The sequence below is a fragment of the Actinomadura rugatobispora genome, from assembly GCF_042656285.1.
GTDB classification, from domain to species: Bacteria; Actinomycetota; Actinomycetes; order Streptosporangiales; family Streptosporangiaceae; genus Spirillospora; species Spirillospora rugatobispora.
Genome location: NZ_JBHSON010000039.1, coordinates 1 through 57,141 on the forward strand (window position 1 = coordinate 1; position 57,141 = coordinate 57,141).

At 72.2% G+C, this 57,141-nt stretch carries 49 protein-coding genes and 2 pseudogenes (1 of these 51 only partly in view); 20 read left to right on the top strand and 31 right to left on the bottom strand.

Annotation, left to right across the window (positions count from 1 at the left end; genetic code table 11):
- From ACFPZN_RS25960 to ACFPZN_RS25970, 3 genes and pseudogenes are all read left to right on the top strand, one after another.
- Positions 1–236, top strand: a pseudogene (locus ACFPZN_RS25960) (hypothetical protein); the annotation flags it as partial.
- Between the two features lie 40 nt (positions 237–276).
- Positions 277–978 carry an SRPBCC family protein gene (locus ACFPZN_RS25965; RefSeq protein WP_378284793.1) on the top strand — a complete coding sequence of 234 codons (702 nt, stop codon included), beginning with the start codon at positions 277–279 and terminating at the stop codon, positions 976–978.
- Positions 979–1,137: 159 nt separating this feature from the next.
- Positions 1,138–1,851, top strand: coding sequence for a class I SAM-dependent methyltransferase (locus tag ACFPZN_RS25970; protein ID WP_378284794.1), 714 nt, complete (start codon positions 1,138–1,140; stop codon positions 1,849–1,851).
- Positions 1,852–1,873: 22 nt separating this feature from the next.
- Here ACFPZN_RS25970 and ACFPZN_RS25975 read toward each other — a convergent pair whose 3' ends face one another.
- Positions 1,874–2,794, bottom strand: coding sequence for a CDP-alcohol phosphatidyltransferase family protein (locus ACFPZN_RS25975; protein WP_378284795.1), 921 nt, complete (start codon positions 2,792–2,794; stop codon positions 1,874–1,876).
- A 97-nt stretch (positions 2,795–2,891) separates the two neighbouring features.
- Positions 2,892–3,827: a LysR substrate-binding domain-containing protein gene (locus ACFPZN_RS25980; protein WP_378284876.1), complete on the bottom strand. Its 936-nt coding sequence runs from the start codon at positions 3,825–3,827 to the stop codon at positions 2,892–2,894.
- 154 nt (positions 3,828–3,981) lie between these two features.
- Between ACFPZN_RS25980 and ACFPZN_RS25985 the strand changes: the two genes are divergently transcribed.
- Positions 3,982–4,536 (top strand): peroxiredoxin, encoded by a 555-nt coding sequence (locus ACFPZN_RS25985; RefSeq protein WP_378284796.1) that lies wholly within the window; start codon positions 3,982–3,984, stop codon positions 4,534–4,536.
- Between the two features lie 115 nt (positions 4,537–4,651).
- Positions 4,652–5,236, top strand: a complete 585-nt coding sequence (ahpD, locus tag ACFPZN_RS25990; protein WP_378284797.1) for an alkylhydroperoxidase, AhpD family — start codon at positions 4,652–4,654, stop codon at positions 5,234–5,236.
- 87 nt (positions 5,237–5,323) lie between these two features.
- Here ahpD and guaA read toward each other — a convergent pair whose 3' ends face one another.
- Positions 5,324–6,892, bottom strand: coding sequence for a glutamine-hydrolyzing GMP synthase (gene guaA / locus ACFPZN_RS25995; RefSeq protein ID WP_378284798.1), 1,569 nt, complete (start codon positions 6,890–6,892; stop codon positions 5,324–5,326).
- A 207-nt stretch (positions 6,893–7,099) separates the two neighbouring features.
- On the opposite strand from guaA, the gene ACFPZN_RS26000 reads away from it, so the two are divergent.
- Positions 7,100–8,233, top strand: a complete 1,134-nt coding sequence (locus ACFPZN_RS26000; RefSeq protein WP_378284799.1) for a zinc metalloprotease — start codon at positions 7,100–7,102, stop codon at positions 8,231–8,233.
- Here the strand turns inward: ACFPZN_RS26000 and ACFPZN_RS26005 are convergent.
- The 3 genes and pseudogenes from ACFPZN_RS26005 to ACFPZN_RS26015 form a co-directional block, all read right to left on the bottom strand.
- On the bottom strand, positions 8,221–8,958 hold the full coding sequence (locus ACFPZN_RS26005) for a DNA alkylation repair protein (protein ID WP_378284800.1): 738 nt from the start codon (positions 8,956–8,958) through the stop codon (positions 8,221–8,223). The genes ACFPZN_RS26000 and ACFPZN_RS26005 overlap by 13 nt on opposite strands.
- Before the next feature lie 33 nt (positions 8,959–8,991).
- A pseudogene (locus ACFPZN_RS26010) lies at positions 8,992–10,553 on the bottom strand (FAD-dependent oxidoreductase).
- 20 nt (positions 10,554–10,573) lie between these two features.
- Complete coding sequence (locus ACFPZN_RS26015) at positions 10,574–12,154, bottom strand: succinic semialdehyde dehydrogenase (protein WP_378284801.1); 1,581 nt, start codon at positions 12,152–12,154, stop codon at positions 10,574–10,576.
- Positions 12,155–12,375: 221 nt separating this feature from the next.
- On the opposite strand from ACFPZN_RS26015, the gene ACFPZN_RS26020 reads away from it, so the two are divergent.
- Positions 12,376–13,173, top strand: coding sequence for a TetR/AcrR family transcriptional regulator (locus tag ACFPZN_RS26020; RefSeq protein ID WP_378284802.1), 798 nt, complete (start codon positions 12,376–12,378; stop codon positions 13,171–13,173).
- 40 nt (positions 13,174–13,213) lie between these two features.
- Here ACFPZN_RS26020 and glpD read toward each other — a convergent pair whose 3' ends face one another.
- From glpD to guaB, 3 genes are all read right to left on the bottom strand, one after another.
- Positions 13,214–14,965, bottom strand: coding sequence for a glycerol-3-phosphate dehydrogenase (gene glpD / locus ACFPZN_RS26025; RefSeq protein WP_378284804.1), 1,752 nt, complete (start codon positions 14,963–14,965; stop codon positions 13,214–13,216).
- Positions 14,966–15,148: 183 nt separating this feature from the next.
- Positions 15,149–16,270: a GuaB3 family IMP dehydrogenase-related protein gene (locus ACFPZN_RS26030; protein ID WP_378284805.1), complete on the bottom strand. Its 1,122-nt coding sequence runs from the start codon at positions 16,268–16,270 to the stop codon at positions 15,149–15,151.
- 186 nt (positions 16,271–16,456) lie between these two features.
- Positions 16,457–17,959 carry an IMP dehydrogenase gene (guaB, locus tag ACFPZN_RS26035; RefSeq protein ID WP_378284807.1) on the bottom strand — a complete coding sequence of 501 codons (1,503 nt, stop codon included), beginning with the start codon at positions 17,957–17,959 and terminating at the stop codon, positions 16,457–16,459.
- Positions 17,960–18,346: 387 nt separating this feature from the next.
- On the opposite strand from guaB, the gene ACFPZN_RS26040 reads away from it, so the two are divergent.
- Entirely contained in the window at positions 18,347–18,736 is a 390-nt protein-coding gene (locus ACFPZN_RS26040) for a DUF5319 domain-containing protein (RefSeq protein WP_197009482.1), read from the top strand.
- A 91-nt stretch (positions 18,737–18,827) separates the two neighbouring features.
- Here ACFPZN_RS26040 and ACFPZN_RS26045 read toward each other — a convergent pair whose 3' ends face one another.
- From ACFPZN_RS26045 to groES, 4 genes are all read right to left on the bottom strand, one after another.
- Positions 18,828–19,877, bottom strand: a complete 1,050-nt coding sequence (locus ACFPZN_RS26045; RefSeq protein WP_378284808.1) for a hypothetical protein — start codon at positions 19,875–19,877, stop codon at positions 18,828–18,830.
- Positions 19,874–20,485 (bottom strand): sigma-70 family RNA polymerase sigma factor, encoded by a 612-nt coding sequence (locus tag ACFPZN_RS26050; protein WP_378284877.1) that lies wholly within the window; start codon positions 20,483–20,485, stop codon positions 19,874–19,876. Before ACFPZN_RS26050 ends, ACFPZN_RS26045 begins: the two co-directional genes overlap by 4 nt.
- A gap of 336 nt (positions 20,486–20,821) precedes the next feature.
- Positions 20,822–22,447 carry a chaperonin GroEL gene (groL, locus tag ACFPZN_RS26055; RefSeq protein WP_378284809.1) on the bottom strand — a complete coding sequence of 542 codons (1,626 nt, stop codon included), beginning with the start codon at positions 22,445–22,447 and terminating at the stop codon, positions 20,822–20,824.
- A 99-nt stretch (positions 22,448–22,546) separates the two neighbouring features.
- The gene (gene groES, locus ACFPZN_RS26060; RefSeq protein WP_464043989.1) at positions 22,547–22,855 is read right to left on the bottom strand and encodes a co-chaperone GroES; all 309 of its coding nucleotides are present in this window, start codon (positions 22,853–22,855) and stop codon (positions 22,547–22,549) included.
- A 225-nt stretch (positions 22,856–23,080) separates the two neighbouring features.
- On the opposite strand from groES, the gene ACFPZN_RS26065 reads away from it, so the two are divergent.
- The 3 genes from ACFPZN_RS26065 to ACFPZN_RS26075 all read left to right on the top strand — a co-directional run bounded on the left by ACFPZN_RS26065 (position 23,081) and on the right by ACFPZN_RS26075 (position 26,899).
- On the top strand, positions 23,081–24,355 hold the full coding sequence (locus tag ACFPZN_RS26065) for a class I SAM-dependent methyltransferase (protein WP_378284810.1): 1,275 nt from the start codon (positions 23,081–23,083) through the stop codon (positions 24,353–24,355).
- Between the two features lie 443 nt (positions 24,356–24,798).
- The gene (locus ACFPZN_RS26070) at positions 24,799–25,908 is read left to right on the top strand and encodes a hypothetical protein (protein ID WP_378284811.1); all 1,110 of its coding nucleotides are present in this window, start codon (positions 24,799–24,801) and stop codon (positions 25,906–25,908) included.
- A 91-nt stretch (positions 25,909–25,999) separates the two neighbouring features.
- Complete coding sequence (locus ACFPZN_RS26075) at positions 26,000–26,899, top strand: phosphotransferase family protein (protein ID WP_378284812.1); 900 nt, start codon at positions 26,000–26,002, stop codon at positions 26,897–26,899.
- Between the two features lie 16 nt (positions 26,900–26,915).
- Here ACFPZN_RS26075 and tsaD read toward each other — a convergent pair whose 3' ends face one another.
- From tsaD to ACFPZN_RS26120, 9 genes are all read right to left on the bottom strand, one after another.
- Positions 26,916–27,941: a tRNA (adenosine(37)-N6)-threonylcarbamoyltransferase complex transferase subunit TsaD gene (gene tsaD / locus ACFPZN_RS26080; RefSeq protein ID WP_378284813.1), complete on the bottom strand. Its 1,026-nt coding sequence runs from the start codon at positions 27,939–27,941 to the stop codon at positions 26,916–26,918.
- Complete coding sequence (gene rimI / locus ACFPZN_RS26085; protein WP_378284814.1) at positions 27,938–28,423, bottom strand: ribosomal protein S18-alanine N-acetyltransferase; 486 nt, start codon at positions 28,421–28,423, stop codon at positions 27,938–27,940. The genes tsaD and rimI overlap by 4 nt, the downstream gene beginning before the upstream one ends.
- A complete protein-coding gene (tsaB, locus tag ACFPZN_RS26090; protein ID WP_378284815.1) occupies positions 28,420–29,091 on the bottom strand; it encodes a tRNA (adenosine(37)-N6)-threonylcarbamoyltransferase complex dimerization subunit type 1 TsaB in 672 nt (223 codons plus the stop codon). Before tsaB ends, rimI begins: the two co-directional genes overlap by 4 nt.
- 54 nt (positions 29,092–29,145) lie before the next feature.
- Positions 29,146–30,204: a hypothetical protein gene (locus ACFPZN_RS26095; protein WP_378284816.1), complete on the bottom strand. Its 1,059-nt coding sequence runs from the start codon at positions 30,202–30,204 to the stop codon at positions 29,146–29,148.
- A 121-nt stretch (positions 30,205–30,325) separates the two neighbouring features.
- A complete protein-coding gene (tsaE, locus tag ACFPZN_RS26100; RefSeq protein WP_378284817.1) occupies positions 30,326–30,823 on the bottom strand; it encodes a tRNA (adenosine(37)-N6)-threonylcarbamoyltransferase complex ATPase subunit type 1 TsaE in 498 nt (165 codons plus the stop codon).
- 75 nt (positions 30,824–30,898) lie between these two features.
- Positions 30,899–32,233, bottom strand: coding sequence for an alpha/beta hydrolase (locus ACFPZN_RS26105; RefSeq protein ID WP_378284818.1), 1,335 nt, complete (start codon positions 32,231–32,233; stop codon positions 30,899–30,901).
- Entirely contained in the window at positions 32,226–33,371 is a 1,146-nt protein-coding gene (alr, locus tag ACFPZN_RS26110; protein WP_378284819.1) for an alanine racemase, read from the bottom strand. The genes ACFPZN_RS26105 and alr overlap by 8 nt, the downstream gene beginning before the upstream one ends.
- Before the next feature lie 142 nt (positions 33,372–33,513).
- Entirely contained in the window at positions 33,514–34,986 is a 1,473-nt protein-coding gene (locus ACFPZN_RS26115) for an NAD(P)H-hydrate dehydratase (RefSeq protein ID WP_378284820.1), read from the bottom strand.
- A gap of 55 nt (positions 34,987–35,041) precedes the next feature.
- Positions 35,042–35,395: a holo-ACP synthase gene (locus ACFPZN_RS26120; protein ID WP_378284821.1), complete on the bottom strand. Its 354-nt coding sequence runs from the start codon at positions 35,393–35,395 to the stop codon at positions 35,042–35,044.
- A 112-nt stretch (positions 35,396–35,507) separates the two neighbouring features.
- On the opposite strand from ACFPZN_RS26120, the gene ACFPZN_RS26125 reads away from it, so the two are divergent.
- The 3 genes from ACFPZN_RS26125 (at position 35,508) to ACFPZN_RS26135 (ending at position 37,285) form a co-directional block, all read left to right on the top strand.
- On the top strand, positions 35,508–36,509 hold the full coding sequence (locus ACFPZN_RS26125) for a helix-turn-helix domain-containing protein (RefSeq protein WP_378284822.1): 1,002 nt from the start codon (positions 35,508–35,510) through the stop codon (positions 36,507–36,509).
- A gap of 15 nt (positions 36,510–36,524) precedes the next feature.
- The gene (locus ACFPZN_RS26130) at positions 36,525–36,743 is read left to right on the top strand and encodes a DUF397 domain-containing protein (protein WP_378284823.1); all 219 of its coding nucleotides are present in this window, start codon (positions 36,525–36,527) and stop codon (positions 36,741–36,743) included.
- 323 nt (positions 36,744–37,066) lie between these two features.
- Positions 37,067–37,285: a DUF397 domain-containing protein gene (locus ACFPZN_RS26135; protein ID WP_378284824.1), complete on the top strand. Its 219-nt coding sequence runs from the start codon at positions 37,067–37,069 to the stop codon at positions 37,283–37,285.
- A gap of 93 nt (positions 37,286–37,378) precedes the next feature.
- On the opposite strand, the gene glmS is transcribed toward ACFPZN_RS26135, so the two are convergent.
- On the bottom strand, positions 37,379–39,226 hold the full coding sequence (glmS, locus tag ACFPZN_RS26140) for a glutamine--fructose-6-phosphate transaminase (isomerizing) (protein ID WP_378284825.1): 1,848 nt from the start codon (positions 39,224–39,226) through the stop codon (positions 37,379–37,381).
- Between the two features lie 125 nt (positions 39,227–39,351).
- Here glmS and coaA point away from each other — a divergent pair, with 125 nt between their 5' ends.
- From coaA to ACFPZN_RS26165, 5 genes are read left to right on the top strand one after another with little or no spacing between them, the layout of a single operon-like run.
- Positions 39,352–40,311: a type I pantothenate kinase gene (gene coaA / locus ACFPZN_RS26145; RefSeq protein ID WP_378284826.1), complete on the top strand. Its 960-nt coding sequence runs from the start codon at positions 39,352–39,354 to the stop codon at positions 40,309–40,311.
- Between the two features lie 56 nt (positions 40,312–40,367).
- The gene (locus tag ACFPZN_RS26150) at positions 40,368–42,611 is read left to right on the top strand and encodes a DUF4132 domain-containing protein (protein ID WP_378284827.1); all 2,244 of its coding nucleotides are present in this window, start codon (positions 40,368–40,370) and stop codon (positions 42,609–42,611) included.
- Between the two features lie 5 nt (positions 42,612–42,616).
- Positions 42,617–43,906 (top strand): hypothetical protein, encoded by a 1,290-nt coding sequence (locus tag ACFPZN_RS26155; protein ID WP_378284829.1) that lies wholly within the window; start codon positions 42,617–42,619, stop codon positions 43,904–43,906.
- A gap of 5 nt (positions 43,907–43,911) precedes the next feature.
- Positions 43,912–46,092, top strand: coding sequence for a DUF4132 domain-containing protein (locus tag ACFPZN_RS26160; protein WP_378284830.1), 2,181 nt, complete (start codon positions 43,912–43,914; stop codon positions 46,090–46,092).
- A gap of 5 nt (positions 46,093–46,097) precedes the next feature.
- Complete coding sequence (locus ACFPZN_RS26165; RefSeq protein ID WP_378284831.1) at positions 46,098–48,308, top strand: DUF4132 domain-containing protein; 2,211 nt, start codon at positions 46,098–46,100, stop codon at positions 48,306–48,308.
- A gap of 84 nt (positions 48,309–48,392) precedes the next feature.
- Here ACFPZN_RS26165 and ACFPZN_RS26170 read toward each other — a convergent pair whose 3' ends face one another.
- From ACFPZN_RS26170 to ACFPZN_RS26190, 5 genes are all read right to left on the bottom strand, one after another.
- Positions 48,393–49,268, bottom strand: coding sequence for a carbohydrate ABC transporter permease (locus tag ACFPZN_RS26170; RefSeq protein WP_378284832.1), 876 nt, complete (start codon positions 49,266–49,268; stop codon positions 48,393–48,395).
- Entirely contained in the window at positions 49,265–50,182 is a 918-nt protein-coding gene (locus ACFPZN_RS26175; RefSeq protein ID WP_378284833.1) for a carbohydrate ABC transporter permease, read from the bottom strand. The genes ACFPZN_RS26170 and ACFPZN_RS26175 overlap by 4 nt, the downstream gene beginning before the upstream one ends.
- A gap of 4 nt (positions 50,183–50,186) precedes the next feature.
- Positions 50,187–51,515, bottom strand: coding sequence for an ABC transporter substrate-binding protein (locus tag ACFPZN_RS26180; protein WP_378284834.1), 1,329 nt, complete (start codon positions 51,513–51,515; stop codon positions 50,187–50,189).
- Positions 51,516–51,598: 83 nt separating this feature from the next.
- Positions 51,599–52,906 (bottom strand): FAD-dependent oxidoreductase, encoded by a 1,308-nt coding sequence (locus ACFPZN_RS26185; protein WP_378284835.1) that lies wholly within the window; start codon positions 52,904–52,906, stop codon positions 51,599–51,601.
- On the bottom strand, positions 52,840–53,229 hold the full coding sequence (locus ACFPZN_RS26190) for an FAD-dependent oxidoreductase (protein ID WP_378284836.1): 390 nt from the start codon (positions 53,227–53,229) through the stop codon (positions 52,840–52,842). Before ACFPZN_RS26190 ends, ACFPZN_RS26185 begins: the two co-directional genes overlap by 67 nt.
- Positions 53,230–53,272: 43 nt before the next feature.
- Here ACFPZN_RS26190 and ACFPZN_RS26195 point away from each other — a divergent pair, with 43 nt between their 5' ends.
- A complete protein-coding gene (locus ACFPZN_RS26195) occupies positions 53,273–54,175 on the top strand; it encodes a helix-turn-helix transcriptional regulator (protein WP_378284837.1) in 903 nt (300 codons plus the stop codon).
- Positions 54,176–54,447: 272 nt separating this feature from the next.
- On the opposite strand, the gene ACFPZN_RS26200 is transcribed toward ACFPZN_RS26195, so the two are convergent.
- The 3 genes from ACFPZN_RS26200 to ACFPZN_RS26210 all read right to left on the bottom strand — a co-directional run.
- Complete coding sequence (locus ACFPZN_RS26200; RefSeq protein ID WP_378284838.1) at positions 54,448–55,569, bottom strand: methyltransferase domain-containing protein; 1,122 nt, start codon at positions 55,567–55,569, stop codon at positions 54,448–54,450.
- Between the two features lie 331 nt (positions 55,570–55,900).
- Positions 55,901–57,049: a helix-turn-helix domain-containing protein gene (locus ACFPZN_RS26205; RefSeq protein WP_378284839.1), complete on the bottom strand. Its 1,149-nt coding sequence runs from the start codon at positions 57,047–57,049 to the stop codon at positions 55,901–55,903.
- A gap of 64 nt (positions 57,050–57,113) precedes the next feature.
- Positions 57,114–57,141 carry the 3' end of a helix-turn-helix domain-containing protein gene (locus ACFPZN_RS26210; protein WP_378284840.1) on the bottom strand. The gene runs 1,118 nt beyond the window's last position, so 28 of the gene's 1,146 nt are visible here — the last part of the coding sequence; the start codon falls outside the window, past its right edge — the gene reads right to left on this strand; it ends in the stop codon at positions 57,114–57,116.

Consider the following 57,141-nt stretch of genomic DNA (forward strand, 5'->3'; position numbering starts at 1 on the left):
GCAAGGCCGTCGGCTACCGGGCCGGCGAGCGCTTCCCCTTCAACTCCATGTTCAAGGCGTACGCGTGCGCCGCGGTCCTCCGCAAGGCACGCGACACCGACGCCACGCGACCGCCAGCACCACGCGACGACCAGCACCGCGTGACGGGCGGCGGTGCGTGGCGGGCGGGGCGGGCGTGGAGTGTGAGGGGGCGGTGGCCGGGGGGTGTCTGGCGGTGGGAGCGGTCGCGGTCGTAGGGTCACGGACAAGTCCCCCGGATGAGAAGGACCGAACAACATGGAGCTCGACCACGAATTCACCGTCCCGGTGCCGGTGGATCAGGCCTGGTCGGTGCTGCTCGACGTGGAGCGGGTGGCGTCCTGCATGCCGGGCGCGACGCTCGACTCGGTCGAGGGCGAGGAGTACTCCGGCCGCATGAAGGTGAAGGTCGGAGCGATGACCATCACCTATCGGGGCACGGCGCGCATCACCTCCGCCGACGAGTCCGCCCGTACGGTCACGCTGGAGGCCGCCGCGAAGGAGGCCCGGGGTTCGGGCACCGCGTCGGCGACCGTGGTGTCGCAGCTGCACGACGAGGGTGACACCACCCGCGTGACGGTGAAGACCAAGCTGAACGTGACCGGCCGCCCCGCGCAGTTCGGCCGCAACATGCTGTCGGAGGTGGGCGGCAAGCTCATCACCCGGTTCGCTGCGGCGCTCGCCGAGGAGCTGGAGTCGGCGTCGGCTCCCGCCGAGGAGGCCGCTCCGGCGAGCGCTGCCGAGCCGTTCGTACCGCAGCAGCGTCCGGCGAGCCCGGTGGAGTCGACGGCGTCCGATCCGGTCGTGTCGCCGATCCGGCGCCGGCAGGACGACCCCGACGACGCGATCGACCTGTTGGAGGTCGCGGGTCCGTCGCTGGTGAAGCGGGCCGTCCCGGCTCTGGGCGCGCTCGTGGTGCTTCTGCTGCTCATCCGGTTCGTGCGGCGGCGCAAGCGCTGAGACGTGTTTCGATCGCCGGGCCCGCCGGAAGCACAGTCGCAGTCGGGCGACCGGCCTCGCTCGCCTAGGCGAAAGTGCGGGAAAAGGCCGGGTCAACGATCGGGCGGGAGTCGGCCCCGACGGTGGCGGCAGGGCGTCGCGATGCCATCGGCTGGTGTCGTGGACACCATCGAGATTCAGCGGATCGTCGAGGTCGAGGACGACAACTGGTGGTACCGCGAGCGCCGCGCCATCGTCGCCAAGGAGGTGCGGCGCAGCGCCGCGGACCGGGCGGGCGGGCGGGAACGGGCCGTCGACATCGGGGCGGCCGGCGGCGGCAACACCCGCGTGCTGAAGGACCACGGCTGGCGCGCGGTCGCCATCGACAGCTCCGAGACCGCCGTCGACCTCTGCCTGTCCCAGGGCATCGACGCCTACCACGGCGACGCGTGCTTCCTGCCGCTGGCGTCCGGGGAGCAGGACCTGGCGCTGGCGCTGAACGTGCTGGAGCACGTCGAGGACGACCGGGCCGCCGCCGCGGAGATCGCCCGGGTGCTGCGGCCGGGCGGCGAGGTGCTGGTCGCGGTGCCGTGCGACATGACGCTCTGGTCGGCGCACGACGTCGCGCTCGGCCGCGTCCGCCGCTACTCCCGCCAGGCGCTCACCGACCTCTTGGAGGAGGCGGGGCTGGCGGTGGAGCGGCTGTGGAGCTGGAACGTGCTGCTGCGTCCTCTGGTCCGGCTCCGCCGGCACCGCACCGCGCACTGCGAGGACATGGCGCACCTGCACCCGTACATGAACGAGGCGCTGCATCTGGTCACGGCGCTGGAGCGTCTCCTGCCCGTCAAGTCGTGGCCGGGCGTCACCCTCTTCGCCCGCGCCCACCGTCTGTGAGCCCGCGCCGCGCCCGCCGCCGCTAGACGGCGGGCGCGGGGGCGGGCGCGCACGCCGCCAGCGGCGCCGATGCGGACCTGCGCGCCCTCCGCCAGAACTTCACGATGAGGGCGACCTCGAAGAGCAGCAGCAGACCGCCCGCGACGGCGACGGCCTGGAGGGCCAGTCCGGTGAGCGGCCCGACGATGAAGGCGGCCATCTGGAACTCGATGCCGCTCACCAGGTGCATGCGGATGCGGCGGCGCAGCAGGAAGCTGCGGACGCGTGTGTACGCGCCGCGCAGCCGGCCCCCACCGCGCCTCCGCCTCCGAGGACTGGGACCGGGCGGCATCGGCCGGGTGCTCTCCAGGTCGGGTTCGGGCCGTTGCCTCGGCACCCCCGCACCGGACGGTACGTGTGGCGCGTCCGGTCCCGGAGGCATCGCCGTCAGGGCCCGCTGGTTCAGCACCGCCGCCCTGCGGATCGAGCGGCGGGCCTTGGCGAGCTGCGCGCTGTTCAGGTACCGGAACATGTCGAGCGCGAGGATGGCGCAGCCCATCGCCCAGTACACGGCCTGCCCCGTCACGGTGTACAGGCCGTAGGCGAGGGCCAGCGCGCACGCGCCGTCGCGCACCCGGTCCAGCATGTAGTCCAGCCAGGCGCCGAACGGCGACTTGAGCCCCTTCAGCCTGGCGAGCTTGCCGTCGCAGCAGTCCAGGACGAAGCCCACGTGGTACAGCAGCGCGCCCAGCGCCAGCCAGCCGGGCGTGCCCTGGACGAAGCAGCCCGCGGCGCCGAGACCGAGCGCGAACGCGGCGAGGGTGATCTGGCCGGGGGTGACGGCCGTCCGCGAGGCCAGCGAACGGGTCAGCCGGACCGCGACCGGATCGACCAGCAGCACCGTCCACCACGCGTCGCGTTCCTTGCAGACGGCGCGGACCTCTCGCAGCGTGAACGTGGGCATGCGAGCCAGCATGGTGACACTCTGCCACCGCGTACAAGCAGATAGAGATCAACAGACCGGTGGCTGACCCAGAATTGACGTTCCCCCCAACACGCCTTCAGGCGGGCGCGCGGCCCCGCACGCGCACGGTGGTGGCGGCGTCGACGGAGACGGCGTCGCGGATGCTCTCGGCCAGCGCCTCGAACTCGGCGGCGCGGGGCGAGGTCGCCCGGTACCCGAGGCCGATGCGGCGGTTCGGCGCGGGCGCCGCGAAGCGGTGCAGCCGCAGGTTGGGCGCGCGCCGGGTCTCCACCGGCAGCGCCGTCTCCGGCACGAGCGTCACCCCCAGCCCGCCCGACACGAGCTGGACGAGCGTCGCGAGGCTGGTGGCGTACGTGGCGGCCGCGGCCCGGGCGCCGACCTGGCGGCAGACGTCCAGCGCCTGGTCGCGCAGGCAGTGCCCCTCGTTGAGAAGAATCACATCGAGCTCGTTGAGGACGGTGCGCGGGAGGTCGTCGCCGAGGTCGGAGGAGCCGGGGGCGACGAGGACGAAATCCTCGTCGTAGAGGGTGAGTTCGGTCACTCCGGGTAGAGGGGCGGGCAGCGCGATCACGACGACGTCGAGCCGTCCGGCGGTCAGTTCGGCGACGATCTGGTCGGTCTGCTCCTCGTGCACCGTGAGCTCCAGATCCGGGTAGTCGGCGGCCAGCCGGGGCAGCACGACGGGCAGCAGGTAGGGCGCGACGGTGGGGATCACGCCCAGCCGCAGCGGGCCGACCAGCGGGCCGCCCACCGCTCTGACCTCCTCGATCAGCCGGTCGAGCTCGGTCATGACGCGTTCGGCGCGGCGCGCGACCCGCTCGCCGGCGGGGGTCAGCAGGACCTTGCGGGTGGTCCGTTCGACGAGCCGTGTGTGCAAAGTCTCCTCGAGGGCGGCCACGGCGCCCGACAGTGCCGGTTGACTCATCCGCAACGCGGCGGCAGCATCCCGGAAATGTAGATGTTCCGCGAGCGCCAGAAAAGCCCTGAGCTGGGCGATCGTCGGCCTACTGATAGCAAACTCCTATCACCGCGACGCGATAGATCGATTTCTCATTTCACGATAGCCGGTGGCAACCTGACTGCGTCGCGGGCCGTGCCCCAGGGGCCCCGCCCGTCACTCGCACCCCAGAGGGTGACCCAACACGTGCAGAAGCGAAGGAGCCTACGTGCTTACTGTCGGTGACCAGTTCCCCGAGTACGAACTCACCGCCTGCGTCTCGCTGGACGCGGACAACGCCTTCGAGACGATCAACCACAAGTCCTACGAGGGCAAGTGGCGCGTGGTGTTCTTCTGGCCGAAGGACTTCACCTTCATCTGTCCCACCGAGATCGCCGAGTTCGGCCGCCTGAACGAGGAGTTCGCCGACCGCGACGCCCAGGTCCTGGGCGCCTCGGTCGACAACGAGTTCGTCCACTTCGCCTGGCGCAAGGACCACCCGGACCTGCGCGAGCTGCCGTTCCCGATGCTGTCGGACCTCAAGCGCGAGCTCAGCGAGGCCCTGGGCATCCTCACCGCGGACGGCGTCGCCCAGCGCGCCACCTTCATCGTCGACCCGAACAACGAGATCCAGTTCGCGATGGTGACCGCCGGGTCCGTGGGCCGGAACGTCAAGGAGGTCCTGCGGGTCCTGGACGCGCTGCAGAGCGACGAGCTCTGCCCGTGCAACTGGAACAAGGGCGAGGACACCCTGAACGCCACCAAGCTGATGGCCGGGGTCTGATCCCGCGCCACGAGCGGGCATCACGGCCAGCACGCAGCACGCAGAGCAGTACGGCGGCCGGTCGCGACGGGGGAACGCCGCGGCCGGCCTTCCGCATGAAGGGACACGAAAGACAGTGAGCGTCGACGCGCTGAAGGGCGCCCTGCCGGGTTACGCCAAGGACACCAAGCTCAACCTGGGCTCGGTCACGAGCACCTCCCAGCTGTCGGAGCAGCAGCTCTGGGGCACCGTGCTGGCCTGCGCGCTGGCCACCCGGAGCACCCGGGTCATCGCCGAGCTGGCCGAGGAGGCGGGCGACTACCTGTCCGCCGAGGCGTTCGAGGCCGCCAAGGCCGCCGCCTCGATCATGGCCATGAACAACGTCTACTACCGCGCCACCCACCTCATCGGCGACGACGCCTACGCCACCCTGCCGGCCAGGCTGCGCATGTCGGTGATCGGCAAGCCGGGCGTGGAGAAGCTCGACTTCGAGCTGTGGTGCCTGGCCGTGTCGGCGATCAACGGCTGCGGCCGTTGCCTGGAGTCGCACGAGAAGGTGCTGCGCGACGGCGGCCTGTCGCGCGAGCTGATCCAGGAGGCGCTGCGGATCGCCGCGGTGGTCAACGCCACCGCCGCCACCCTGGACGCCGAGGCTGTGCTCACCCAGCCCACCACCCCGGGACCCGATACCGCCCTCACTCCCGCCCCCGCCGCCGTCTGACACCGGCCGGCCCGCCCCTGCGGGACCGGCACCGGCGAACCGAAGGCCCGGGTGGACCACCACCCGGGCCTTCGCACGTCCGAACCGTCACTCCCACTCGATGGTGCCGGGCGGCTTGCTGGTGACGTCGACCACGACGCGGTTGACCTCGCGGACCTCGTTGGTGATCCGGGTGGAGATCCGCTGCAGCACCTCGTACGGCAGCCGGGCCCAGTCGGCCGTCATCGCGTCCTCGCTGGTCACCGGGCGCAGCACCACCGGGTGGCCGTACGTGCGGCCGTCGCCCTGCACCCCGACCGAGCGGACGTCGGCCAGCAGCACCACCGGGAACTGCCAGATGTCGCGGTCGAGGCCCGCCCGGGTCAGCTCCTCGCGGGCGATCGCGTCGGCGTCGCGCAGGATCTCCAGCCGCTCCCGGGAGACCGCGCCGATGATCCGGATGCCCAGCCCCGGGCCCGGGAACGGCTGCCGCCACACGATCTCGGCGGGCAGCCCGAGCTGCTCGCCCAGCGCCCGCACCTCGTCCTTGAACAGCGACCGCAGCGGCTCGACCAGCTTGAACTGGAGGTCGTCGGGGAGCCCGCCCACGTTGTGGTGCGACTTGATGTTGGCGGCGCCGGTGCCGCCGCCGGACTCGACGACGTCCGGGTAGAGCGTGCCCTGCACCAGGAACTCCACCGGCTCACCGGCGGATTCGCCCACCACCGCCCGCGCGGCCTCCTCGAAGACGCGGATGAACTCCCGGCCGATGATCTTGCGCTTGGCCTCCGGGTCGGTCACCCCGTCCAGCGCGGCCAGGAACCGCTCCTGGGCGTCCACCACGTGCAGGTTGACGCCGGTCGCGGCGACGAAGTCCTTCTCGACCTGCTCGGCCTCGCCCTTGCGCAGCAGCCCGTGGTCGACGAACACGCAGGTCAGCTGGTCGCCGATGGCGCGCTGGACGAGCGCCGCCGCCACCGCCGAGTCGACCCCGCCCGACAGCGCGCAGATCGCCCGCTTGTCGCCGACCTGGGCGCGCACCGCGTCGATCGACTCCTCGGCGATGTTGACCATGGTCCAGCTGGGACGGCAGCCCGCGCCCTCGTACAGGAAGCGGCGCAGGATCTCCATGCCGTGCTCGGTGTGCAGCACCTCGGGGTGGAACTGGACGCCGTAGAAGCCGCGCACGCGGTCCTCCATGCCGGCCACCGGGGTCACCTCGGTGGCCGCGGTGACCAGGAAGCCGTCCGGGGCGCGGCTGACGAAGTCGCGGTGCGACATCCACACCGCCTGCTCGCCCGGCAGCCCGGCGAACAGCGTCCCGGGGGCGGCCACGGCGATCGTGGCGCCGCCGTACTCGGCGACGTCGGAGTTCTCCACCGTGCCGCCGAGGGCCTGCGCCATCACCTGGTGCCCGTAGCAGATGCCGAACGTGGGCACGCCCAGGTCGAACAGGCCGTCGGGGGCGGCCGGGGCGCCCTCCTCGTACACCGAGGCGGGACCGCCCGACAGGATGATCGCCTTCGGCCCCTTGGCGAGCATCTCGGCCGCCGGCATGGTGGACGGCACGATCTCGCTGTACACATGGCACTCGCGCACCCGGCGCGCGATCAGCTGCGCGTACTGCGCGCCGAAGTCGACGACGAGGACGGTGTCGAAGGACTGGTCTACGGCCACCAAGGACGCCTTTCGAATGGGTGGAGGTGTTCCAGTCTATGGGCGCCCGCGGCCTGCGACGATGCGCGCCCCCGGCCCCGCATTGAGTCACGGATTGTGTCTGATCGGTAACGTTCCGCCTATTTTTGGCCTGCCGCACTCCGCGAGGCCGTTGCATTCTGATACCAATCAGACACGTTCCGTGTTCGATCATCACCCGGGAGTGCCGTGAAGCCGTTCGCCGCAGCCGTCACGCTGATCGCCGCCCTCGTGCCCGCCGTTCCGGCCGGCACGGCCACCGTCCAGGGGCCCCCGGCGGGTCCCGGCCCGGTGCAGGCCCCCGGGCCCGGCAAGGCTCCGGGGTCCGGGCACGAGCCGGGGGTGCGGCGGCTGGCGAGCGCCCGCGACTGCCCGCCGGCCGGCGCACGGTTGCGTTCTCGCGATACGGACCCGCACGGAACGCATGACGACGGGCACGGGCACGGCCACGACCATGGGCATGGGGGCGACCGCGCGCACGAAAAGGTCCGCGAGGGCGGGCGCAACGATCTGACGCCCGCCGAGGCGCACTCCGTCGAACGCGAGTTGCAGTCGATCCTGGCCGGGCTCGGGTTGGGGAAGCCCGGGGCGCCCCAGCCAGGGGCCGCCCAACCCGGGGCTGCCCAGCCCGATCCGCAGGCCGCCCGCCGCAAGGCGCCGAGGGTGACCGTCCCGGTCTACTTCCACGTCCTGCACGACGGCCCGACCGGCAACCTGTCCAACGACGACATCCGCCGCCAGATCCAGTCGCTGAACGACGCGCACGGCGGCAAGGGCGCCGGCGCCGACACCGGCTTCGCGTTCGCCCTCCACGGCGTGACCCGCACCGACAACGCCACCTGGTACGGCGACCCCGAGCGCCACGAGCAGACGTTCAAGACCAAGCTCCGCAAGGGCGGCGCGGGCACGCTCAACCTCTACAGCGCCGACATGGGCGAGGCGATGCTCGGCTGGTCCACTTTCCCCTGGTCGTACCGGGCCAACCCGAAGATGGACGGCGTCATCATCCACCCGGAGAGCATGCCGCACGGCTCGATCGAGAACTTCAACCTGGGCCACACCGCGACCCACGAGATCGGCCACTGGCTGGGGCTTTACCACACCTTCCAGGACGGCTGCGCCGGCGACGGCGACCGCGTCGCCGACACCCCGGCCGAGCGCGACCCCACCAACGGCTGCCCCGCGGACAAGGACACCTGCCCGGCGGTCGGGGCCGACCCCGTCCACAACTACATGGACTACGCGTTCGACGACTGCATGAACCAGTTCACCAAGGGCCAGGGCGACAGGATGCACCTGGTGTGGACGGCCTACCGCCGCTGATACGCGGCCAGCAGCGGGGCGGCGTCGTCCTCCGGGAGGTGGCGGACGGCCTCGCGGAGGGTCACACCCGAGATCCGGCCGGTGCGCGGCTCCACCCAGTCGCGCACCCAGGCCGGATCCTTCTTCGACAGCTCGCGCAGGACCCAGCCGAGGGCCTTGCGGATGAAGAAGCCGGTCTCCTCGATGAGGGCGTCCCCGTAGCGGGAGACGCGGTCCAGGTCGGGGTGCCCGGCGCGGACGCCCGGGAGCAGCGCCAGGAGCGCGGTCCGCCTGATCCAGGGGTACGGGTCGCCCGCCCAGGCGTCCAGGACGGCGGCGAGGTCCGGGAAGCGGACGACCAGGGCTCCGACGACCTTCTCGGCCAGGATGTCGACGTACACCCAGCTGCCCGAGTCACGGATCATGCTCTCGGCGACGGTCAGGTCGCCGGGCTCCAGCACGTCCACGCGCCGGACCAGGACCTCGATGGCCGCGACCCGGGCCTCGTGGACGGGACGGCCGCCGTCGGTCTCCCCCCACAGGGAGGCGGCCAGGGCGAGGAGGTCCGCGCGTGCGGGACGGGTCCGCACGGCGGAGCGGGCGGTCTTGCGGATGGCGGGCACCGGCACGCCGAAGTGGACGAAGTCGCTTTTCAGATAGCGCTTCTCGTACTCCGCGCGGTCCCGCGCGCCCTGCTCGCGCAGTTCGGCGACGATCCGGGAGGTCTCCTCGGCGACGGCGTCCATGGGGTCACGGTACGGCCCGCCGGCGGCGGCGTCCTACGTGATGCCGACGATGGGGAGGCGCAGGGCCTCCGGCGCGCCGGCGGGGACGACCGGGTTCTTCGGGGCCACGGCCGCGACCCGCCGGTACGCGGCGCCCAGCGCGGGCCGCGGGTCCTCGCCTCCCTTGTCGGGCCAGAACGACATCGCGCGCTCCGCCTGCGCCGTGATGGTGAGGGACGGGTTCACGCCCAGGTTGGCCGAGACCGCCGAGCCGTCCACGATGTGCAGGCCGGGGTGGCCGTAGACGCGGTGGTAGGGGTCGATGACGCCCGTGTCGGGAGAGTCGCCGATGACGCAGCCGCCCAGGAAGTGGGCGGTCATCGGCACGTCGAACAGGTCGCCCCAGGACCCTCCCGGCATCCCGCCGGTCTCCTCGGCGAGCAGCCGCACGGCCGCGTGGCCCACCGGGATCCAGGTGGGGTTGGGCTCGCCGTGCCCGCGCACGGCGCGCACGTCCCATCCGAACGGGCCCCGCCTCGGCTCCAGGGTGATGGAGTTGTCGCGGTTCTGCATGACGAGGGCGATGACGGTCCGTTCGGACCAGGTGCGCACGTCCAGGAGCTGGAGCAGGTCCCGGGGACGGCGCGCGACGTGCCGCGCGAACTTCGCCAGGCGCGGCGTGCGGCGTTCGCCGGGCCGGTCGCCGTCCACCAGCACGTCCCGTACGTCCCGGCGGCGAACACCACCTGCCCTGCGGTGAACGCCTTGCGATCGCGCCCGAACGAGCCGGTCCGCACGATGTCCACGCGGTACCCGCCGCCGCCGTCGCCCAGCGGGGTCACGCGGGTGACGCGGCTGAGCGGCATGATCCGGGCCCCGGCCTTCTCCGCCAGGTAGAGGTAGTTCTCGGTGAGCATGTTCTTGGCGCCGTGGCGGCAGCCGACCATGCACTCGCCGCACTCGGTGCAGCCCCGGCGGCGCGGCCCGGCCCCGCCGAAGTACGGGTCGTCGCTCTCCACGCCGGGCCCGTCCCCGAAGTGCACGCCGACCGGGGTGCGGACGAACGTCCCGGCCTTGCCCATCCGCTCGGCGACCTTCCGGATCGCCCTGTCGGCGTCGGTGACGGTGGGGTTCTGGACGACGCCGAGCATCCGCCCGGCCTGGTCGTAGTAGGGGGCGAGATCGTCCCGCCAGTCGGTGATGTGGGCCCACTGCCGGTCCTGGAAGAACGGCTCGGGCGGCACGTACAGGGTGTTGGCGTAGTTGAGCGAGCCGCCGCCGACGCCCGCGCCCGCCAGCACCATGACGCGGCTGGCCCTGGCGCCGCGGATCAGGTGGATCCGCTGGATGCCGGTGAGGCCGAGCGCCGGCGCCCACAGGTACCGGGACACCTTCCAGTTCGTCTCGGGCAGCCCGGGGTGGCGTCCGCCGGGCGCGACGCCAGGCGTGGCACCGGCCCGGACACGGGCCCCTTGCCGGGACGCGCCGGTGTCGAAGCGGCGGCCCGCCTCGACCACCGCGACCCGGTAGCCCTTCTCCGTCAGCCGCAGCGCCGCGACGGCGCCGCCGAACCCCGACCCGACCACGAGCACGTCGAAGTCGTACCGCACGCCCATCCCGCTCCCGCCGTCCCGCGCTACTTGACGCGCATCCGCTTCATCGCCTTGATCCCGGAGGTCATGACGTCGGCGAACCGGGCGTACGACAGCGAGCCGGGCGGCTCCAGGTCGGCGATGTGCTGGCTGGCGATGGTCTGCGCCTCGGTGAACTTCAGCAGGCCCTCGGCGCCGTGCCGGCGGCCGACCCCCGACTGCTTCATGCCGCCCATGGGGGCGTCGTAGGAGGCGTACGCGGCGCCGAACCCGTCGTTGACGTTGACCGTCCCCGCCTGGATACGGGCGGCGACGCGGCGGCCCCGGGCGGCGTTCTTGGTCCAGACGGAGGCGTTGAGGCCGTACTCGGTGTCGTTGGCGCGCTCGACGGCCTCGTCCTCGCTCGCGACCTTGTAGACGGCCACGACGGGCCCGAACGTCTCGTTCGCGCACAGGTCCATGTCGGCGGTCACGTCGGTGAGGACGGTCGGCTCGAAGAACAGCGGGCCGAGGTCGGGACGGGCGTTGCCGCCCGCCAGCACGGTCGCGCCCGCCTCGACGGCCTGGCCGACGTGCCTGGTGACGGCCTCCAGCTGGCGCGGGTAGGTGAGCGAACCCATCTCCACGTCGAAGTCGAGCTCGGCGCCGAGGCGCATGCCGTTCACCAGGTCGGCGAAGCGCGGCACGAACCGGTCGTAGACGGCGGCGTGCACGTACATCCGCTCGATGGAGATGCACAGCTGGCCCGCGTTGGTGAAGCAGGCGCGCAGGGCGCCGCGGGCGGCGCGCTCGACGTCGGCGTCGTCCAGGACGATCATCGGGTTCTTGCCGCCGAGTTCGAGCGAGTAGCCGACCAGGCGGGGCGCGACCTTCTCGGCGATGGCCCGGCCGCCGCGGGTGGAGCCGGTGAACGAGACGTAGTCGGCCTGCTCGATCAGCGGGTCGCCGATCTCGGCGGGCTCGCCGACGACGATCTGCCACAGGTGGCGCGGCAGCCCGAGCGAGACCAGCAGGTCCAGGACCCAGAGGCTGGACAGGCAGGTCTGGGTGTCCGGCTTGTGGACGACGGCGTTCCCGGCCATCAGCGCGGGGGCGATGTCGCTGGCGCCGAGCGCGAACGGGTAGTTCCAGGGCGCGATGAGGGCGACCACGCCCTTGGGGTGGCGCAGTTCCTGGACGCGGGTGAGGCCGGGCATCATGCCCTGCCGGCGCTTGGGCTTGAGCAGGCCGGGGGCGCGGCGCGCGTAGTACAGCGAGCACAGCGCCACGTCGAGGAACTCCTCCAGCGCGTGCCGGCGGGCCTTGCCCGTTTCGAGCTGGATGACGTCCAGGATCTCGTCGCGCCGCTCGACCAGCGCGTCGGCCAGCCGCAGGAAGGGCTTGGCACGCTCGCCGGGGGACAGCTTCGCCCAGGCGCGCTGGGCCTCCCGCGCGCGCTCGTGGGCGCGGCGCACGTCGTCGGCGCTCGACAGCGGGACGGTGGCGAGGTCCTCGCCGGTGAACGGGGTGGGGATGGTGGTCGATTCGGCGCCGCCCGCGACGATGTGGGAGGTCAGCCGCTCGATCAGGGGTGGGGGGAGCCGATACGCCGCCGCGCCTTGGGCGGGGACCGTCGGGGATGCCATGCGAGCACACTATGACCCCCTGGCCATGTCTGGCTACCCGCAAGTAATGGGGCTTTTCTGGTGATCTGTCGCACGGCGATTTCCCCAAGTCGCGGACCGACCGGCCCCTTCCGGTGTATTCCGGAAGGTGAACGGACCAGGGCGGTGGCACCGGCCGGTCCGGGGTGTATCGCTGCCGCCCGCCCCGGCCCGGCGCTCCGCCGCGCGAGAAAGGTGGCTACATGATCGACGCCCAGTACAGGGGCGCCGACCCGGGCGAGGGCGGCGGCACCAGCGGCGGCGCGTCCGACCCAGGAACGGCCGGCACCGGCACGACCGGTAAGAACACGACCGAGACCGACACGACCACGAGCGGCACGAGCGCGAACGGCGGCGGGACGCGGCGGGAGCGGCGCGAGCGCACCAGGGCGGCGCTGCTCGGCGCGGCCCAGCGCCTCTGGGCCGAACGCGGCATCCACGGCGCCTCCCTCGACGACGTCGCCGCCGAGGCGGGACTCACCAAGGGCGCCGTCTACTCCAACTTCACCGGCAAGACCGATCTGCTGCTGGCCCTGCTGGAACGCTGGACCGGCGCCGGCATCGGCACCGAGACCTACACCGAACTCACCGGCACCGAACTCACCGGCACCGAACTCACCGGCACCGAACTCACCGGCGCCCGGCCGGCCGGGAACTCCCACTCCCCCGAGGAACGCTTCGACCGCGCCGGGGACGCCTACGCCCGCCGCATGTCCGGTGAGGGCGCCCGGCTCGCGGCACTGCTGCTGGTGGAGTTCTGGCTGTACGGCATGCGCGACGGCCAGGCGGGCGAGCGGCTCTCCGGCTGGTACGCCGAGCGCCGCGCCGGCCTCGCCGAGGACCTGCGCGACGCCGACGGCGTCACGGCCGCCGACCGTGCCGCGCTGGCCGTCGCGCTCGACTTCGGCCTGGCCATGCAGCACCTGCTCGACCCCGGCCGGGTCCCCGCCGAGCTGTACGCGCACGGCATGCGGCTCGTCCTCGGCAAGGCCGTGGCCTGACGGTCCCGCGCGAACCCCGCCGCGCGGGCCCGTCCACGGGTCACGAGGTGACGCCGGACGGCGCCGCCGTGGGGACGATGTCGGGCGCCCCGCGGCGCCGCGCGTCGGCCTCCTGGTCGCCGTCCTGGCTCTGCGAGTCGCGCTCGGCCTCCACCCGCTTGCGGTAGTACTCGATCTCCCGGTCGCGCTGCTTCTTCGACCAGCCCAGCACCGGCGCGATCAGGTCGGCGGCCTCCTGGACGACGCCGAGCCCGCGGTCCCAGGTCTCGATCGAGATCCGGGTGCGGCGGGCCAGCACGTCGTTGAGGTGCCGGGCGCCCTCGTGCGAGGCCGCGTACACGATCTCGGCGCGCAGGTAGTCGTCGGCGCCCGACAGCGGCTTGCCCAGGTCGGGCTTGTCGGCGATCAGCCCCAGCAGGTCGTCCACCAGGACCCCGTACCGCGACAGCAGGTGCTCGATCCGCGCCACGTGCAGCCCGGACACCGACGCCAGGCGGTAGCGGGAGTTCCACATCGCCTGGAAGCCCTCGCCGCCGACCAGCGCGATGTCGTGGGTGCACGACTCGGCGACCTTGCCGTCCAGGCCGTGCGCGACCGCGTCGATGGCGTCCTTGGCCATCACCCGGTAGGTGGTGTACTTCCCGCCCGCGACCAGCACCAGGCCCGGGACGGGATGCGCGACGACGTGCTCGCGCGACAGCTGCGAGGTCTCCTCGGTCTCGCCGACCAGCAGCGGCCGCAGCCCCGCGTACACGCCCTCGACGTCGTCGTGGGTGAGCGGGGTGTTGAGCACCGAGTTGACGTGCTCCAGCACGTACTCGATGTCGGCGCGGGACGCGGCCGGGTGCGCTTTGTCCAGGTCCCAGGCCGTGTCGGTGGTGCCGATGATCCAGTGCCGTCCCCACGGGATGACGAACAGCACCGACTTCTCGGTGCGCAGGATGACGCCCGTCGAGGAGTGGATGCGGTCTTTGGGGACCACGAGGTGGATGCCCTTGGACGCGCGCACGTGGATCTGCCCGCGCCCGCCGACCAGCTCCTGGATGTCGTCGCTCCACACGCCGGTGGCGTTGACGACCTGCTTGGCGCGCACCTCCGCGGTCGTCTGCGTCTCCAGGTCGCGGATCTTCACACCGGTCACGCGCTCGCCCTCGCGCAGGAACCCGACGCACTGGGTGCGGGAGGAGATGCGGGCGCCGTACGCGGCGGCCGTGCGCAGCACGGTCATCACGTAGCGGGCGTCGTCGACCTGCGCGTCCCAGTACTGGATGGCCCCGGTGAACGCGTCCTTGCGCAGCGACGGGGCCAGCTTCAGCGCGCCCCGGCGGGTCAGGTGCCGGTGGTGCGGGACGCCCCGCGAGCTGCCCATCCGGAACGCCAGCGCGTCGTACAGCGCGACACCCGCGCCGAAGTAGGCGCGCTCCCAGACCCGGTGCGTCGTCGGCAGCAGGAACGGCACCGGCTTGACCAGGTGGGGCGCGATCTGCAGCAGCAGCGCCCGCTCGGTGAGCGCCTCCCGGACCAGGTCGAAGTTGTACTGCTCCAGGTAACGCAGCCCGCCGTGGATCAGCTTGGACGACCGCGAGGACGTCCCGGAGGCGAAGTCGCGGGCCTCCACGACCGCCACCGACAGGCCGCGGGTGGCGGCGTCGAGCGCGGCCCCGGCGCCGACGATCCCACCGCCCACCACGACGACGTCGAACTCCTCGCGGGCCATCTGGTCGAGCGCGCCCGCACGTTCGGCCGGTCCCAGGCGCGAGCTGCCCAGTCCGGTCACCGGTGATCCCGTCATCGCGATTCCCCCTGTGCGGTGTGGGTGTCCGAAAGGTAACTACCCAACAGTAAGGACGGGACCACCCCGAGATCGCCCGATTCCGCCCCGAGATCATGTCCGGAACACGGTGAGACGCCCCACATCAGGCCCGGCGGCCCCCGGACGGCCCTCCGGACGGCCCTCCCGGGGGCCCGAAAAGCCTCAGATGGCGGACGGCGCGACGACCACCTGCACCCGCTGGAACTCCTTGAGCTCGGTGTAGCCGGAGGTCGCCATCGCCCGGCGGAGGGCGCCGATGAGGTTCATCGAGCCGTCGGCCACGTGCGAGGGGCCGTACAGGATCTGGTCCATGGTGCCGATCGTGCCCAGGTCGATGCGGGTGCCGCGGGGCACGTCGCCGTGGTGGGCCTCGCTGCCCCAGTGGTAGCCGCGGCCGGGCGCCTCGGCGGAGCGGGCGAACGGCGAGCCGACCATCACCGCGTCCGAGCCGCAGGCGAACGCCTTGGCGATGTCGCCGCTGTTGGTCATGCCGCCGTCGGCGATCACGTGCACGTACCGGCCGCCGGACTCGTCCAGGTAGTCGCGACGGGCCGCCGCCACGTCCGCGACCGCGGTGGCCATCGGCACCGCCACGCCCAGCACGGTGCGGGTGGTGTGCCCGGACCCGCCGCCGAACCCGACCAGCACCCCGGCCGCGCCGGTCCGCATCAGGTGCAGCGCCGCCGTGTACGTCGAGCAGCCGCCGACGATCACCGGCACGTCGAGGTCGTAGATGAACTGCTTGAGGTTCAGCGGCTCGGCCCGGCCGGAGACGTGCTCGGCCGACACGGTGGTGCCGCGGATCACGAACAGGTCCACCCCGGCGTCGATCACGGCCTTGTGGAACTCGGCGGTGCGCTGCGGCGACAGCCGGGCCGCGACCGTCACCCCGGCCTCCCGGATCTCCTGGATCCGCCGCCCGATCAGCTCCTCCTTGATCGGCTCGGCGTAGATCTCCTGGAGCCGGCGGGTGGCGCGGGCGTCGTCCAGCGCGGCGATCTCGGCCAGCAGCGACCCGGGGTCGTCGTAGCGGGTCCACAGCCCTTCCAGGTCGAGCACCGCCAGCCCGCCCAGCCGCCCGACCTTGATCGCGATCTCCGGGCTGACCACGCTGTCCATCGGCGCCACGACCAGCGGCATCTCGAACCGGTAGGCGTCGATCTGCCAGGCGACGCTGACCTCCTCGGGGTCGCGGGTACGGCGCGACGGGACGATCCCGATCTCGTCGAACGCGTAGGCCCGGCGCCCGCTCTTCCCCCGGCCGATCTCAACCTCAGCAGCCACTGCAGTTTCCTTCTTTCCCGGCCCGACCTGAACGTGCGGGGATGTTCCCGCCGGCCGCGGGAACACGCCGGCGGCGGAGAACAAGCCCCGGCGAGTTTACCCATTCCCGCAGGCCACCCCGCCCGCCCGGCGGGCCGTGCCGAATCGGGCCGGTACCGGGCCGGACCGGGCCTGACCGGGCCGCCGTCAGCGGTTGCGTCCCTGGTAGTTGGGGGCCTCGACGGTCATCTGGATGTCGTGGGGGTGGCTCTCCTTCAGCCCGGCCGCGGTGATCTGCATCAGCTGGCCGCGCTCCTGGAGCTCGGGGACGGTGCGGGTGCCCGCGTACCACATCGACTGGTGCAGCCCCCCGACCAGCTGGTGCGCCACGTTCGACAGCGGCCCGCGGTAGGGCACCTGCCCCTCCACGCCCTCCGGGATCAGCTTCTCCTCGCTGGACACGTCGGCCTGCGCGTACCGGTCCTTGGAGAACGACCCGCCGCGCTCGCGGTTGCGCATCGCGCCGAGCGAGCCCATGCCGCGGTACGACTTGTACTGCTTGCCGTGCACGAAGATCAGCTCGCCGGGCGACTCCTCGATCCCGGCCAGCAGGCTGCCGAGCATCACCGTGTCGGCCCCGGCCACGATGGCCTTGGCGATGTCGCCGGAGTACTGCACCCCGCCGTCGCCGATCACCGGGATGCCCGCCTCCTTGGCGGCCCGGGCGGCCTCGGCGATCGCGGTGATCTGCGGCACGCCCACGCCGGCGACCACGCGGGTGGTGCAGATGGAGCCGGGGCCCACCCCGACCTTGACCGCGTCGGCCCCGGCCTCGGCCAGCGCCCTGGCGCCCGCGTAGGTGGCCACGTTCCCGCCGACCACCTGGACCCCGGAGCTCGCCTTGATCGCGGCGACGGTGTCGGCCACGCCCTTGGAGTGGCCGTGCGCGGTGTCGACGATGATCACGTCGGTGCCCGCCTCGATCAGCGCCCGGGCGCGGCGGAGCGCGTCCTCGCCGACGCCGACCGCCGCGGCCACCAGCAGCCGGCCGTCGGCGTCCTTGGTGGAGGCGGGGTACTGCTCGCTCTTGGTGAAGTCCTTGACCGTGATCAGCCCGCGCAGCCGGCCCTCGCCGTCCACCAGCGGCAGCTTCTCGATCTTGTTGCCGGCCAGCAGCTCGAACGCGTCCTGGCGGGAGACGTCCACCGGCGCGGTGATCAGCGGCATCGGGGTCATGACCTCGCGCACCGGACGGGACAGGTCGGTCTCGAACCGCATGTCGCGGTTGGTGACGATGCCGACCAGGACGCCGCGCACGTCGGTGACCGGCACCCCGGAGATCCGGTAGCGGGCGCACAGCTCCTCGACGTCGGCGAGGGTCGCGTCGGGCAGGCAGGTGACCGGCTTGGTGATCATCCCGGCCTCGGACCGCTTGACCCGGTCGGCCTCGGCGGCCTGCTCCTCCACCGGCATGTTGCGGTGCAGCACGCCGATCCCGCCCTGGCGGGCCATGGCGACCGCGGTGCGGGACTCGGTGACGGTGTCCATCGCCGCCGACACCAGCGGGATGCGGAGGGTGATCTCCCGGGTCAGCCGGGTGGTGGTGTCGGCCTCGCCGGGCTGCAGGTCCGAATATCCCGGGAGCAGCAGCACGTCGTCGAAGGTCAGGCCCTGCGGGATGATCCGGGCGGGCTCGGCGGCGGGATTCATGATTGACCTTCCCTGGTGGCGCGGCTGGGTGGACGGCACCGGCGTGCCGGCATCGTCCGTACGCGGAGCGGGCCTGCGGGCGTACGGCCAGGTCACGACGGCCTCACTCCATGGTAGGACCCCGACCCGCCGCCCGTACGGCGGTTCGCGGCCGGCGGGGAGTGGCCTTGGTGACACACGCAACGCCTGCTTTTACCCCGGCATTCCCCAACCTTGCCGCGGCATGCGCGCCCCCGCCGCCCGTTCCGCGGCACCGTCCGGGGGCGCGGCACGCCCGGCGGCACCGGGGATTCCCGCGCCGCGGCACGCCGATCCGGACGCGGCCGTTCGCATCCGGATGACATCGGGGGGTGCACCGGACGGGGGGCGTGGCAGTAGCGTGGAAGGGTGCACGACGATGCCCCGCTCGACCCGTTCGCCGGCGATCCGGAAGACCCGGCCGCCTCGCTCGGCGACCCGGGCGAGGACGTCGCTCCGCTCAGCGTGGCGGAGCGCGAGGACGTGCTGGCCGACCTCGCCGACCTGGAGGTCTTCCGCGCCCTGCTGGAACCGCTGGGGGTGCGCGGGCTGACGGTCGACTGCGGCGACTGCGGCAAGCCGCACTACATCGACTGGGACCTGCTGCACGGCAACCTGCGGCATCTGCTCGACCAGGGCCTGCCCCGGGTGCACGAGCCGGCGCTCTCGCCCGATCCCGTCGACTACGTCAGCTGGGAGTACGCCCGGGGGTACGTCGACGGCGTGATCGACAGCGAGGAAGGCCGCGACACGCCCTGACCCGCTCCGGGCGCGATCTCTTTCCCGTCCCTTTGCGCGGACCTTTTGCGCCGGCGTCGTGCGCGGGCCTCTCGCGCGGGCCTCTCGCGCTTCAGTCGCGGTCGTAGCGCTCGCGCTGCAGGTCCGCGCGCTGCCGCCACCGCTTGCGGATCTCCTCCAGGCGGGGCCTGGTGCGCTCGCCGGCCTCGACCTGCGTCTCCAGCGACGGCACGCCCGGCCAGGACCATCCGTCGTCGGTTCCGTCCATGCGCGTGCGGGGGCGCGGGGCGGGGCCGTCCTGCAGGCCCTTGGTCCGGTCCTTGGCCCGGACGATCGTGATCCGGCGCGGCCGGTCGGGGGCGGGACCCGCGGCGCGGGCCGGGCCGCGCTCCGCGGGCCCGGTGATCGCGACCGGAAGGGGCCGTACCGGGGCCGGGGCACGGGGAGCGGCGGTCTTGCCGGCCTCGGCCCGTTCGGCTCCGGCCTTGCCCGCCTCACCGGCGGCCTCGGCGGCGCCCTGCCCCAGCGTGGTGTGCTCGGTCAGCCCGCCGCCGGCGGCGGCGACGCCGGTGCTGGCCAGCACGGCGCCGGCCACGCCCAGCGCGACGATCGCGCGGGGGCCGCGGCGGCGCGGGCCGGACGGCGGGTGGGGATGCGGCCGGTCGTCCTCGACCGCGGAACCGGCCGGCTCGCCGCCGCGGACGCCCTTGACGTCGGCGGACGGCTCCCTGGCCGCCCGGACGGCCGCGCGGCACGCGGCGGGCGCCTGCTCGTCGACATCGCTGATCAGGGCGCTCAGCAGCCGCACGGCGGGATCGTCGGGGTCGCCCTGCGCCCACGCCGCGGACGCGGCGGACGCGGCGGGCAGGGCGGTGAAGGGTGCGGTGATCCCGGCGGCGAGGCCGGGAAAGCCGGGCTCAGCCCGGGTGGAGGGGTCGGCCCTCTCGGCGGAGGCGGCAGCGCGCCGCGCCCCGAGCGCGTCGAAGATGGCGTCGGTACGGCGGACCGCACTCAGGTCGGCCGCGGGCGTCACGGCCGCTCTGCCCTGGGGCCCGCCATGGGGTGGGGCCCCGGTCTGGGGAAGGGCGGCGCCGCGGGTCGGAATCGCGGGGGGTTCGACCGGCTCGTCCGGATCCGGGGCGCCCTGGCTCCGCTCCGTCAAGCGATCGACTCCTCTCTGGCCATCGCCCGGAGCCGGGCCAGCGCCCGGTGCTGCGCGACCCGTACGGCCCCCGCTGACATGCCCAGTACATTACCGGTCTCCTCGGCGGAAAGGCCCGCGACCACCCGAAGCAGGACGAGCTCCCGCTGGTTGTCGGGCAGCCGGGTCAGCAGGTCGCGGGCGCGCTGCGCCTCGATGTAGCGCACCACGGTCTCCTCGGGTCCGGGCCGGTCGTCCGGCCCGTCCGGGAGGTCCTCGGTGGGCACGGCGGCGCGGACCGCGCTGCGCATCGCGTCGGCGATCTTGTGCGCGGCGATGCCGAAGACGAAGGAGGCGAACGGGCGCCCCATGTCGCGGTAGCGGGGCAGCGCCGACAGCACCGCGATGCAGACCTCCTGCGCCACGTCGTCGGCGGCGTGGTACTGCCCCGAGACCCTGCCGAGCCTGGCCCGGCAGTAGCGGACGACCATCGGCCGCACCTGCGCGATGAGCACCTCGATGGCGCCGGGGTCGCCCTGGACGGCCCGTGTCGTGAGGTCCTTGAGGTCTCCTTCGTCGGCTCTGGCCGTGCGTGCGGCCCTGGTCCCGCGGCCGGTGTCGCGGGGCATTGGAGGGGCCGGGCCCTCCGAGGGTTCGACAGCGCGCGCGGTCGTACTCCCGGCGAAAGCTCCCTCGGTCACGTTGAGCATGATGCCCAGCGCACTCGGGCGTGTCTCCACTGTCGAAGACAACGGAATGGTCACAGTGTGGGGACAGAGGCCCCGATACTACGCATCGCGGTCGGCCGACTCCGAACGGTGGGAGTTTTGTCCGGCCTCACCGCGCACGCAACGACATTCCCCACCAAACGCCACCAAACTCCGGCTATTCGGTCAGACAGCACAAAAGGGAGGTTCCCCACCGTTCTCTGACACAACGGCGGGGAACCTCCCCTTCGCGGCTGATCAGTGGCCGTGACCGTGGCCGTGACCGCCGCCGCCGGCGGCCTCGTCGGCCTCCTCCGGCTTCTCCACGACCAGGGCCTCGGTGGACAGCAGCATGCCCGCGATCGAGGCGGCGTTGGTGACCGCGCTGCGGGTCACCTTCACCGGGTCGATGACGCCCTGCGCGATGAGGTCGGCGTACTCGCCGGTGGCGGCGTTGTAGCCGTGGCCCGGCTTGAGCTCCTGGACCTTGGAGACGACGACGTAGCCCTCCTGGCCGGCGTTCTCGGAGATCCAGCGCAGCGGCTCGACCAGCGCGCGGCGGACCGCCTCCGCGCCGGTGGCCTCGTCGCCGGACAGGCCGAGGGCGTCGAAGCCCTCCTTGCCCACGTGCACCAGCGCGCTGCCGCCGCCGGAGACGATGCCCTCCTCGATCGCCGCGCGGGTCGCCGAGATGGCGTCCTCCAGGCGGTGCTTCTTCTCCTTCAGCTCGACCTCGGTGGCCGCGCCGACCCGCAGCACGCAGACCCCGCCGGCCAGCTTGGCCAGCCGCTCCTGCAGCTTCTCGCGGTCCCAGTCGGAGTCGCTGTTCTCGATCTCGACCTTGATCTGGTTGACCCGGCCCTCGATCTCGCCCTGGTCGCCCGCGCCGTCCACGACGGTGGTGGCGTCCTTGGTGACCGTGATCCGGCGGGCCCGGCCCAGGTCCTCCAGGCCGATGCCGTCGAGCTTGAGCCCGATGGCCTCGCTGACCACCTGGCCGCCGGTCAGGGTCGCGATGTCGCCCAGCATCGCCTTGCGGCGGTCGCCGAAGCCGGGGGCCTTGACCGCGACCGAGGTGAAGGTGCCGCGGATCTTGTTGGCCACCAGCAGCGCCAGCGCCTCGCCCTCGACGTCCTCGGCGATCACCAGCAGCGGCTTCTTGGTCTGGGCGACCTTCTCCGCCAGCGGCAGGAACTCCTGCACGTTGGAGATCTTGCCGTCCACGACCAGCACGTAGGCGTCCTCCAGGACGGCCTCCATGCGCTCGGGGTCGGTGACCATGTGCGGCGACAGGTAGCCCTTGTCGAACTGCAGGCCCTCGGTGAACTCCAGCTCCAGGCCGAAGGTGTGGGCCTCCTCGACGGTGATCACACCGTCCTTGCCGACCTTGTCGAACGCCTCCGCGATCAGGTCGCCGATCTGCGCGTCCTGCGCGGAGATGGTGGCGACGTGCGCGATCTCACCCTTCTCGCCGACCTCGCGGGCCGTCTTGAGGAGCTGGTCGGACACGTACTGCGCGGCCGCGTCGATGCCCCGCTTGAGGGCCAGCGGCGAGGCGCCGGCGGCCACGTTGCGCAGGCCCTCGCGGACCAGCGCCTGGGCCAGCACGGTGGCGGTGGTGGTGCCGTCACCGGCGATGTCGTTGGTCTTGGTCGCCACTTCCTTGGCGAGCTGGGCCCCCAGGTTCTCGTAGGGGTCCTCCAGCTCCACCTCGCGGGCGATGGTCACGCCGTCGTTGGTGATGGTCGGCGCGCCGAACTTCTTGTCGATGACGACGTTGCGGCCGCGCGGGCCGATCGTCACCTTGACGGCGTCCGCGAGAGCGTTGACGCCGCGCTCAAGAGCCCGGCGAGCGCCCTCATCGAACTCAAGGATCTTCGCCATTGCGGGAAACTCCAGTTCCTGTACTCGGCACCGGACGCGTCCGCCCCGGCCGCCCCTGCAAGCGGGCCGGTCCGGGGCGGAGCGTCACATCAGCGGTGGTTACTTCTCGATGACCGCGAGGACGTCGCGGGCCGAGAGCACGAGGTACTCCTCGTTGTTGTACTTGACCTCGGTGCCGCCGTACTTGCTGTAGAGCACAACGTCGCCGACCTTCACGTCGAGCGGCACGCGGTCGCCCTTGTCGTCGATACGACCCGGGCCCACGGCCAGGACGGTGCCCTCCTGGGGCTTCTCCTTGGCCGTGTCGGGAATGACCAGGCCCGACGCGGTGGTGGTCTCGGCCTCAAGCGGCTGGACGACGATACGGTCCTCGAGCGGCTTGAGAACAACCTTGGTGGCGGTCGTCACGATCTGACCTCCCCTTCGATTGGTCCTCGGCCGGCCATGGCGGGCCGACCGGCACATGTGACAGAAGAGGCGACCCTGGACCGGCCTGTCGTCGCGGGTGCCAGACCGACCTTGTCGCTGTGGTTGGCACTCTCGCACTGAGAGTGCCAGTCATGGAGACTATTCCGTGGCCGGTGGCCCGTCAACACGGACACGGCCGCGCGGCCCGCCGCTAACGTCCAGCCTATGGACCTCCAGGCGTTCCGCGACCTGCTCACCCCGGCGGGCCAGGCCGTGCTCGCGGCGGCGGCCGGGTCGGACCTGTCCGAGAGCGGCCTGCTGACCACCGCCACCCGGCTGCGCGAGGAGCATCCCGGCGGCCCGGTGGCCGCGGCGCTGACCCAGGCGCGGCTGCGGGTCCGCGCCCGCGCCAAGTTCGGCGCGGACGCCGACGCCATGTACTTCACGCAGGCGGGGCTGGAGCAGTCCACCCGGGCGGGCGTCGCCGCCCACCGCGCCCGCCGCTTCGCCGCGTACCTGCACGAAGATTCTCCGGATGTTCACCCGCCGGCCTCCGCCGGAGTCCTCGACCTGGGCTGCGGCATCGGCGCCGACCTGATCGCCCGGGCCCGCGCCGGCTGCACGGGCGAAGGCGTCGAACGGGACCCGCTCACCGCCGAGGTCGCCCGTGCCAACCTGGCCGCCCTCGAACTGGACGACCTGGCCTCCGTCCGGCTGGGCGACGCCCTCGACGCCGACCCCGCCGGCCGCGCGGCCGTCTTCGCCGACCCGGGCCGCCGCACCGCCCGGGGCCGCGTCTTCGACCCCCGCTCCTACGAGCCGCCCCTGGACGACGTCCTCGCCCTGGCGTCCCGGGCCCCGGCCGCCTGCGTCAAGGTCGCGCCGGGCATCCCCTACGAGGCCCTGTGGGACGGCGGCGACGGCGCCCCCCTCACCGGGGCGCCGGTCGAGGCCGAATGGATCTCCGAGGGCGGCGAGGTCAAGGAGGCCGCGCTGTGGCTGGGCGGCCTGGCCGGGGACGTCCGCCGCCGCGCCACCCTGCTCACCCCCGGCGCCCCGGCCGTCACGCTCACGCCCGAGCCCGGGCTGGGCGAGCCGGAGGTCCGCCCCTGGGGCCGGTTCCTGTACGAGCCGGACGGCGCCGTCATCCGCGCCCACCTGGTCGCCGAGGCCGCCGCGCGGGTCGGCGGCTGGCTGGCCGACCCCCGGATCGCCTACGTCACCTCCGACACCCTGGCGCCCACCCCGCTGGCCGCCGCGTACGAGATCGAGGACGTGCTGCCGTTCTCGGTGAAGCGGCTGCGCGCCGAGCTGCGGCGGCGCGCCCCCGGAACGCTCACGATCAAGAAGCGCGGCTCGGCCGTCGACATCGACCGGCTCCGCCGCGACCTGGGCTTCGGCGGCCGCTCCGGCGCGCGCCGGACGGGCGGCGAACTCGTCCTGCTGCTGACCCGGGTGGGACGCGATCCGGTCGCGCTGCTGGCCAGTCCGGCGCGCTGAAAGCGCCATTCCGCACCGAAGATCTTCGTCCGGGGAAGAACGCCATGACCGGCCGCGCCCGATGCCACAATCGGGCACATCCTCAGCACTTCCGGGTATTGCGCCGTCGGACCGCGTGCGCCGAATGAGAGATCGAATTGGCGGGCCGCCATCCCTGGCAGCACCGAGGACGCGCCGATCACCGCCTCGTTCATCCGGTTCTCCTGGTTCTCCCGGAAAACCGGGCGATGTCGCGATGGAAACAATGGTCCGAACCCGGATAACAAGTGCACGAAACAGACCCCGCAATGTTCCCCGTCCCCCGCTAGGAGCACCCTCCGAACGCACTACAGTTGGCGCTTCACGATTCATTCCCGCGCACCGCGTCACGGCACACGAAGGGGCATCGGGTGGAAACGAATCACCACTTCCTGCGGACGGGGGGTCAGCCGGTTTCGGATCGGATGAGGGAATTGCTCGCCCGGGCGGCACAGGACCACGTCTACGAGCAGCGCTCGCAAGGACAGGTCCTCGACGAGATACGCCGGCGCCTGGAGGGCATGGAGTGGCTCCTCCGCGAGGTGCGCGAGGGCGGGCTCGGCGGCATCACCGGGCAGCTCGAAGGGGTGCGCGGCCAGGTGGTGGACCTGTTCGGCAAGCCCCCCGAGTGGGCCGAGGGCCTCGCCGAGCACATCGAGTCGGTCGGCGAACGCGTCAAGCCCGTCGCCGAGCTCCCCGCGCTGTGGGCCGACGTCGGAATGGTCTCGGAGAACGTCGACGAGGGACTCACCCGCATCCAGGCCATCATCGACACGGCGCGGGACGTCACCGACGCCACCCAGCGGGCCGCGCAGCGCATGGAGGAGATGTCCAAGCGGCTGGACCGCCTCCAGGGCAGCATGGAGGCGGCCTCGGTCCGCTTCAACCGCCTCGACAAGTCGCTCGCCGAGATGGGCCACCGGGCCGAGCGGCTGGAGCACTCGATCAGCGGCGTCGGCACCCGGGTCGACCGGTCGCTGGGCGATCTGGCCGAACGCGTCGAGCAGGCCCTGGAGGCCGTCAACGGCCGCGTCGAGGGCGTCGGCGGCCGCCTCGACGGCCTCGACGGCCGGATGGAGGGCCTCTCCGGCAAGCTGACCGGCCTGGACGGCCGCCTGGAGGCCATCGACGACCGCGTCACCGAGCTCGTCCGGCGCCCGGCCTTCGACCAGGGCCACCGGTTCGACGCGCTGGAGAAGCACCTGGCCGACGCCGTCGACCCGCTGAGGGACGAGCTGCGGGCCCGCCCCGACCGCCACGAGGTCGAGGCCGCCCTGTCGCGGATCGCCAAGACCGCCCACGACGACGTCGCCGGCCGGTTCGAGACCGTCCGCGAGGAGGTCACCGCGCAGGCCGACCTCGTCTCCCGCCGGGTCGGCGGCGTCCAGGACGAGTTCTCCCGGAAGGTCGACGGCGTCAGCGAGAAGGTCGAAGCGGTCCACGAGGACGTCCTCAAACGCCTCTCCACCCTGGAGGAGACGATGCTCGCCCTCGCCGAGGCCCTGCTCCGCCCCCGCCGCGACCCCAAGGACTGACCCGCCACGCACATTGTGACGTGCACTTTGTTACGTTCCGTCTTCGTAAAATCACTCCCAATACCGATCGCCATCCGTTTTCATGGAACGCGTGACGTACACATCGGCACCCTGCCTCCGGACCGGCGCCCAGCCCAGCCGCGCGACCCTGCGCTGGGTGGAGGGCTGTCTCGGCGAGGGCGCCGTGGTGCGCATGGTGCGTCCGCTCGCCGGCGGCTCCGCGCACGCCAACCACGCCCTGCTCGTGGAGAGCCGCTCGGGCCGCGCGCACCGCCTCGTCCTGCGCCGCTGGGCGTACGGCCCCGGCACCGCCGACCGGTCACCCGAACGCGAGATCGCCGCCCTGGCCCTGCTGGCGGGCTGCCGGCTGCCGACCCCGTCCCTGGTCGCCGCCGACCCGGCCGGCGCCTACTGCGACGCCCCCGCGCTCCTGATCACCCGCCTGGACGGCCACCCGCCCCGGCCCTCACCCGACGACCTGCCCGAATACCTCATCCAGCTGGCCGCCGCGCTGCTCACCGTGCACGCCCTCGCCGGCGCGTCCACGATGCCGCCGTACGTGCCGCACAACCGCCTCGATCACCGCGCCGCCCCGCGCCACGCCCTGCGCCCCGCCCTCTGGGAACGCGCCCACGAGATCGCCGCGGGTCCACCGCCCGAGACCCCGTCCCGCTTCATCCACCGCGACTACCACCCCGACAACACCCTGTGGTCGTACGGCAAGCTGACCGGGGTGGTCGACTGGTCCGAAGCCTCCTACGGCCCCGCCGCCGTAGACATCGCCCACATGCGCCTCAACCTCGCCCTCCGCTACGGCCCCCTGGCCGCGGAACGCTTCACCGCGGCCTTCGACCAGGTCTCCGGCGGCTACCCGCACGACCCGTACTGGGACATCCGCTGCCTCCTCGACCTGCTCCCGGAAACCGACGACCACACCATCGACGAACCCACCGTCCCCCTCCTGGAGGACTACCTCGCCAGCCTGGTCTGATCCATCGTGCGGGGGGTCAGACCAGGGGCAGCGAGGAGTCGGCTGGTAGGTCGAGTTCTGAGGGTGGGCGGCCTGAGGCGAGGAGTTCGGAGCCCAGGGCGGCGACCATGGCGCCGTTGTCGGTGCAGAGTTTGGGGCGGGGGACGCGGAGGCGTATGCCGGCGTCGTCGCAGCGTTCCTGGGCGAGGGCGCGGAGGCGGGAGTTGGCGGCGACGCCGCCGCCGATGAGCAGGTCCTTGACGTCGTTCTCGTGGCAGACCTTGATGGCCTTGTGGGTGAGGACGTCGACCACGGCCTCCTGGAAGGAGGCGGCGACGTCGGCGACGGGGACGGGTTCCCCGGCGCGTTCCTTGGCCTCGACCCAGCGTGCGACGGCGGTCTTGAGGCCGGAGAAGGAGAAGTCGTAGGTGCCGTCGTCGTACTTGCCGCGGGGGAAGGGGATGGCGGCGGGGTCGCCCTCGCGGGCCCTGCGGTCGATGACGGGGCCGCCGGGGAAGCCGAGGTCGAGGACGCGGGCGACCTTGTCGAAGGCCTCGCCCGCGGCGTCGTCGACGGTGGAGCCGAGGGACCGGACGTCGCCGGTGATGTCGGGGACGAGCAGGAGCGAGGAGTGGCCGCCGGAGACGAGCATGGCGACGCACGGCTTGGGCAGGGGGCCGTGTTCGAGCTGGTCGACGGCGACGTGGGCGGCGAGGTGGTTGACGCCGTACAGGGGTTTGCCCAGGGAGAGGGCGTAGGCCTTGGCGGCGGCGACGCCGACCATGAGGGCGCCGGGGAGGCCGGGGCCTGCGGTGACGGCGAAGGCGTCGACGTCCTGGAAGGTGGCTCCCGCGTCGGCGAGGGCGCGTTCCACGGTGGGGGTCATGGCCTCGAGGTGGGCGCGGGAGGCCACCTCGGGGACGACGCCGCCGAACCGGGCGTGCTCCTCGACGCTGGAGGCGATGGCGTCGGCGAGCAGGGTGTGGCCGCGGACGACGCCGACGCCGGTCTCGTCGCAGGAGGTCTCGATCCCCAGGACCAGGGGTTCGGAGTCTCTGATCATCGTTGCTCCCCCGTGAAGCCGACCGGCGGGCGCTGCCTGCGGCGCATGACGATGGCGTCGGCGCCGGACGGCTGGTAGTAGCTCTTGCGGATGCCCACGCGTTCGAAGCCGAAGCGTTCGTAGAGGCGGCGGGCGGGGTCGTTGTCGGCGCGGACCTCGAGGAAGACCTCCTCGCTGCCGCGCCGCCCGGCCTCGTCGAGCAGCTCGGTGAGGAGGGCGGCGCCGAGGCCGGTGCCGCGCCGGCCGGGCAGGACGCCGATGGTCTGCACGTCGGCCTGCCCTCCGGCGGCGGCGAGGCCGGCGTAGCCGACGAGGGCGCCGCCGGGGTCCTCGGCGACCACGTAGTGGCGGGTGCGGGGCTGGTCGGAGAGCTCGCCGCGGAGCATCTCCTCGGTCCAGGCGTCGTCGGGGAACAGGGCCCGTTCCAGCAGGACGACGGCGGGCAGGTCGTCTTCGGTCATCCGCCGGAGGTGCGCGCTCATCGGGGCGTCACCTTCTTGCGCGGGCCGGGTTCGCGGGCGTCGGGACGGCGCAGGTAGAGGGGCTCGGGCGGCAGGAGTTCGGGGCCGGCGGCGCCGGAGAGGCGGGAGACGACCAGTTCGGCGAGGGCCCCGGCGGAGGGCAGGAGCGGTTCGGGTTCGTGGCCGCGGGCCAGGGCGTCGGGGTAGAGCGTGGCGCCCTCGCCGAGGACGGGGATGTCGGCGGGCACGTCGGCGGGCGGGCCGACGGCGGGGCCGTTGGTGCGGGCGCGGGCGGAGTCGTACCGGGCCCAGTAGACCTCTTTGCGGCGGGCGTCGGTGGCGACGGCGAACGGGGCGGTGCGTCCCGACTCCCAGGCGATGATGTCGAGGGTGCAGACGCCGTGGACGGGGACGCGGAGGGATTCGCCCATGGCGCGGGCGGTGACGAGGCCGACGCGCAGCCCGGTGTAGGGGCCGGGCCCGACGCCCACGGCGATGGCGCTGAGATCGGCGGGGGCGGCGCCCGCCTCGGCCATGACCTCGGCGATGGAGGGGGTGAGCAGCTCGGTGTGCCTGCGCCGGTCGACGTTGTCCGCCGAGCCGCGGCGGCGCACGCCCTCGCCCGGGGACCACTCGTAGAGCGCCACGGTGATCGCGGCCGTCGCGGTGTCAAAAGCCAAGACCAGCACGGGTGAAAAGGTTACTGCGTGCGAGGCCGGACAGCACCCGCCGGGCGGGGCGCGTCAGGTCGCGTTGAGGGCTTCGACCACGCTCTTGGCCGCTTCGGTGGCGCCGTTCATGGCGTCGGAGGAGCCGAGGGGCTTGCCGTCGTTGCCGCCGGAGTAGTGAATCGTCACCAGGACGTTCGCCACGCGGGCGTTGGCGATGGCCTCGCCGGAGCCCTGGCCCTCGTCGACGCTGTAGACGACGTAGCCCTCGTTGCCGACGCCTTCGAGCGGGGCCTTGTCGGTCAGTTCCTGCCCGGCCAGCAGGGCCTTGCCGGATTCGTCGGCCTTGCGCTCGGTCTGGAAGGTGCCGGCGGCGGTGTCGGTGGGGGTCTTGCCCTGGGCGCCTTCGAGGGCGCGGAGCTCGACGGTCAGCTGCCGCTTGCGGTCGCCGGTGTAGGCGCCCCAGACGCACTGGTTCTGCCGGTCGCTGCTCTGGTAGCTGTCGGCCTGGGTGCGGTCGGCGTTGGGGGCGAGCCTGTCGGCGACGTCCTTGGTGAGCAGTTCGCAGGCGTCGGGGACGAGGGACCGCTCGCCCTTGGACGGCGCGGAGCTCTCGGCGGCGCCGCTGCCGACGACCTGGCCGGCGTCCCGTTCCTCGCCGGCGCCGACCCCGCTGAGGATGGCGAACGCGGCCAGCACGCAGGCGCCGACGCCGGCGACCATGCCGACGAGGATCATCCCGAGGCGGCGGCGCCCGGTCTTGCGCTCGCGGACGATGCGGTGGCTGCCGGTGCCGGACGATCGGCGGCCCGGCGCGTGCTGCCCGCCGCGCCGGTACTCGCCGCTGCGGGTGCCGTATTCGCCGCTGCGGGTGCCGTAGGGGCCGCTGCCCGCCGTGCCGTGGCCGCCCGTTCCGTACGCGCCGCTGTCCCGGTCGGTCGCGGGGACGCCGTACTCGCTGCCGGGGATGGTGTAGCCGCCGCTGACGGTGCGGTATTCGCCGCTGCGCGGGTCGTACTCTCCGCTGCCGGAGGGGCCGTATCCGTAACCGCCGCCCTCCGTACGGTAACCGCTGCTCTCCGTACCGCCATGGCCGTCGGCGCGCCGGCTTCCGCCGCGATGGTCACCGCTCACCGGAACCCTCCCGAGGGAAAGCTGATATGTCGCGAAGGTGAGGTTCTTTCCGGCAAAGAGTATGACATCTCTACGTAAAGTGGTCTCTTCCTGAAGGTCCAAAAACGAGAGGGTCCTTCTATCACTTCAGTGCGGTGGCCAGCCCCGCCCAGCGCCCGCCGATCCCGATGATCTTTACCGTCCGGGCCTCCGAAGGGCCCTCGGAGCGGGAAATGATCACTTCCAGCCGGGCGTCGGCAAGGCCCTCGGCGAGGCCCTCGCCCCATTCCACGATCGTCACGGAGTCCTCCGCGGAGGCGTCCAGATCGAGGTCGTCCAGTTCCGCGAAACCGCCCAGCCGGTAGGCGTCCACGTGCACCAGCGCGGGCCCGCCGGCCAGCGCGGGGTGCACCCGGGCGATGACGAAGGTGGGCGAGGTGATCGGCCCGCGCACCCGCAGCCCCTCGCCGATCCCCTGCGTCAGCGTGGTCTTGCCCGCGCCCAGGTCGCCGGTGAGGACCAGCAGGTCGCCGGCCCTCAGCAGCCCGCCCAGCCGCAGCCCCAGCGCCCGCATGTCCGCCGCGGTGGGGACGTCCAGGCCGACCTCCAGGACGGCCTCCTCGTTCATCTCCACGCCCATCTCCGGTTCGTTTCCTCCCGTCACAGCGGTCACAACGTTCTCGCACGCTCTCTCAGGCCACGTCGGACGCGCCGGTCAGGCCGTGCGCTCCAGGCGCTCGGGCCGGATCCGGTCGATCAGCCGGCGCACGCCGCCGGTCACCACGCCCGGGTACTCCAGCGGCAGGACGTGCCCGGCCTCGCCCACCTCGACGTACTCGGCGTCGGGCAGCGCGTCGGCGATGCTGCGGCCGTGCTCGGCCGGGGTCAGCCGGTCCTCGCCGCCGGACAGCACCAGCACCGGCACCCGCCCGATGACCTCCAGGGCCGCCGCCTTGTCGTGCGCGATCAGCTCCGGGTAGAACTCGGCGATCACGTCGATCGGGGTCGCCCTGATCATCTGCTCCAGGAAGTCGACCACGGTGGGGCTCACGTACCGGTCGGCGAAGGCCATGTGCCGGGTGACGATGAACGCCAGGTCGGCGCCGAGGGCGCGGGCCCGCTCCACCAGGTCGGCCCGGCGGCCCAGACCACGCAGCGTACCGGGCGCCAGCGGCCGCACCACCTTGGCCAGGACCATGGGCAGGCCCAGCGTCATCTCGGCGAGGTCGCCGCAGGAGGTGTTGACCAGCGCGACCGCGACCACGCGGGGTCCGCCTCCGGCGGCCGCGCGGGGCGCCGGGGCCGTCTTCCCGGCCGGCTCCGTCTTGGCGCTGACGCGGGCCTTCCCGCCGGTCGCCGCGGACTTGGCCCGCTTCGAGGCGGCCTTGCCCGCCGCCTTGCCGGCGGCCTTGACCTTGGCGCCCTTCCCGGACGCGTCGCCGACCTTGCCGACGCCCTTGCCGGTGGTGCGTTCGGCGACCTTCTCCGTCACGGCGGCCCCGGCGGCGCCGCCGTCGAACAGCTCCGGATGCCGGTCGGCCAGCGCCATGACCGACATGCCGCCCATCGAATGGCCGACCAGGACGACCGGGGCGCCCGGCTGGACGGTGGCCTGCAGCACCGCGTACAGGTCCTGGCCGGTCTGGTCGATCGTGGCGTCCGTCGGCTTGCCGCGCCCGGACCGCCCGTGGCTGCGCTGGTCCCAGAACACCAGCCGCGGCCGCGCGTCGCCGGGCCGCAGCCGGGGCAGGTCACGGCGCTGGAAGTGCCAGGCGTCCTGGTTGAGCGTGTAGCCGTGGCTGAACACGATGGTCAGCGGCGCGTCGTCGGGGCCGTCGACCTCCACGTGCAGCGGCACGCCGTCGTCGGCATGCACGGTCAGCCGCCGGCCGCGCAGCTCGCCGAACGGCTCGTCGGCGTCGGGGTCGGGCCGCAGCCGGACCCGTCCCACCGCCAGCCGGCGCAGCCCCACCGCGGCGCCGACGCCGGCGGCGCCGACGCCCGCGACCGCTCCGGCGATCCCGATCCTGCGCCCGCGACCGCTACCCATGCACGCTCCCTCCGGCGGTCTGCCCCGTGTAGACCCGGGGGACCCTCGACCCGATGCGGGTGACGATCTCATACGAGATGGTGCCCAGCGCGTCCGCCCACTCCTGGGCGGTGGGCTCGCCGCGGTCACCCGGCCCGAACAGGACGATCTCGTCCCCGGCGGCCAGCTCGTCGTCCCCGAGATCGATCACGAACTGGTCCATGCAGACCCGCCCGGCGATCCGGCGCCGCCGCCCGCCGGCCAGCACCTCCAGCAGGCTGGAGCCGTGCCGGGGGATGCCGTCGCCGTATCCGGCGGGCACGACGGCCAGGTTGGTCTCCCGCTCGGTGATGTAGGTGTGCCCGTACGACACGCCGCTGCCGCCCGGGACCCGCTTGACCAGCGCGGTGTCGGCAACGAGGGTCATCGCCGGGCGCAGCCCGAACGTCCCCCGCTGCGGCACGGGCGTCAGCCCGTAGGTGGCGATGCCGGGCCGGACGAGGTCGAACCGGGCGTCGGGCAGCGTCAGCGCGGCGGCGGAGTTGGACAGGTGCCGCACCTCGGGCCTGACCCCGGCCTTCTCGGCGTGCTCCACCATCTCCCTGAACACCGCGAGCTGGCGGGCGACCGACGGGTGACCGGGCTCGTCGGCGCAGGCGAAGTGCGACATCAGGCCGACCACGCTCATCGTGCCGGCGGCCTCGGCGGCCAGCGCCGCATCCACCAGCGGAGGCCACTCGGCGCCCCACGCGCCGCCCCGGGACATGCCCGTGTCGGCCTTGAGGTGCACCCGCGCGGGACGCCCGGCCCGTTCCGCGGCGGCGGCGATCTCCTCGACCAGCCAGGGGGCGCCGGCGGTCAGGTCGACGCCCTCCGCGATCGCCCGGTCGTACGGCTCGCCCGGGACGCCGACGCAGGCCAGCACCGGCACGCCGGTCACCCCGGCCGCGCGCAGCGCCAGCGCCTCGGCCACCTTGGCGACGCCCAGCCAGGTGGCACCGCCGGCCAGCGCGGCCCGGGCCGCGGGCACCAGCCCGTGGCCGTAGGCCTCGGCCTTGACCATGGCCATGACCTCGGCGCCGCCCGCGCGCTCGCGCAGCAGGGCGATGTTGGCGCTGATGGCGTCGAGATCGACGCGTGCCTCCGCTGGACTCCTCATGGTTACCCAGTGTGCCGCCCCCTGGGCGTGGACGAACCGTGAACGTGCCTGCTCACACAGGTCCGCCGCGTCCCCCCTGGACGGCCTGCCCCTCCCCCTCGATCAGCTCTTGACGTTCTTTTACCCGTTCGGACGCCGAGGACTACCCGAGGGCGCGGAAGGCGGCGGGCAGCGCCGTGATCACGTCGTACGCGCTGATCGGGGCCATGCCGTCCGCCTCCTCCGGGCCCGCCGAGGCGATCCGTGCGGCCAGCCCGTGCAGGTACGCCCCGGCCGCGGCGGCGTCCAGCGCGGGCATGCCCCCGGCCAGCAGCGCCCCGGCCAGCCCGGACAGCACGTCCCCGGTCCCGGCCGTGGCCAGCCGCGGCGTGCCCGTCGGGTTGACCCGCACCGGCCGGCCCTCCTCCGCGATCAGGGTGGTCGAGCCCTTCAGCAGCACGGTCGCCGGGAGCTCGGCCGCCGCCCTCTGGACGTGCTCCAGCCGCGCGGCCTCGATCTCCTCCCGGTCCGCGCCGATCAGCCGGGCCAGCTCGCCCGCGTGCGGCGTCAGCAGCGTGGGCGCGGGGCGGCGCAGCAGGTCGCGGCGGCGGGCCAGGACGGTGAGCCCGTCGGCGTCCACCAGGACCGGGAGGTCGGTGCCGAGGACCGCCTCGACCAGCGCCTCGGCCTCCTCCCCCGTCCCGAGCCCGGGGCCGACCACCCACGCCTGGACGCGCCCGACCCGCTCCAGCTCCTCCGCCTTCGGCTCGATGACGGTGGTGACGGCCTCGGGCCAGCGCTGCCGTACCAGCTCCACCGGGTGCCGCGCGGACGCGAACCGCACCATGCCCGCTCCCCCGTGCACGGCCCCGCCCGCGCACAGCACGGCGGCGCCGGTGAACTCCTCGCCGCCCGCGAGGATCCCCACGACGCCGCGCCGGTACTTGTCGGACTCGGGGCCGGGCTCGGGCGGCCGGACGTCCTCGGGCCAGGCCGCGACCACGTCGGGGTCGGGCAGGTCGGGGCCGAGCCCGATGTCGACCAGCTCGACCACGCCGCAGTGCGCCGCGCCCGGGTCGATCAGCAGGCCGGGCTTGTGGGTGCCGAAGGTGACGGTCACGTCCGCACGGACGGCGGCGCCCTCGACCCGTCCCGAACTCGCGTCCACCCCGCTGGGCACGTCGCAGGCCACCACCACACCGGGCGAGGCCGAGGCGAGGGCGGCCAGCGTGGCGTGCGGTTCGCGCAGCCCGCCCGTGCCGCCGATCCCGGTGAGCCCGTCGATGATCAGGTCGGCGGCTCCGGTGAGCGCGGGGGCCGCCTCGGGCCCGGTCACCCGCCCGCCCGCGGCCCGCAGCGCGCCGACCCCGCCCTCGTGGAGCCTGGACCCGGCCTGGACGGCCGTGACGCGGGCGCCGCGCCGCGCCAGCCGGGCCCCGGCGTACAGGGCGTCGCCGCCGTTGTCGCCGCCCCCCGCCAGCAGGACGACCTCCGCCCCGTAGACCCGGACGAGCAGCCGGGCGCAGACGGCGGCGAGCCCGGCCGCCGCCCGCTGCATCAGCGCCCCCTCCGGCAGCCGCGCCATCAGCGCCCGCTCCGCCGCCCGCACCTTCCCGACCTCGTGCGCGTACCTCATCCGCACCCATCCCCTGCTCGGTCCCCGGCCCGGAGCCTGCCCGGGTCACGCGGGCTCATTCCGACTCGGCGATCACGACCGCGGTGGCGATGCCGCCGTCATGGCTGAGCGAGACGTGCCAGCGGGACACGCCGCGGGAGGCGGCCGCGGCGGCGACCGTCCCGGACACCCGCAGGTCGGGCCGCCCGTCCTCGGCCCGCGCGACCTCCGCGTCGGTCCAGCGCAGCCCGGCGGGCGCGCCCAGCGCCTTGGCCAGCGCCTCCTTGGCGGCGAACCGGGCCGCCAGCGAGCGTCCCGCCATGTCCCGCTCCACCTCGGTGAACAGCCGTTCCCGCAGCCCCGGAGTGCGCTCCAGGGAACGCTCGAAACGGGCGATGTCCACCACGTCGATCCCCACTCCCACGATCACCCGTCCAGGTTCCCACGGCGCCGCCGGCGCCCCCGGGGCGCCTTGGAACGGCCCACCCGAGTGACCTGGTGGAACGGTGTGCCGAAGAGTCCGGTCTTTGATCGGAAGTCGAGTGCGCACGGCTTCGCGTGCAAGTTACGGTTTCACCTGGACGGGTGATCCCCGCCCCCCATCCGACGACCGTGCCGTCGCCCACCTCAGCCGGGCAGGAGAGGCCGCCGCCATGAGCGCATCCCCGAGACCTTCCGTCCGCCAGCGCCGGCTCGCCGCCGAACTGCGCCGGATGCGCGAGCAATACGGCCTGACCGGCGACGACGTGGCCGACCGGCTCAGGTGGTCGACCGCCAAGGTGAGCCGGATCGAGAACGCCCGCACCGGAGCCAAGATCGCCGACGTCCGGCTCCTGCTGGACCTGTACGAGATCGGCGGCCCCCGCCGCGAGGAGATCGTCGCCCTGGCCCGCGACGCCGCCGAACGCGGCTGGTGGGAGGAGTACCGCGACCTGATCGGCGGCTATCCCGACTACATCGCCATGGAGGCGGAGGCGAGCCTGATCCGGCAGTGGGAGACGCACACCGTCCCCGGGCTGCTGCAGACCGAGGCGTACGCCCGCGAGGTGGTGTCGGGGTGGAACACGATCGCCGCCACGCCGCCGCGCGAGATCGACCGGCGGGTCGAGGTCCGCATGCGGCGCCAGGGGATCCTGCGGCGCGAGCCGGGTCCGGCTGAATTGTGGATCGTCGTCGACGAGTCGGTTCTGTGGCGACTGGTCGGGGACGAGTCCGTCATGGCACATCAGATCAGTCATCTCAGCACGCTCATGGAACTGCCCAATGTACGACTTCAGATATTCCCACTAAACGCACCACACCCACTCATGGAAGGCTCTTTCACGCTCCTTGAGTTCGCCGATTTCCATGACGTCACGTTCCCCGATATCGTGCACACCGAGAGTCTCGCGGTGAGCCATTTCGAGGACGAGGTGACCACGCACCTCTACCGGCTCGCGCATGCGACATTGGCCGAGGCCGCGCTGGATCCCGCCGAATCCCGGAGCTTCATCGCGGAGATTCTCCACGCATGGCAGGAAAAAATACCAGACCGCGGTCTCTGAACTAAAGGATGTCGCGTGGCCTCCGCTGAAAATCAACCGATCTCCTGGCGCAAGAGCAGCCGTTGCGCAGCCAACGGCACTTGCGTCGAAATCGCCGCCATGGCGTCCGTACCGGCCATCGCCGCCCGGGACGCCAAGCACGGCGACGCCAGTCCGGTCCTGCTGTTCTCATCCAGGGAATGGCGCGCTTTCACCGACCGGATCAAGCGCGGGGAGTTCGAGCAGTCGCTCTGAGGACACACACCTCCGAGGACACGCCGCGATGAGGGGGCCCGGCCGACCGCCGGGCCCCTCGTCATGTCCGGATGTCAGGCGTCTTGTCCGGAGTCTGTCCGGGGCCTGTCGGGCGTCCGTCGGGGGTCATGTCCGGCGCCATGTCCGGTCTATAGCCGATTTGTCCTATTCGTCTTCCTCCGGGGTCACCATGGCTTCGCCGCCACGGACCCCGCCGTATCCCGCCACTATTCGGTGGCGTGATAGTGAGCCGCCCGGTGACCTTTAATGGCGGTGGTACGACTCGCGCCGGCCCCGCCGGCCGGCCCTATCGAGGAGGTCGCATGCGACCCGACAGGGCGATCCCGTTCCACTGGCGGCGCAGTCTCCGCTGCCAGTCCAACAATGGCTGCGTCGAGGTGGCCCCGGCGGCGGGCGCGGACGCCGGCCCGGACGGACCGGCGGTCGTGATCCGGGACGGCGCCGCGCCCGGCGACGACACCTTCCTTTTCCTCACCCCCGCCGCCTGGCGGGCCTTCGTCACGAGGGTGAAAACGTCATGAGGGTGAAAACCGGCACCCCGATTCCGTCCCCGGCGAGCGAAACATGGAATGACGCAACTCTCATTCCGGGATTCTCATTCTGAGAATCTCACGCTATTCGACGGTGACGGACTTGGCGAGGTTTCTGGGCTGGTCGACGTCGTGGCCCTTGGCGGTGGCCAGCTCGCAGGCGAACACCTGCAGCGGCACCGTGGTCACCAGGGGCTGCAGCAGGGTCGGGACGGCCGGCACGGCGATCAGCGTGTCGGCGTACGGCTCGACCGTCCCATCACCCTCCTCGGCGATCACGATGGTGCGGGCGCCGCGCGCGCGGATCTCCTGGATGTTGGACACGATCTTGTCGTGCAGGACGGCGCGGGCGCGCGGCGGCACCACCACCACGACCGGCAGGCCCTCCTCGATCAGGGCGATCGGGCCGTGCTTGAGCTCGCCGGCGGCGAAGCCCTCGGCGTGCATGTAGGCCAGCTCCTTGAGCTTCAGCGCGCCCTCCAGCGCGACCGGGAAGCCCACGTGCCGGCCCAGGAACAGCACGCACCGCTCGCCCGCCAGGGAGCGGGCCAGCTCGCGCACCGGCTCCATGGTCTCCAGCACCTTGTCCACCTTGTCCGGCATCTGCGCCAGGAGCTGGACCATCGCGAAGACCTCGTCGCCCCACTTGGTGCCCCGCACCTGCGCCAGGTACAGCGCGATCAGGTAGACGGCGACCAGCTGGGTCAGGAACGCCTTGGTGGAGGCGACCGCGATCTCGGGGCCGGCGTGGGTGTAGAGGACGCCGTCGCACTCGCGCGGCAGCGTGGACCCGTTGACGTTGCAGATCCCCAGCAGCTTGGCGTGCTGCTCGCGGGCGTGCCGGACGGCCATCAGCGCGTCCATGGTCTCGCCGGACTGGGAGATCGCGATGACCAGGGTGCTGCGGCTCAGGATCGGGTCGCGGTAGCGGAACTCGCTGGCCAGCTCCACCTCGCAGGGCAGCCCGGCCCAGTGCTCGATGGCGTACTTGGCGATCAGCCCGGCGTGGTAGCTGGTGCCGCAGGCCACGATGATGATCTTGTCGACCTCGCGCAGCTCCTGGTCGGTGATCCGCATCTCGTCCAGGGTCAGCCGGCCGTCGGCGCCGACCCGGCCGAGGAGGGTGTCGGCGACCGCCCGCGGCTGCTCGGCGATCTCCTTGAGCATGAAGTAGTCGTAGCCGCCCTTCTCCGCGGCCGACACGTCCCAGTCGACGTGGTACTCCTTCACCTCGGCGGGACGGCCCTCGAAGTCGGTGACCGTCACCCCGCCCGCGCGCAGCTCGACCACCTGGTCCTGGCCCAGCTCGATCGCCTTGCGGGTGTGGGCGATGAACGCGGCCACGTCGCTGGCCAGGAAGTTCTCCCCCTCGCCGACGCCGACGACCAGCGGCGAGTTGCGGCGGGCGCCGACCACCAGGTCGGGGTCGCCGGTGTGCACCGCGACCAGCGTGAACGCCCCTTCGAGGCGCCCGCAGACCTGGCGCATCGCCTCGGCCAGGCCGCCCTCGGCGGTCTTGAGGGCGTCCTCCAGCAGGTGGGCGACGGCCTCGGTGTCGGTGTCGGAGCTCAGCTTGTGCCCGCGCTCCTCCAGCTCGGCCCGCAGCGCGGCGAAGTTCTCGATGATCCCGTTGTGGATCACCGCGACGGTGCCCGAGCAGTCGGTGTGCGGGTGGGCGTTGCGGTCGTTGGGCGCACCGTGCGTGGCCCACCGGGTGTGCCCCATGCCCAGCGTCCCGGCGGGCGGGGGTTCGTCCGCGAGCGCGTTGCGCAGGTTCACCAGCTTGCCCGCGCGTTTGGCCGTCGCCAGCCTCCCGTCGGCCAGGACGGCAACCCCGGCCGAGTCGTAGCCGCGGTACTCCAGCCGCGCCAGCCCATCGACCACGACGTCCAGTGCCGGCTTGGCGCCGACGTACCCAACGATTCCGCACATGGCGGCAAGCCTATTAGCTCGTCTTCCATGGACCCACCAGCAAGTGGCGTAGCGGGGTGGCTATAGCGTGGACGCCCGGTGAAACACCGGTGTACGCGAGGGACCCCTGGTTACCGTGTTCCCTCATGACGAGCGGATGGGACGACGTGTCTAGTCCTCAGAGCGTGCCCAGCCCCTACGTGGAGCTCTCCCGCGACGCCTGGCGGGCGCTGCGCGAGAGCACCCCGCTCCCCCTCACCCCCGGCGAGCTCGACGCCCTGCGCGGACTGCGCGACCCGATCGACATCACCGAGGTCGAGGAGGTCTACCTGCCGCTGTCGCGGCTGCTGAACCTGTTCTTCCTGGGCGAGGGGCGGCTGCGCGACACCGTGGGCGGGTTCCTGGGCGAGCCGGTGCCGCCCACCCCGTTCATCATCGGCGTGGCGGGCAGCGTCGCGGTGGGCAAGTCGACCACGTCCCGGCTGCTGCGGACGCTGCTGGCGCGCTGGCCCGAGCACCCCACCGTGGAGCTGGTCACCACCGACAGCTTCCTCTACCCGAACGCGGTGCTGACCGAGCGCGGGATCATGGACCGGAAGGGGTTCCCCGAGTCCTACGACCGGCGGGCGCTGGTGCGGTTCGTGTCGGCGATCAAGGCGGGGGCCGAGGAGCAGTCGATCCCGGTCTACTCGCATCTGGAGTACGACATCGTCCCGGGCGCGGCGCAGACCGTGCGGCGCCCGGACATCCTGATCGTGGAGGGCCTGAACGTGCTGCAGGCCCCGCCGCCCGGGACGCTCGGGGTGTCGGACTTCTTCGACTTCTCGATCTACGTGGACGCGCGGGTGGAGGACATCCGCCAGTGGTACATCGAGCGGCTGTTCGCGCTGCGCCGCACCCGCTTCACCGACCCCCGCTCCTACTTCCACAGGTACGCGCACGAGCTGGACGAGGACGAGACGGCGGCGTTCGCGCAGCGGGTCTGGCGGGACGTCAACGAGATCAACCTGGTGTCGAACATCCTGCCGACCCGGGCCCGCGCCACCCTGGTGCTGCACAAGGGCCGCGACCACGAGGTCCGGAGGGTCCGGCTCCGCCGCATCTGACCGGTTGCTTCGATTCCGCACTGCTCTGTCGGAGCTCTGTTCTACGGTTGCGCGACATGAGCAGCGACACGGGGACCGGCACGACGATCGAGAACGCCGCTCCGGGGGAGATTCCGGGGATTCTGGCCGACCCGCCGTGGGAGCAGGCGGCGCGGCGGCCCAAGCCCGCCAAGCCGAAGGAGCCCGAGGCGCGGGTCGTGGACGGCCTGGAGCCGCCGCCCGGCCTGGCGGTCTCGTGGGCGCCGGGGCAGCGGGAGAAGTGGGCGGCGACGAAGCTCTACCTCTCGTCCAGCAACGACTTGGACCGGCTGATCGACGAGTACGTGGCCGACCAGAGGTCCATGTACCCGCCGACCGAGGCGAGCATGTTCGCCGGCGGGCCCGAGGACCGGATCCGCCCGCTGCTCGCCGAGTGGCGGGTCAGGTACGTCACGCCGTCGTTCTTCCGCTACCTCAAGCCGACCGTGGCCCGCTACGAGCTGGAGGCGCGGGACGCGATGCTGCACTGCGCCGGGATCGACGCCCCGGCCGCCGGCAGCGCGCTCCTGCCCTACCTGGACGCCGAGGTCGCGCTGCTCATGGCCGACTGGATGTTCCGGCTCAAGACGGCGCAGGACTTCACCCAGGCCTACTTCCGCCAGCACGGCCTGGACGCGGTCCCGTTCCTGGTGCCGGACGCGGTCGGCAAGAGGCGCCCGCCGCGCCGCAAGGCCACCGCCGCCCTGGCTCTGGTCGCCGAGGAGCACGGCTTGGACGCGGTCGTGAAGGCGGCCCGCGTCCACGGTGACGAGGCCGCGGACATCGTCGCCGAGGCGCTGAGCGCGGGGGCGCCGGTCGCCGACGTCCAAAAGAAGCCCGCCGAGGGCCCGCCCAAGCCGCCGAAGCTGCCGTGGCTGGACGTCGCCGCGCTGCCCCGGCCCGTGCTGCGCGGCTCCGGGCGCGCCCTGCCGCCCGCCGCCACCGCCAACCTGGTGTCGCTGTTGGCGCTGTCCTCGGGGGACGAGCCGTACGAGGGCCTGGCCGAGGTGTTCGAGCTGTGCAAGCCCGGGTCGCTGGCCGCGCTCGCGTGGGCGGTCTTCGAGGCGTGGCGGGCGGCGCGCGAGCCGTCCCGCAACGGCTGGGTGCTGGCGCAGCTGGCCTGGCTGGGCGACGACGAGACCGTGCGGCGGCTCACCCCCGTCATCCGGGTGTGGCCGGGGCGGTCCGGGCACGCCAAGGCGGTGCGGGGGCTGGAGGTGCTGACCGCGATCGGCACCGACACGGCCCTGATCCACCTGGACGGCATCGCGCGGAAGGTGAAGTTCACGGGCCTGCGGGAGGCCGCGCGGCGGGCGATCGCCGGGGTGGCCAAGGCCCGCGGCCTGACCAGCGAGCAGCTCGCCGACCGCCTCGTCCCCGACTTCGGGCTGGACGCCGAGGGCGGCCTGCACCTGGCCTACGGCCCGCGCGGCTTCCGGGTCGCCTTCGACGAGCAGCTCAGGCCGCTGGTCACCGACGACTCCGGCAAGCTCCGCAAGGCGCTGCCCAAGCCGGGCGTCAAGGACGACCCCGAGCTCGCCCCCGCCGCCCACAAGCGCTTCGCCGCGCTGAAGAAGGACGTGCGCACGATCGCCGCCGACCAGGTCACGCGGCTGGAGACGGCGATGGTCACGGGCCGCCGCTGGACGCCGGAGGAGTTCCGGGCCTACTTCGCCGGGCATCCGCTGATCTGGCACATCGCCCGCCGGCTCGTCTGGCTCGCGGGGGACCGCGCGTTCCGGATCGCCGAGGACCGCACGCTCGCCGACGTCGAGGACGCCGCGTTCACCCTGCCGGACGCCGCCGAGGTCGGCATCGCGCACCCGCTCCACCTGGGCGGGCGGCTGGGGGCGTGGGCGGAGGTGTTCGCCGACTACGAGATCACCCAGCCGTTCCCGCAGCTCGGCCGCGCCGTGCACGCCCTCGCGGACGGGGAGCGCGGCAGCTCGCGGCTGGCCCGGTTCGAGGGCGTGACCGTCCCGACCGGGAAGGTGCTGGGGCTGACCCGGCACGGCTGGGAGCGCGGCGCCCCGCAGGACAACGGCATCGAGCACGAGATCTCGCTGCGCGTCGCCGGCGGCCGCTGGGTCGTGATCGATCTGGATCCGGGCATCGCGGTCGGCGCGATCGACGTCTTCCCCGAGCAGACGCTCCGCAGGGTCATGATCGGAACCAGGTCGTTCGCGTTCGGGTCAGAGGAGGGTGACCGGAGGTTCGGCGAGCTCGATTCCGTGACCGCCTCGGAGCTGCTCGCCACCCTCACCGATCTGTCCACGAAATAGGAGCCATGCCGGATTCCTCCGATGCCGGCGTCAAGGACGCGCCCGCCGCGGCCCTGCCCGCCCTCCTCGTCGACCCGCCCTGGACCTGGGAGCCGATCGTGGTCCCGGGGGTGGCGCCGCCCGCGGGCCCGACGGTCGTGTCCTGGCCGGAGGGCGTCCGGGAGTCGTTCCTGGAGAACGCCCCGGCCGCGCCCTCCCGCAAGGGCCACGACTGGAACGCGATGGCGGAGCGGATCCGCGGCGGCTCGCCCCTGGCCGACCTGACGGACAGGGGACGCTCGGCCCTCTACGCCCGCCTGCTGGTACACGGCCCGGACGACCTCGCCGCCGAGGCCCTGGACGACCGCCGCTACTGGGACGGCCTCGTCCCCAAGCACGTTCAGGCCATCGTCGCCCGGCACGAGCTGGCGGCCTACGAACTGGCGCTGCACGCCGTCCGCCCCGACGACCTCGACACGCTGTTCGCCCTCGCCCCCTTCCTGGACGCGGAGGTGACCCGGCTGATGCTCGTCCACTCGGACGGCGTCCGGGGGCTCCCGGCCCTCACCTGGAGCGCCGACGCCTGGTTCAGAAGGCACGGGACGGACGCGCTGCCGTACGCCCTCCCGCACGCGCTGGGCGAGCCCGGTCGCGAGCGCGAGGTCGCGCAACAGGCGGTCCGCGGAATGATCGCCCGCGACTGGGACGTCGTCGCCGAGGCGGCGGCGCGCCACGGCGGCGAGGCGGTGCGGGCGGTGGAGGTCCTGCGCTTCCCCATCGCCCCGCACGGACCGCGCTTCCCCCTGGAAGGGCTGCCGCAGGTCCTGCTGCGCGACCGTGAGCACGCCCTGCCCGCCGCGTCCGTCCGGCATCTGGCCACGCTGCTGTTCTGGTTGCGCCCGGAGGGGCCGCGCCCGAGGGTCGAGAAGGCCCTCGATGAGGTCGTCGAGATGTGCGACCCCGCCTCGCTCGCCGACTTCGCCTGGGGCCTGTACCAGGCGGAGTTCGACGCGCGGCCCCCGGCGGGGCGGAAGCGTGTCTGGGCCTCCGACGGCGTCCGGTACGCGCTGGAACGCCTCGGCGACGACCGCACCGCCGCCCGCCTCGCCGCCGTCGCCGCCCACTGGTCGTCCCGGCTGGTCCGGGACAGCGGCGGGGAGTCCGTCCTCCGGGTGTTCACCGCGCTCGGGAGCGACACGGCGCTGCGCCTTCTGGACGAGCTCGGGCGCGAGGCGGCCGACCGGCAGCGGATCGCCCCAGGCGCGCTGGAGGCGGTGCGGGAGATCACCGAACGGCGTGGACCGACCACGAAATAGGAGCAATGCCAGATTCCCCCGAAGCCCCCGTCCGGGACGCGCCCGCCGAGTCGCTGCCCGCCCTGCTGGTCGACCCGCCCTGGACCTGGGCGCCGATCGTCCTGGAGGGCCTGGAGCCGCCCGCCGTCCCGGTCACGGTGGCGTGGAACCGCTACCTGCGCGAACGCCTCCAGGAGGAAGCGGCCCCGCGCGGCCGCAAGGACGCCGACTGGGAGGCCGTGGCCGAACGCTTCCGCAGCGGCCGGGCCCTGACCGAGCTCACCCCCAAGGGCCGCGCCCCCCTGTACGCGGGCCTGCTGCTGCACGGGCCACACGAGCCGGCGCACGAACTCCTGGAGGACCGCCGCTACTGGGACGAGTTCACCGACCTCCAGGTGCTCGGCGGGGTCGTCGTCCGCCACGAACTGAAGGCGTACCCCCTGGCGCTGCACGTGGCCCGCCGGGAAGGCCCCGGCACGGCCACCCCCCTCAGGCCCTTCCTCAGCGCGGAGACGGCCGAGGTGATGGTCGCCCAACCGTCCAACGGGAACGCCGACGCCCGCGCCTGGGCGAAGGACCACGGGGCGGCCGCCGCCGCGCTGCTCGTCCCGTACGCGCTCGAGCGGCCAGGCCCGCGGCGCACCGCCGCGGAGGTCCTGCTCCGCCTGATCATCGCCGACGACGGCGCCGTCCCGCAGGCGGCGGGGTCCTACGGCCCCCAAGCGGCCAGGGCGATGGAGGTGCTGCGCTACCCCGCGTCCGTCCCGGAGATCAGCGGAGACCGGGACCCCGAACGGCTGCCGCGGATCCTGCTCCGCGGCCGGGACACGGCCCTGCCCGCCGACGCGACCCGGTCCTTCACCCGGCTGCTGCTCCTCTCCCGCCCCGACCGGCCGCACTCGTTCGTCGAGCAGGTCATCGAGGTGTGCGACCCCGGCTCGCTCGCGGAGTTCGCCTGGGCGCTCTACCTGACCGCCGAGCTGAGCCGGTATTCGTGGGCGCCCGACGGCGTCCAGTACGCGCTGCGCCGCCTCGGCGACGCCGAGACCGCCCGGCGGCTCGCGGAGGCCATCGCGGCCTGGGAGTACTGGTGGGCCGGTTCGCTGGCGGCGCGCAACGCCCTCGACGTGTTCGGGGCGATCGGCGGCGACACCGCGCTGCGCCTGCTGCACCAGATCGCGGACAACCCGCACCCCAGCAAGAAGGTCAAGGAGGAGGCGCGGTACGCCCTGCACCGCGCCGCGCGGGACCGGGGCCTGACGGCGGCGCGGCTCGTCGACCGGCTCGTCCCGGACTTCGGGCTTGACGCCGAGGGCGGCATGACCCTCGACTACGGCCCCCGCGGCTTCCGCGTCGGATTCGACGAGCAGCTCAGGCCCTACGTCATCGACGGCACCGGCAAGCACCGCAAGACGCTCCCCAAACCCGGCCCCAAGGACGACGCCGCGGTCGCGGACCCGGCCCACCGGCGCTTCACCGACCTGAAGAAGGGCGTCCGGTCCGTCGCCACCGAGCAGCGCAAGCGGCTGCACCGGGCGATGATGAGCGGGCGCGACTGGCCACTGGAGGAGTTCCACGCCCTCTACGTCGAACATCCGCTGCTGCGGCACTTCGCGCGGCGCCTCGTGTGGAGCGCCGAACACGACGGCACCGCCACCGCGTTCCGGATCGCCGAGGACCGCTCCTTCGCCGACGTCGACGACAAGGCGTTCACGCCCCCGCCCGGCGCGCGGATCGTCCTGCCCCACCCGGCGCACCTGGGCGACGCGGTGGGCGCGTGGGGGCGGGTGTTCGCCGACTACGAGATCCTCCAGCCCTTCCCCCAGCTCGGACGGACCGTCGTCCGCCTCCGCGAGGAGGAGCGCGCGACCAGCCTGCTGACCCGCTTCGACGGCGCCGAGGTGCCCACCGCCGCCCTTGTCCGCCTCGCCCAGGGCGACTGGAGCCTCCGCACGGCGCGCGACGAATACCACAACCGCAGCCTGCTCGTTCACCCGATCGGCGACCGCGGCGCGCTCGTCGAGGTCCGGTTCGCGCCGGGCATCCCCAAGCACGCCGCCCCCGCCCCCGTCCAGCGGATCGAGCAGGTCGAGCACGTGAAGGTCGCCGAGAACGGCTACGTCAGAGAGCCGATCCCGTTCGGGGACCTGAACCCGTCGACCGCGTCCGAGATCCTCACCGAACTCGCCGACCTCACCACGAAATAGGAACAATGCCGAACACCCCCGAAAGCTCCCTCCCCGAACTGCTCGTCAACCCGCCGTGGACGGCGAGCAAGCAGCCCGTCGTCCTCAAGCTGAAGGCCCCCAAGGAGCCCACCACCATGACGTGGGCGCCCGGCCGGCGCGAGGAATGGCTGGCGGCCCCCTACCAGGGCAAGTACGGCTGGCAGCCGCTCCCGGACGACACCGACTGGAACGAGCTCGCCGAGACCTTCTCCAGCGGCCGAGCCCTCACCGAACTCGACGCCGAGCAGCGCCGCGACCTGGGCTTCGGCCTCCTGGCACAGGCCCCGCTCGAACTGGGTGACGCGCTGCTCTCCGACCAGCGCCACTGGGACGCCTTCACCGGCTACGGGACGGCCACGGCCATGCCATGCATCGTGGCCCGCCACGGGCTGGCCGCCTACCCCATGGCGATGCACCTGGCCAAGAACTCCCGCACCTTCTACTGGCTCGACCCGTTCCTGGACACGGACGTCGCCCAGCTCATGATCAAGCATTGCGGCGTCTACCCGAACCGCGACCGCGTCGAGGTCTGGTTCAAGCTGCACGGGGAGGCCGCCGCCCTGCTGGCCGTACCGGACGCCCTGCGCAAGCCCGGTCCCAAGCGGGAGCGCGCCGAGGAGGCCCTCCGCATCGTCGCCAAGGAACACGGCCACGACGCCATCGTGCGGGCGGCCCGGCACTACGGCGACGAGGCCGCGGCCGCGATGTCCGTGCTCCGCACCGACGGCCTGGACATCTACCCGGACCCGCTCCCGGAGACGCCCGAGGCGTTCGACCCGGCGCGGCTGCCTCAGATCCTGCTGCGCGACCGGAAGACGGCCCTGCCCGCCCCGGCGACCCGCCACCTCCTCACGATGCTGACCTTCTCCAAGCCGTGGGACCCCTACCCGGGAGTCGAGCAGGTCATCGACCTGTTCGACCCCGACTCCCTGGCCGCGTTCGCCTGGGCCCTGTACGAGGCCGACACCCCCTACAGGTCGATGGCGAACAGGGGGGTCCAGTACGCGCTGGCCCGCTTCGGCAACGACGACACCGCCGACCGGCTCGCCCCCATCATCGCCCGCTGGTCCAAGAGCTACGTCTACGACATCGGCGGGTTCAACCTCCTGAGCCTGTTCACCCGCCTCGGAAGCGACTCCGCGCTGCGGCACCTGCACCGCCTAGCGAACAAGGCCGAAGACCACAAGCGGATCAGGGCGAGTGCCCAAGGGGCCCTGAACCGCATCGCCAAGGAACGCGGGCTCACCTCCGAGCAGCTCGCCGACCGCCTCGTCCCCGACTTCGGCCTGGACTCCCAGGGCGGCCTCACCCTCGACTACGGCCCCCGCAGCTTCCGCGTCGGGTTCGACGAGCAGCTCAAGCCGTACGTGACCGACGCCGACGGCAAGCGCCGCAAGACGCTCCCCAAACCGGGCGTCAAGGACGACGACACCCTCGCGCCCGCCGCGTACAAGCGCTTCACCGACCTCAAGAAGGACGTCCGGACGGTCGCCGCCGACCAGATCAAACGCCTCGAGAAGGCCATGGTCACCGGACGCTCCTGGACCTTCGCCGACTTCCGCTCCCTCTTCATCGCCCACCCCCTCCTGTGCCACATCGCCCGCCGCCTGATCTGGTCCGCGGACGTCGAAGGCCGGCCCGTCCCCTTCCGCGTGGCCGAGGACCGCACCCTCGCCGACGCCGACGACAAAGAACTCGGTCCCCTCCCCGACGAAACCCCGATCACGCTGCCGCACCCGGTCCTCCTGGGCGGCCCCACCGTCGAGGCATGGGGGCAGGTCTTCGCCGACTACGAACTCCTCCAGCCGTTCCAGCAGCTGGCCCGTACCGTGCACGCACTCACCGACGAGGAGCGCGGAAGCACCAAACTGACGCGCTTCGAGGGCGGCACCGTCCACTTCGGCCGGATCCTCGGCATGACCTCACGCGGCTGGGAGCTGGGCGAGAAGGAGACCGGCGGCTTCCGCCGCCAGGTCATGCTCATGACCCCCGACGAGCGGCACCTCATGGTCCAGTTCGAACCGGGAATCCGCGTCATCGCCCCCGAGGACTTCGCCGAGCAGGACATCCGGGACGTCTCCCTCTTCACGGGCCGCTACTCCGGCAAGCGCCACCCCTTCGGCGAACTGGACCCGGTCACCGCCTCCGAACTCCTCACCGACCTGACCCGCCTGACCGACCCCCCGGCCAACTAAGAGGAGAACCCTGATCGTCGGCGCCGCGGACGCGCAGCACAGGGAGGGGTGCGGGCGCGGTCCAAGGTGCGATCGCGGTGCCGCTCATTTGACGGCACCCGCGGTCAGGCCGGCGACCACCTGGCGCTGCAGGACGAGGAACAGTGCGATGGGGACCAGCATGATGATGGTCGCCCCGGCCATGGCGCCGGTGACGTTGTAGCCGAACTGCGACTTGAAGCCGGCCAAGGCCAGCTGCACGTTGTGGTTGGACTGGGTGACGGTGAGCAGATTGGCGAAGAAGAACTCGTTCCAGATCTTCACGAACGCCACGACGCACACGGTGGCGATGGCCGGTCGCGACAGCGGCAGGATGATCCGCCGCAGGGTGGTGAAGTACCCGGCACCGTCCATGAGGGCGGCCTCTTCGATCTCCGGGGGCAACGACAGCAGGAAAGATCTCATCACGATGAAGGAGAACGGGAACTCCAGCGCCGAGTAGAAGATGACCAACCCGATGCGGGAGTCGAACATGCCGAGCTCGCGCACCACGAAGAACACCGGCGTCGCCAGCCCCACCAAAGGGATGGCCAGGGCCAGGGCGAACATGGCGACGAGGAAGTTCCTGCCGAGGAACGCGTAGCGGGCGAGCGGATAGGCGGCCAGAAACGCCACGGAGACGGCGCCGATCGTGCCACCGGTGGCGTACAGCAGCGTGTTGAGCACGTAGGTGTGCAGATGGATCTCGGTGAACGCGTCGATGTAGCCCTGGAAGGTCGCGGGAGAGGGGAAGAACCCCTTGCCCGAGTAGACCTGCGGGCCCGTCTTGAAGGAGGACAGCATCACCCACACGGTGGGCAGCAGCGAGAGTAGCGTGACCACGGTGAGGAAGCCGTAGATGAGCACCAGGGCCCACGAGCGCGGACGGGTGCGTCGCACGCCGCGTCGGCGGGCGACGTCGGCAGGCTGGATGGCGGTCACAGGGCTCGCTCTCCGATCCGGAAGACTCGCCGCACCGTGACGATGAGCGTGGCGCCCAGGATCAGGATCACGGAGCCGACGGCGTTGGCGTAGCCCCACTCCCCGTGCACGTAGGCGCGGTAGGCGTACAGGGCGAGAGTCGTGGTGGCGTCGTTCGGGCCGCCGGAGGTCAGGATGTAGACCAGGTCGAACATGCCGATGTCGACCAGGAGCCGCACGAGGAGGACGGTGCCGATGACGTTGCGCAACAGCGGCAGGACGATGAACAGCTGGCGCTGGATCAGGCTCGCACCGTCCGCTTCGGCGGCTTCGAGGAGTTCGGTCGGGATCGCGGCCACCTCCGCCATGACGACCACGACCACGAACCCGATGATGAACACGAACGTGCCGGCCACGGCCCACCGGGCGGTGCCGCTGTCGAACAGCCAGTCGTGCCGGCCGCCCGTGACGGGGGCGAGCAGGTTGTTCAGCAGGCCGTAGGACGGGTTGTAGAAGGCCGAGAACACCAGCGCGTACGCGGCCCCCGAGATGACGAACGGGATGAAGATGATCGTGCGGAAGAGCTTCCAGCCCGGCACTTTCACGGCGAGGGTCATGCCGACCGCCACGCCGAGCGGTACCTGGATGACCATGGACGCGACGCAGTAGAAGAGCGTGTTGCCCGCGGCCTTCCAGAACACCGGGTCGGAGAACAGCCGGCGGTAGTTGTCCAGTCCGGTGAACGCGAAGTCGACACCGCCCCAGCGGGAGAACGCCGTCACGGCCAGCACGACGAGCGGCACCAGGAAGAACAGGGCGAACAAGACGAGGGCGGGCAGCAGCGAGACGGCGACGCGGCCACGCATGCCGGCGGGGATACGCGGCCCGGCCGCGGGCTTGGGCGCCCGCGACCGGACCCGGTGCGTGGTTCTCACGGCTCTAGCTCCCCGCCGCGGACTCGGTGGCCAGGCGCGACAAGAAGGCCTTCGTATCGATCTCGCCCTTGACGTAGGCGGGCCACAGGTTCTTCCACGCCGCGTCGATGCCCCCGGGTGCGTGGACCCGCGCGTGGGGGAAGGTCTGGGCGACCCGAGGGATCTGGGTGACCAAGCGCGAGCTGAGCGGTTCGAGCCCTGCCGCCTTGACGGTGGCGGCGGGCACCTTGACGGGCGGGTTGGAGCCCGTCGCCTTGGCCTGCTTGACGACCTCGTCGGCGGAGGACGTGAACCGCACGAACGCGCCCACCGCTTCGAGCTTGGTCCGGTCGCTCGTACCCGACACCCAGCCGGCGCCCGAGACGACGATCAGCCCTTGTCCCGCGTCCCATCCGGGGGACGGGGCGACATCCGTGCCGTCGTACAGCCCTGGTGCGGCGTTCGCCGACTTCAGGTTGGTCTTGACGAACCATGGCCCGTTGGGGACGGCCGCGGCTTTGCCGGCCAGGTACTTCGAGGCGGCGTTCTGGAAGTCGCCGGAGAAGGAGTCGGCGTTCACATAGCCCTTGGCGTGCCAGCCGCGAAGGCGCTCGGTGGCCGTGACGGCGGCCGCGTTGGTCGACCAGTCCTTGCTGGTGGCGATCTCAGAGGTGAGGAAGGCACCGCCTGCCGGTTGCGTGCCGATGAGGTTGGACCACATCAGAAGGGTCGCCCAGTCCCCGTCGAGTGCGATCGGGGTCGCGCCCGCGCCCTTGAGCTTGGCGGCCATGGCCTCGAAGTCGTCCCAGGTCGTGGGGAACGAGTCGTAGCCCACGCTGGTCAGGAGTTTCCTGTTGTAGTAGATCCCGATGGGATCCTGCTGCTGCGGAATGGCCCACCGCTGTCCGTCCCGGCCCGACAACGCGTCGAAGGCGCGGGGCTGGAACGAGGCAGCCCACGTCGCGTCGGCCTTGAGGTCGGGCGCGAAGTCGTGCAGCTTTCCCGCACCCGACAACGACTTGATCTCGGCGCTGTTCAACTGGAAGACGTCGGGCAGGTCGTTGGCCAGCGCGAGGCGCTGGTAGTACTGCAGCCGGGCGTCCCCTGAGCCGGCGTTCGCGTTCTGCAGCGTCTTGACGTGGTACTTGCCTTTGTTGGCCGCGTTGAAGCGCTGCGCCGCCTCGAAGTTGAACTGCAGGAACGGGTCGGTGGTGGACTTCTGGCAGGTCGCACAGGTGATCTCGATCTCCCCGGCGGCGTTGGTCGACCCGCCTTTCAAGGTCGAGCAGGCGCCGAGAGCTCCCGCCATGAGGACGGCGGTCGTCGCGGAGACGACAGTCCTGGTGATACGCATGGTCCGCCTCGCTTCTTCGTACGGGGTGGTCGGGGTGTTACGAGGAATGCAGGCCGAGCGCGAACGCGCTTCGGTGGCGGTCGTCAGTAACCGACGATCTTCGGCCAGTGCCGCTCGACGCCGACGGCGTCCAGTTCGGCCTGGAACTCGTCGAGCAGCTTGTCGTCGGCGCGGACCTGGGAGGGGGTGACGTCCCGGGCCGCGCAGAAGCCGATGAGGTGGCCGTCGACCTCGCCGATGTTCCACTCCACCAGGGGCATCCGGTAGGCGCCGTTGGTGATGTGGGTGGTGCCGATGTTCTTCGCGCCGGCGAGCAGGTTGGTGACCCGCACGGGAATGAGCGCGCCCAGGGGCAGCTCGAAAGGGCAGCAGCCGATGTCGATGTAGGAGTCGCCGCCGGTGGAGGGATGCAGGTCGATGCGGTACATGCCGACCCCGACGCTGTCGCGGTGCCGCACGGCGCCGCGGTTCCCGCGGACCTCCAAGGAGATCTCCTGCTCGACGATCGTGTGCTCGGCCACGATGCGACGCGACTCGCGGACGTAAGGCGCCTTGGCCAGCCCATCGGGGCTGTCGCCCAGCACATCACCACGCAGACGCAGCCCCGGCCAGCCAACGCCGCCGTCGGGACGCGGGGCGGCGGTCTGCAGCCAGTACAGCAGGCTCAGCGACAGCTCACGGGCCCGCTTCAGGTGGAACTCGACCTGCTCCGCGGGAACATCGAAGATGGGACCGTCCCAGTAATCCACCTGCGGCCAGTTCACCAGCGTGATGTCGGACTCGTAGGCATCGGGCAGAAAGTTCTGGGCTGCCGCGATGCGGCGGAAAGTCCACAGGTTGCGGTCCATGCTCCCCACCCGCTGGTCCGCGTAGTCCGGACGGATGAGCGTGTGGTCCTCGACGGGGTTCGGGAAGAACGTGTGGTGCGAGGGCGCGAGCGTCTTGGGATGGGGCGCGGTCAGCGACAGCCGGCCGTTCGGCGAGTTCGTCGCCGAAGAGGTCAGGAAGTGTTCGTAGCTGTCGGGGCGCGCGATCGTGAAGTCCCCGCCCTCGACGTGGTCGAGGGCGAAGCACACCGAGATCGGCTGCATGTTGAGCGGGGCCGGCAGTTCCGGAGCGTGCGGTTCACCGGTGACATCCCGCGACTCGGCGCCGGTGACGTACTCGACGCCGGCCAGCGGCAGCAGGTCGCCGGTCTCCGTCGCGTCGACGAACCAGGTAGCGCTCACCGTCGTGAGATCACCGGTACGGCGATCACGTAGAGTGATCGACTCCAGCGTGTCGGGGTCGTCCGTGTTCGTCACGGACACCGGCTCGTGCTCCATCAGTACCCGGATGCGCCCGGACGCCCGGTGCGGTGCGATGAGAGCCTCGATGACGGCGAGGGACACGCGCGGCTCGTGGCAGAGGTCGGAGACCTTGGCGACCCGGGATTGAAGGCCATCGTGCGGCGGGCCGCCTCGGTCAAGGGGTAGTGCCGGCGGTAGTAGGAGCGAATGGCGTCACGGAACTCACGGTAGGTGGCCGTGCAGCCGAACTGCTCAATCCACACGTGCTCGTCCGGGGGGACCCCCTGGCTCGTCAGGACGCCGCCGAGCCAGTCGGTCGGCTCGGTCAGGACAACGCTCACGCCACGCCGCGCCGCGGCCAGTGCGGCCGAGACGCCGCCCAGACCACCGCCGACCACGAGAAGTTGTGTCTGAATCTCGGTCATGCCGAGATCTCACCACCGGAAACGCGCCGGTAACATGGCCAGAGTGAGCGAGCCTGTGTCTGGAATTGATGCCGCCTCCCGACGCCTGAGAATCGTCAATTCCGTGGTCCGCAGCGTCGTCCACCGCCCCGGCTCCCGCATCGGGCCCCGCGTGCAGGGCAATGTTCAGCTCTTGCTGATCCATGCCGGAACGATGGTCGTGCACGTGGACGACCGCGACCCGTACGCCGTCCCCGCGGGGCAGATGTGCATCCTGCTGCCCGGGCACACCGAGGTGATCGGCTTCACCGAGGGCGCCGAGACCCGCCAGACGCTCGTACGCGGTGACCTCGAAGAGCTCACCCCCCAGATGAACCGATGGCTGGAGGCGGTGCGCCCGACCAGACCGCTGTCCTCCGCCCTGACGTACATGGCGCGCGAGGCATTGATCACCGAACAGACCCGCCTCACCGCCCAAGGCGCACTGGTCGACGCGCTGGCCACGGCACTGTTGTGGCGCTTCATCGCCGAGTTCGAGAATCTGCCCGCCGCGCTGCCGGCGCCCATCGAGGACGCCCGGCTGTTCATCCACCGCAACGTCCAGAACGACATCAACCTGACGGCCATCTCCGCAGCCGCGAGGGTGAGCCCTGAGCACCTGGTGCGCTTGTTCCGTGAGCACATGGACACCACACCCATGCGCTACCTGTGGGACCGCCGCGTCACTCACGGCATCGAGCTGTTGACCAGCTCGGGGCTGCCGGTCGGATCGATCGCGGCGTGCTCGGGCTTCAAGACGAGCTTCCATTTCGCCCGCAAGGTCAAGGAGGCCACCGGCCTGTCACCGACGGCGCTGCGCGCGTGCAACTGGTCCCAGCAATCAACAGACGCCAACGACCGTCCCAGGCCGCTGCTCGATGCAAGGAACGCGGAGAGCAGAACAGCGGCCCGCCCGCGCAGCGAGTAGCCGACGGGCCGCAGGCACGGCGCCTCTGCCGCACCCTGATCGGCGACCGCCACTCGCGCCCAGCCGTCCGTCCAGCGGACGGTCAGGAGGAACGACCCGCCAGGCCGCCCGCTGGACGAGTGCGCGATCGCGTTGGTGCCGGTCTCCGAGGGTGAGCAGCATCGCGTCCGCGCGACAGGGATGATCGCCCCCCAGCGCCTCGGCGACGAACCGCCGCGCGACCGCCACCTGCACGGGCAGCCCCGGCAGCCTGACCGCCTTCTCACTGACGCTCACGAGAGCCAGACCTCTTGCCCGTCGGCCCTCACCGTGAGCCCCCACCGCCCAGCCTCCGGACGCCCCAGGCCCGTCCACCACCGGTGCGCGGCCTCGACCTCGTCCCACAGGCTCCGGAAACCGAGCTGCCGCACCTCGAAGCATTCCGCGCCCGGCACGTGGCGCAGGCTCGCCCACGACCCCGACCAGGGATCGATGAGCCACACCGTGTACCCGACCTCGTGACTCTCCACCACGAGCTTGCACCGCCGCACCTTGAGCCCGACCGCGAGGGACGCGTCGTACTCGCCGATCACGTCGTACGGGTGCAGGTCCGTGGCGGTCCGCCGCGCCCGGCCCACGTCGCGGACGTCGCGTACCAGCGAAGCGCGCCGCCCCCGCTGGACCCGCAGCGGCATGAACGCCACGTTGCCGACGACGCGTCCCGTCGCGGTGCCGTCTCCATGCGCCGTCAAAGCGAGCAACGCACCATTGTGGAAGTCGGTCAGCCACGGCACCAGGATCCGGCCGCCCGGCCGAGTCTGCTCCACCCACGCATGCGGCACGCGCTGGACGCCCACCGTCGCGATGACCCGGTCGTAGGGCGCTCCGGGCTCGTACCCCAGCGCCCCGTCACCGACGATGGCGGCGACCTTGCAGTCGGCGCTCCTCAGCGCTCGATGCGCCCGCTCCGCCACCTGCGGATCCACCTCGACCGTCGTGACATGCGCCGCGCCCAGACGCTCGGCCATGAGCGCGGCGTTCCAGCCCGTCCCCGTGCCGATCTCCAAGACGTCCATGCCCGGCTCGACTTCAAGGGTGGCGAGCATGAGCGCCACCACGTCCGGTCGGCTGGACGAGCTGGTGATCTCCGCGCCCACGAGCCCGGGGCCGACCGGCTCACCGTCGTCCACCTGCGTGATCACGGAGTCGTTGGCGTAACAGAGGTCGAGCCACGCCTCCGGGTCGTCCTCCCGGTGCAGGGGGACGAGCCTGTCGCCATCCTCGATCCAGACCGTGGGGGGAATGAAAAGGTGCCGGGGAACGGCCCTGAACGCCTCACCCCATTCCGCCGGCAAATCCCCCGCCGCGTCCAGTTCGGCCGCGAGTTCCATCATCCGCTCCGATGCGCCCGCCACCTACCTGCCGCCCTTCTCGTGCTTACCGCCCCCGGGCGGGTTCTTCGGGTCCTTCGGCGGAACCGGCCGATCCCACTTGCCGTCGCCCTCCTTCTTCTCATCGTGCTTGCCCACGCTCGCGCTCCCTTGCCTGCCGACGGTGGAGGCCGCCCTTGGACGACCTGCGAACGCGGAAGAGACGGATCACCCCATGCACGATCGTCGGGCCGACGGCCAGCCCCACCCCGAGAACCGCGTTCATGACAGGGAAGTTAAAAGGCGAAGCCCGCCATTGTCATTGGCACTTCAGAAGGCTGTTGACAGGAAGTACCCCTGCTGCCATCCACGCAGGTCAGTACTGGAGACCCACATAATTAGCCAATTCCCGCATTTCAGCCGTCAAGGTGCGCCGCTTCGTCACTATTCGACCGAGTATGTCGTGCACCATGCGCTGATTGGAGATCCATTCGGGGCTGATCGCGCGCACTTCCTGCAAGATCTCGAACGCGTCGGTGTAGCGCTTGAGCCTGACGTTCGCCTTCGCCACGTCCAGCCGATGGCGGTTCCGGCTGGACGCGCGGGCTCTGAATCCACTCTTGGGGATCTTCTCCGACAACGTCAGAACCCGGTCGGGCCTGTCCTCGATCATGTAGTTCTCGACTCTGCGCGTCGCCACCGCGATCGGGCCGAAGGTTCTGAGGGGGTCGGAGGGAGGAGCCCACTCGCTTCGGAGGATCACCGCGGCGGCCTGCGCGAAGCTCAACGCATCGTCGGCCTCTCCCGGCTCGTTGTTGCGCGACGCAGCGGTGGACACCCGCAGCAGCAGGCCGCCCCAGGCGGCCAGCTCCTCCTGGCTGGCACGGGAAATGCGGGGTTCGACGTCGTCCGCCCAGCGGGAGGCGAGCTCGAACGTCCCACCCAGGTCTCCCTGGCGCATCAGGAGCCAGCAGCGCGTGTTGGCGACCGCCGCCTGTTCGAGCCTCCCCGGCGCATCGTCGAACGCCCGCCGCAAGGCGATCTCCGCCGCGTCGAACTGGCGGGTCGAGACCAGGAGCATTCCGGCCAGGTGCATCACCCGCGACCGAACCTGCCGCCCGCGCCTCCCCAGGGCGTCCGCGTCCCGCACGAGGGAAGGGAGCACCGCACCGAGCTCCGCGTACTTGTTGTCCGTGAACAACGGCTCCGCCGCCTCGACCGCTCGGTTGACCCCTTCCGAAGTCGGCGCTTCCTCAGGTTGCTCGTACTTGCTCAGCAGGGAGTCCCTGACCGCCGTCCACTCCTGCGCGGTGCCCTCCTCGGCCGTCCGGCTGACGATCAGGTCGGAGGTGGAGACCTGGAGGGCCTTGGCTAGTTTGCGGAGGGTCTCCAGGCGGGTGTCGTCGCGTTCTCCCTGTTCAAGCTTGCGGATCAGGGAGATCGATACCCCGGACAGCTCCGCCAGCCCGCGCTGGGTCAGGCCGCGACGCTTCCGAACGCTCTGAAGACGCTCCGGGAGGTTCATGTCCTCCAGTGTGCATCTGGGCGCGAGCGCGATCGAGATCCTGTCCGGGAGATCTTCGTACGGGTCAGAGATCTAGGTGGATAAATTCGGCG

Excerpts from the sequence above, each read along its gene's own strand:
- ACFPZN_RS26180 (WP_378284834.1), bottom strand. The coding sequence starts at position 51,515 with ATGCGTATCACCAGGACTGTCGTCTCCGCGACGACCGCCGTCCTCATG.
- coaA (WP_378284826.1), top strand. The coding sequence starts at position 39,352 with ATGACGAGCGGATGGGACGACGTGTCTAGTCCTCAGAGCGTGCCCAGC.
- alr (WP_378284819.1), bottom strand. The coding sequence starts at position 33,371 with ATGAGGAGTCCAGCGGAGGCACGCGTCGATCTCGACGCCATCAGCGCC.
- guaB (WP_378284807.1), bottom strand. The coding sequence starts at position 17,959 with ATGAATCCCGCCGCCGAGCCCGCCCGGATCATCCCGCAGGGCCTGACC.
- tsaE (WP_378284817.1), bottom strand. The coding sequence starts at position 30,823 with ATGGGCGTGGAGATGAACGAGGAGGCCGTCCTGGAGGTCGGCCTGGAC.
- rimI (WP_378284814.1), bottom strand. The coding sequence starts at position 28,423 with ATGAGCGCGCACCTCCGGCGGATGACCGAAGACGACCTGCCCGCCGTC.
- ACFPZN_RS26020 (WP_378284802.1), top strand. The coding sequence starts at position 12,376 with ATGATCGACGCCCAGTACAGGGGCGCCGACCCGGGCGAGGGCGGCGGC.
- ACFPZN_RS26105 (WP_378284818.1), bottom strand. The coding sequence starts at position 32,233 with ATGGGTAGCGGTCGCGGGCGCAGGATCGGGATCGCCGGAGCGGTCGCG.
- ACFPZN_RS26190 (WP_378284836.1), bottom strand. The coding sequence starts at position 53,229 with ATGACCGAGATTCAGACACAACTTCTCGTGGTCGGCGGTGGTCTGGGC.
- ACFPZN_RS25965 (WP_378284793.1), top strand. The coding sequence starts at position 277 with ATGGAGCTCGACCACGAATTCACCGTCCCGGTGCCGGTGGATCAGGCC.
- groL (WP_378284809.1), bottom strand. The coding sequence starts at position 22,447 with ATGGCGAAGATCCTTGAGTTCGATGAGGGCGCTCGCCGGGCTCTTGAG.
- ACFPZN_RS26070 (WP_378284811.1), top strand. The coding sequence starts at position 24,799 with ATGAGGGAATTGCTCGCCCGGGCGGCACAGGACCACGTCTACGAGCAG.
- ACFPZN_RS26150 (WP_378284827.1), top strand. The coding sequence starts at position 40,368 with ATGAGCAGCGACACGGGGACCGGCACGACGATCGAGAACGCCGCTCCG.
- ACFPZN_RS26015 (WP_378284801.1), bottom strand. The coding sequence starts at position 12,154 with ATGGCATCCCCGACGGTCCCCGCCCAAGGCGCGGCGGCGTATCGGCTC.
- ACFPZN_RS26135 (WP_378284824.1), top strand. The coding sequence starts at position 37,067 with ATGCGACCCGACAGGGCGATCCCGTTCCACTGGCGGCGCAGTCTCCGC.
- ACFPZN_RS26050 (WP_378284877.1), bottom strand. The coding sequence starts at position 20,485 with ATGCCCCGCGACACCGGCCGCGGGACCAGGGCCGCACGCACGGCCAGA.
- ACFPZN_RS26005 (WP_378284800.1), bottom strand. The coding sequence starts at position 8,958 with ATGGACGCCGTCGCCGAGGAGACCTCCCGGATCGTCGCCGAACTGCGC.
- ACFPZN_RS26205 (WP_378284839.1), bottom strand. The coding sequence starts at position 57,049 with ATGAACCTCCCGGAGCGTCTTCAGAGCGTTCGGAAGCGTCGCGGCCTG.
- ACFPZN_RS26160 (WP_378284830.1), top strand. The coding sequence starts at position 43,912 with ATGCCAGATTCCCCCGAAGCCCCCGTCCGGGACGCGCCCGCCGAGTCG.
- ACFPZN_RS26165 (WP_378284831.1), top strand. The coding sequence starts at position 46,098 with ATGCCGAACACCCCCGAAAGCTCCCTCCCCGAACTGCTCGTCAACCCG.
- ACFPZN_RS26065 (WP_378284810.1), top strand. The coding sequence starts at position 23,081 with ATGGACCTCCAGGCGTTCCGCGACCTGCTCACCCCGGCGGGCCAGGCC.
- tsaD (WP_378284813.1), bottom strand. The coding sequence starts at position 27,941 with ATGATCAGAGACTCCGAACCCCTGGTCCTGGGGATCGAGACCTCCTGC.
- ACFPZN_RS25975 (WP_378284795.1), bottom strand. The coding sequence starts at position 2,794 with ATGCCCACGTTCACGCTGCGAGAGGTCCGCGCCGTCTGCAAGGAACGC.
- glpD (WP_378284804.1), bottom strand. The coding sequence starts at position 14,965 with ATGACGGGATCACCGGTGACCGGACTGGGCAGCTCGCGCCTGGGACCG.
- ACFPZN_RS26115 (WP_378284820.1), bottom strand. The coding sequence starts at position 34,986 with ATGAGGTACGCGCACGAGGTCGGGAAGGTGCGGGCGGCGGAGCGGGCG.
- ACFPZN_RS26155 (WP_378284829.1), top strand. The coding sequence starts at position 42,617 with ATGCCGGATTCCTCCGATGCCGGCGTCAAGGACGCGCCCGCCGCGGCC.
- glmS (WP_378284825.1), bottom strand. The coding sequence starts at position 39,226 with ATGTGCGGAATCGTTGGGTACGTCGGCGCCAAGCCGGCACTGGACGTC.